Source organism: Azotobacter chroococcum (assembly GCF_002220155.1).
Classification (GTDB): Bacteria; Pseudomonadota; Gammaproteobacteria; order Pseudomonadales; family Pseudomonadaceae; genus Azotobacter; species Azotobacter chroococcum.
Window position 1 is genome coordinate 1986722 of sequence record NZ_CP011835.1, and the last position, 54849, is coordinate 2041570.

General features: G+C 67.2%; 58 protein-coding genes and 1 tRNA gene (2 of these 59 only partly in view). 40 read left to right on the forward strand and 19 right to left on the reverse strand.

All coding sequences use genetic code 11. From position 1 onward, the window contains the following. From ACG10_RS09200 to ACG10_RS09230, 7 genes are all read left to right on the forward strand, one after another. A protein-coding gene (locus tag ACG10_RS09200; RefSeq protein ID WP_089167979.1) for an MFS transporter crosses the window boundary here: on the forward strand, window positions 1-309 show its 3' portion. It extends 843 nt beyond the left edge of the window; only the last 309 of its 1152 coding nucleotides appear in the window; its start codon lies off the left edge, out of view; the stop codon is at window positions 307-309. After that, window positions 306-926: a methylthioribulose 1-phosphate dehydratase gene (locus ACG10_RS09205; protein WP_089167980.1), complete on the forward strand. Its 621-nt coding sequence runs from the start codon at window positions 306-308 to the stop codon at window positions 924-926. Before ACG10_RS09200 ends, ACG10_RS09205 begins: the two co-directional genes overlap by 4 nt. A gap of 58 nt (window positions 927-984) precedes the next feature. Then, the gene (locus ACG10_RS09210; RefSeq protein ID WP_039804421.1) at window positions 985-1530 is read left to right on the forward strand and encodes a 1,2-dihydroxy-3-keto-5-methylthiopentene dioxygenase; all 546 of its coding nucleotides are present in this window, start codon (window positions 985-987) and stop codon (window positions 1528-1530) included. 1 nt (window position 1531) lies between these two features. After that, window positions 1532-2215, forward strand: a complete 684-nt coding sequence (gene mtnC, locus ACG10_RS09215; RefSeq protein ID WP_089167981.1) for an acireductone synthase — start codon at window positions 1532-1534, stop codon at window positions 2213-2215. A gap of 70 nt (window positions 2216-2285) precedes the next feature. Further along, window positions 2286-2486: a PLD nuclease N-terminal domain-containing protein gene (locus tag ACG10_RS09220; protein ID WP_039804417.1), complete on the forward strand. Its 201-nt coding sequence runs from the start codon at window positions 2286-2288 to the stop codon at window positions 2484-2486. 163 nt (window positions 2487-2649) lie between these two features. Next, on the forward strand, window positions 2650-3510 hold the full coding sequence (gene speE / locus ACG10_RS09225) for a polyamine aminopropyltransferase (protein ID WP_089167982.1): 861 nt from the start codon (window positions 2650-2652) through the stop codon (window positions 3508-3510). Window positions 3511-3668: 158 nt separating this feature from the next. Continuing rightward, on the forward strand, window positions 3669-4013 hold the full coding sequence (locus tag ACG10_RS09230; protein WP_039804413.1) for a ribonuclease E inhibitor RraB: 345 nt from the start codon (window positions 3669-3671) through the stop codon (window positions 4011-4013). A 72-nt stretch (window positions 4014-4085) separates the two neighbouring features. Here the strand turns inward: ACG10_RS09230 and ACG10_RS09235 are convergent, their stop codons facing one another. From ACG10_RS09235 to ACG10_RS09245, 3 genes are all read right to left on the reverse strand, one after another. Then, entirely contained in the window at window positions 4086-4892 is an 807-nt protein-coding gene (locus ACG10_RS09235) for a c-type cytochrome (RefSeq protein ID WP_089167983.1), read from the reverse strand. A 290-nt stretch (window positions 4893-5182) separates the two neighbouring features. Further along, a complete protein-coding gene (zapE, locus tag ACG10_RS09240) occupies window positions 5183-6319 on the reverse strand; it encodes a cell division protein ZapE (RefSeq protein WP_089167984.1) in 1137 nt (378 codons plus the stop codon). Window positions 6320-6468: 149 nt separating this feature from the next. Next, the gene (locus tag ACG10_RS09245; protein WP_232487221.1) at window positions 6469-6879 is read right to left on the reverse strand and encodes a hypothetical protein; all 411 of its coding nucleotides are present in this window, start codon (window positions 6877-6879) and stop codon (window positions 6469-6471) included. Between the two features lie 369 nt (window positions 6880-7248). On the opposite strand from ACG10_RS09245, the gene ACG10_RS09250 reads away from it, so the two are divergent. The 3 genes from ACG10_RS09250 to ACG10_RS09260 all read left to right on the forward strand — a co-directional run bounded on the left by ACG10_RS09250 (window position 7249) and on the right by ACG10_RS09260 (window position 9096). Then, a complete protein-coding gene (locus ACG10_RS09250; RefSeq protein ID WP_039804407.1) occupies window positions 7249-8136 on the forward strand; it encodes an AEC family transporter in 888 nt (295 codons plus the stop codon). Window positions 8137-8693: 557 nt separating this feature from the next. Then, entirely contained in the window at window positions 8694-8915 is a 222-nt protein-coding gene (locus ACG10_RS09255; RefSeq protein WP_089167985.1) for a hypothetical protein, read from the forward strand. Between the two features lie 91 nt (window positions 8916-9006). Then, window positions 9007-9096 (forward strand) — tRNA-Ser (locus ACG10_RS09260). Between the two features lie 153 nt (window positions 9097-9249). On the opposite strand, the gene ACG10_RS09265 is transcribed toward ACG10_RS09260, so the two are convergent. From ACG10_RS09265 to flgA, 3 genes are all read right to left on the reverse strand, one after another. Beyond that, window positions 9250-9699, reverse strand: a complete 450-nt coding sequence (locus ACG10_RS09265; protein ID WP_089167986.1) for a flagella synthesis protein FlgN — start codon at window positions 9697-9699, stop codon at window positions 9250-9252. 24 nt (window positions 9700-9723) lie between these two features. Beyond that, complete coding sequence (flgM, locus tag ACG10_RS09270; protein ID WP_089167987.1) at window positions 9724-10008, reverse strand: flagellar biosynthesis anti-sigma factor FlgM; 285 nt, start codon at window positions 10006-10008, stop codon at window positions 9724-9726. A gap of 99 nt (window positions 10009-10107) precedes the next feature. Beyond that, entirely contained in the window at window positions 10108-10812 is a 705-nt protein-coding gene (flgA, locus tag ACG10_RS09275) for a flagellar basal body P-ring formation chaperone FlgA (RefSeq protein WP_089167988.1), read from the reverse strand. Window positions 10813-10973: 161 nt separating this feature from the next. On the opposite strand from flgA, the gene flgB reads away from it, so the two are divergent. The 11 genes from flgB to flgL all read left to right on the forward strand — a co-directional run bounded on the left by flgB (window position 10974) and on the right by flgL (window position 21100). Further along, window positions 10974-11384, forward strand: coding sequence for a flagellar basal body rod protein FlgB (gene flgB / locus ACG10_RS09280; RefSeq protein WP_089169836.1), 411 nt, complete (start codon window positions 10974-10976; stop codon window positions 11382-11384). A 17-nt stretch (window positions 11385-11401) separates the two neighbouring features. Then, window positions 11402-11809 carry a flagellar basal body rod protein FlgC gene (gene flgC, locus ACG10_RS09285; RefSeq protein ID WP_089167989.1) on the forward strand — a complete coding sequence of 136 codons (408 nt, stop codon included), beginning with the start codon at window positions 11402-11404 and terminating at the stop codon, window positions 11807-11809. An 8-nt stretch (window positions 11810-11817) separates the two neighbouring features. Then, window positions 11818-12486 carry a flagellar hook assembly protein FlgD gene (gene flgD, locus ACG10_RS09290; protein WP_089167990.1) on the forward strand — a complete coding sequence of 223 codons (669 nt, stop codon included), beginning with the start codon at window positions 11818-11820 and terminating at the stop codon, window positions 12484-12486. Between the two features lie 72 nt (window positions 12487-12558). Continuing rightward, window positions 12559-13707 (forward strand): flagellar hook protein FlgE, encoded by a 1149-nt coding sequence (gene flgE / locus ACG10_RS09295; protein ID WP_089167991.1) that lies wholly within the window; start codon window positions 12559-12561, stop codon window positions 13705-13707. Window positions 13708-13720: 13 nt separating this feature from the next. Next, window positions 13721-14476, forward strand: a complete 756-nt coding sequence (locus tag ACG10_RS09300) for a flagellar basal body rod protein FlgF (RefSeq protein WP_089167992.1) — start codon at window positions 13721-13723, stop codon at window positions 14474-14476. A 45-nt stretch (window positions 14477-14521) separates the two neighbouring features. After that, entirely contained in the window at window positions 14522-15304 is a 783-nt protein-coding gene (gene flgG / locus ACG10_RS09305; RefSeq protein ID WP_089167993.1) for a flagellar basal-body rod protein FlgG, read from the forward strand. Between the two features lie 22 nt (window positions 15305-15326). Next, window positions 15327-16007, forward strand: coding sequence for a flagellar basal body L-ring protein FlgH (locus tag ACG10_RS09310; RefSeq protein ID WP_232487222.1), 681 nt, complete (start codon window positions 15327-15329; stop codon window positions 16005-16007). 11 nt (window positions 16008-16018) lie between these two features. After that, a complete protein-coding gene (locus ACG10_RS09315) occupies window positions 16019-17173 on the forward strand; it encodes a flagellar basal body P-ring protein FlgI (protein ID WP_408608438.1) in 1155 nt (384 codons plus the stop codon). Next, window positions 17173-18150, forward strand: a complete 978-nt coding sequence (gene flgJ, locus ACG10_RS09320) for a flagellar assembly peptidoglycan hydrolase FlgJ (RefSeq protein WP_089167996.1) — start codon at window positions 17173-17175, stop codon at window positions 18148-18150. Before ACG10_RS09315 ends, flgJ begins: the two co-directional genes overlap by 1 nt. A gap of 105 nt (window positions 18151-18255) precedes the next feature. Then, window positions 18256-19875, forward strand: coding sequence for a flagellar hook-associated protein FlgK (flgK, locus tag ACG10_RS09325; RefSeq protein WP_089167997.1), 1620 nt, complete (start codon window positions 18256-18258; stop codon window positions 19873-19875). Between the two features lie 19 nt (window positions 19876-19894). Then, window positions 19895-21100, forward strand: a complete 1206-nt coding sequence (gene flgL, locus ACG10_RS09330; protein WP_089167998.1) for a flagellar hook-associated protein FlgL — start codon at window positions 19895-19897, stop codon at window positions 21098-21100. 39 nt (window positions 21101-21139) lie between these two features. Here flgL and fliR read toward each other — a convergent pair whose 3' ends face one another. The 13 genes from fliR to fliF form a co-directional block, all read right to left on the reverse strand. Continuing rightward, window positions 21140-21934 carry a flagellar biosynthetic protein FliR gene (gene fliR, locus ACG10_RS09335; RefSeq protein ID WP_089167999.1) on the reverse strand — a complete coding sequence of 265 codons (795 nt, stop codon included), beginning with the start codon at window positions 21932-21934 and terminating at the stop codon, window positions 21140-21142. 2 nt (window positions 21935-21936) lie between these two features. After that, entirely contained in the window at window positions 21937-22188 is a 252-nt protein-coding gene (gene fliQ, locus ACG10_RS09340) for a flagellar biosynthesis protein FliQ (RefSeq protein ID WP_456297923.1), read from the reverse strand. A gap of 35 nt (window positions 22189-22223) precedes the next feature. Then, window positions 22224-22991 carry a flagellar type III secretion system pore protein FliP gene (fliP, locus tag ACG10_RS09345; RefSeq protein WP_089168001.1) on the reverse strand — a complete coding sequence of 256 codons (768 nt, stop codon included), beginning with the start codon at window positions 22989-22991 and terminating at the stop codon, window positions 22224-22226. Further along, window positions 22988-23416, reverse strand: a complete 429-nt coding sequence (gene fliO, locus ACG10_RS09350; protein ID WP_089168002.1) for a flagellar biosynthetic protein FliO — start codon at window positions 23414-23416, stop codon at window positions 22988-22990. The genes fliP and fliO overlap by 4 nt, the downstream gene beginning before the upstream one ends. Next, a complete protein-coding gene (fliN, locus tag ACG10_RS09355) occupies window positions 23413-23880 on the reverse strand; it encodes a flagellar motor switch protein FliN (RefSeq protein WP_089168003.1) in 468 nt (155 codons plus the stop codon). The genes fliO and fliN overlap by 4 nt, the downstream gene beginning before the upstream one ends. After that, entirely contained in the window at window positions 23873-24925 is a 1053-nt protein-coding gene (gene fliM / locus ACG10_RS09360; RefSeq protein WP_089168004.1) for a flagellar motor switch protein FliM, read from the reverse strand. The genes fliN and fliM overlap by 8 nt, the downstream gene beginning before the upstream one ends. 6 nt (window positions 24926-24931) lie before the next feature. Beyond that, a complete protein-coding gene (gene fliL / locus ACG10_RS09365) occupies window positions 24932-25414 on the reverse strand; it encodes a flagellar basal body-associated protein FliL (protein ID WP_089168005.1) in 483 nt (160 codons plus the stop codon). A 165-nt stretch (window positions 25415-25579) separates the two neighbouring features. After that, a complete protein-coding gene (locus ACG10_RS09370; RefSeq protein WP_089168006.1) occupies window positions 25580-26959 on the reverse strand; it encodes a flagellar hook-length control protein FliK in 1380 nt (459 codons plus the stop codon). 9 nt (window positions 26960-26968) lie between these two features. Next, window positions 26969-27439, reverse strand: a complete 471-nt coding sequence (gene fliJ / locus ACG10_RS09375; RefSeq protein WP_089168007.1) for a flagellar export protein FliJ — start codon at window positions 27437-27439, stop codon at window positions 26969-26971. Between the two features lie 29 nt (window positions 27440-27468). Next, entirely contained in the window at window positions 27469-28848 is a 1380-nt protein-coding gene (gene fliI, locus ACG10_RS09380; RefSeq protein WP_089168008.1) for a flagellar protein export ATPase FliI, read from the reverse strand. Next, window positions 28845-29582 (reverse strand): flagellar assembly protein FliH, encoded by a 738-nt coding sequence (fliH, locus tag ACG10_RS09385; protein WP_089168009.1) that lies wholly within the window; start codon window positions 29580-29582, stop codon window positions 28845-28847. The genes fliI and fliH overlap by 4 nt, the downstream gene beginning before the upstream one ends. After that, a complete protein-coding gene (gene fliG, locus ACG10_RS09390) occupies window positions 29575-30570 on the reverse strand; it encodes a flagellar motor switch protein FliG (protein WP_089168010.1) in 996 nt (331 codons plus the stop codon). The genes fliH and fliG overlap by 8 nt, the downstream gene beginning before the upstream one ends. Beyond that, window positions 30563-32284, reverse strand: coding sequence for a flagellar basal-body MS-ring/collar protein FliF (gene fliF / locus ACG10_RS09395; RefSeq protein WP_089168011.1), 1722 nt, complete (start codon window positions 32282-32284; stop codon window positions 30563-30565). Before fliF ends, fliG begins: the two co-directional genes overlap by 8 nt. Before the next feature lie 266 nt (window positions 32285-32550). Between fliF and fliE the strand changes: the two genes are divergently transcribed. The 19 genes from fliE to ACG10_RS09495 form a co-directional block, all read left to right on the forward strand. Continuing rightward, window positions 32551-32877 carry a flagellar hook-basal body complex protein FliE gene (gene fliE, locus ACG10_RS09400; protein ID WP_089168012.1) on the forward strand — a complete coding sequence of 109 codons (327 nt, stop codon included), beginning with the start codon at window positions 32551-32553 and terminating at the stop codon, window positions 32875-32877. Between the two features lie 125 nt (window positions 32878-33002). Then, window positions 33003-34394: a flagellar filament capping protein FliD gene (gene fliD, locus ACG10_RS09405; RefSeq protein WP_089168013.1), complete on the forward strand. Its 1392-nt coding sequence runs from the start codon at window positions 33003-33005 to the stop codon at window positions 34392-34394. Between the two features lie 78 nt (window positions 34395-34472). Beyond that, window positions 34473-34814 (forward strand): flagellar export chaperone FliS, encoded by a 342-nt coding sequence (fliS, locus tag ACG10_RS09410; RefSeq protein WP_232487223.1) that lies wholly within the window; start codon window positions 34473-34475, stop codon window positions 34812-34814. Window positions 34815-34816: 2 nt separating this feature from the next. Further along, a complete protein-coding gene (gene fliT, locus ACG10_RS09415; protein ID WP_089168015.1) occupies window positions 34817-35200 on the forward strand; it encodes a flagellar protein FliT in 384 nt (127 codons plus the stop codon). Window positions 35201-36371: 1171 nt separating this feature from the next. Then, window positions 36372-36581 (forward strand): EscU/YscU/HrcU family type III secretion system export apparatus switch protein, encoded by a 210-nt coding sequence (locus tag ACG10_RS09425; RefSeq protein WP_232487224.1) that lies wholly within the window; start codon window positions 36372-36374, stop codon window positions 36579-36581. Between the two features lie 230 nt (window positions 36582-36811). Further along, window positions 36812-37147, forward strand: coding sequence for a flagellar transcriptional regulator FlhD (gene flhD, locus ACG10_RS09430; RefSeq protein WP_089168017.1), 336 nt, complete (start codon window positions 36812-36814; stop codon window positions 37145-37147). Continuing rightward, window positions 37144-37725 carry a flagellar transcriptional regulator FlhC gene (flhC, locus tag ACG10_RS09435; RefSeq protein WP_089168018.1) on the forward strand — a complete coding sequence of 194 codons (582 nt, stop codon included), beginning with the start codon at window positions 37144-37146 and terminating at the stop codon, window positions 37723-37725. Before flhD ends, flhC begins: the two co-directional genes overlap by 4 nt. A 143-nt stretch (window positions 37726-37868) precedes the next feature. Continuing rightward, window positions 37869-38744 (forward strand): flagellar motor stator protein MotA, encoded by an 876-nt coding sequence (gene motA, locus ACG10_RS09440; RefSeq protein WP_089168019.1) that lies wholly within the window; start codon window positions 37869-37871, stop codon window positions 38742-38744. Continuing rightward, window positions 38741-39670, forward strand: coding sequence for a flagellar motor protein MotB (gene motB / locus ACG10_RS09445; RefSeq protein WP_089168020.1), 930 nt, complete (start codon window positions 38741-38743; stop codon window positions 39668-39670). Before motA ends, motB begins: the two co-directional genes overlap by 4 nt. Before the next feature lie 290 nt (window positions 39671-39960). Beyond that, window positions 39961-42066, forward strand: a complete 2106-nt coding sequence (cheA, locus tag ACG10_RS09450; RefSeq protein ID WP_089168021.1) for a chemotaxis protein CheA — start codon at window positions 39961-39963, stop codon at window positions 42064-42066. Continuing rightward, window positions 42063-42563, forward strand: a complete 501-nt coding sequence (locus tag ACG10_RS09455; protein ID WP_089168022.1) for a chemotaxis protein CheW — start codon at window positions 42063-42065, stop codon at window positions 42561-42563. Before cheA ends, ACG10_RS09455 begins: the two co-directional genes overlap by 4 nt. 168 nt (window positions 42564-42731) lie before the next feature. Continuing rightward, window positions 42732-44369 carry a methyl-accepting chemotaxis protein gene (locus ACG10_RS09460; RefSeq protein ID WP_089168023.1) on the forward strand — a complete coding sequence of 546 codons (1638 nt, stop codon included), beginning with the start codon at window positions 42732-42734 and terminating at the stop codon, window positions 44367-44369. A 56-nt stretch (window positions 44370-44425) separates the two neighbouring features. Further along, the gene (locus tag ACG10_RS09465) at window positions 44426-46216 is read left to right on the forward strand and encodes a methyl-accepting chemotaxis protein (RefSeq protein WP_269768818.1); all 1791 of its coding nucleotides are present in this window, start codon (window positions 44426-44428) and stop codon (window positions 46214-46216) included. Between the two features lie 62 nt (window positions 46217-46278). Next, window positions 46279-47988, forward strand: a complete 1710-nt coding sequence (locus tag ACG10_RS09470; protein ID WP_089168024.1) for a methyl-accepting chemotaxis protein — start codon at window positions 46279-46281, stop codon at window positions 47986-47988. 20 nt (window positions 47989-48008) lie between these two features. Continuing rightward, entirely contained in the window at window positions 48009-48857 is an 849-nt protein-coding gene (locus ACG10_RS09475) for a CheR family methyltransferase (RefSeq protein WP_089168025.1), read from the forward strand. A gap of 103 nt (window positions 48858-48960) precedes the next feature. Continuing rightward, window positions 48961-50022 carry a protein-glutamate methylesterase/protein-glutamine glutaminase gene (locus ACG10_RS09480; protein ID WP_089168026.1) on the forward strand — a complete coding sequence of 354 codons (1062 nt, stop codon included), beginning with the start codon at window positions 48961-48963 and terminating at the stop codon, window positions 50020-50022. Between the two features lie 37 nt (window positions 50023-50059). Beyond that, the gene (locus ACG10_RS09485; protein ID WP_089168027.1) at window positions 50060-51757 is read left to right on the forward strand and encodes a methyl-accepting chemotaxis protein; all 1698 of its coding nucleotides are present in this window, start codon (window positions 50060-50062) and stop codon (window positions 51755-51757) included. Between the two features lie 188 nt (window positions 51758-51945). Beyond that, the gene (locus tag ACG10_RS09490) at window positions 51946-53673 is read left to right on the forward strand and encodes a methyl-accepting chemotaxis protein (protein ID WP_089168028.1); all 1728 of its coding nucleotides are present in this window, start codon (window positions 51946-51948) and stop codon (window positions 53671-53673) included. Between the two features lie 233 nt (window positions 53674-53906). Continuing rightward, window positions 53907-54849 carry the 5' portion of a methyl-accepting chemotaxis protein gene (locus tag ACG10_RS09495; protein WP_089168029.1) on the forward strand. It continues 785 nt past the right edge of the window, so the window shows 943 of its 1728 coding nt (coding positions 1-943); it begins with the start codon at window positions 53907-53909; the stop codon falls past the right edge of the window.

Here is a 54849-nt window from a genome sequence, read left to right on the forward strand (position 1 = left end):
CTGCTGCTGGGCAATCTGGCCGAGCATCTGCTCGTTCTGCTGCTCGCCCAGCTGATGCATGCGGCGACCTTCGGCTGTTTCCATGCCTCGGCCATCCACTTCGTGCAGCGCAGTTTCGGCGCCCGCCAGCAGGGACAGGGCCAGGCCCTGTATGCGACCCTGTCCGGGGTCGGCGGCGCCCTCGGAGCGCTGTATTCCGGCTACAGCTGGACGAGCCTCGGTCCGGCCTTGACCTTCGCCTTGGCCAGCCTGGCGGCGCTGGCCGCCGCCATCATCGTCGCCACCCGTTTGAGAGAGGAGAGGCCATGAGCCTGACCCGCGCACAACTTGCCCAGCAGATCATCGAGGCCGGGCGCTTCCTGTACGGTCGCGGCTGGTCGCCGGCGACCAGCAGCAACTATTCGGCGCGGCTGTCGCCCGGCGAGGCGCTGCTCACCGTTTCCGGCAAGCACAAGGGCCAGCTCGGCGAGGACGACGTGCTGGTCACCGACATGGCCGGCAACAGCCTGGAGCCGGGCAAGAAGCCCTCGGCCGAGACCCTGCTGCACACCCAGCTGTACACTTGGAAGGCAGAGATCGGCGCGGTGCTGCACACCCATTCGGTGAACGCCACCGTGCTCTCCCGGCTGACCCTGAGCGACTCCCTGGTGTTCGCCGACTATGAGTTGCAGAAAGCCTTCGCCGGCATCACCACCCACGAGTGCCAGGTCTGCGTGCCGGTCTTCGACAATGATCAGGACATCGCCCGCTTGGCCCGCCAAGTGCAGCCCTGGCTGGACGAGCATCCCGACTGCGTCGGCTACCTGATCCGCGGCCACGGCCTCTACACCTGGGGGGCCAGCATGAGCGATGCCCTGCGCCAGGTGGAGGCCTTCGAGTTCCTCTTCGACTGCGAACTGCAAATGCGTGCCCTGCAGCGCGTCTGAGCCGACTGGCCAGCGCCGCGTCTGCCCGGCCGGCCCCACGAACAAGGAGATCTGCCCCATGAGTTCCCTGAGCGTCTACCGTGACGACCATCCCGCCCAGCCCTACAAGATCCTCAATCATGGCGAGGACATCACCGCCACCCTGGCCAAGGTCGGCGTGCGTTTCGAGCGCTGGCAGGCCGAGGCGCCGATCGCTCCCGGCGCCAGCCAGGAGGAGGTGCTCGCCGCCTACCGCACGCAGATCGAGCGGCTGAAGGCCGAGGGCGGCTACGTCGCCGTCGACGTGGTCAGCCTGACCGACCGGCACCCAGAGAAGGATCAACTGCGCGCCAAGTTCCTCGACGAGCACATCCACGGCGAAGACGAGGTGCGCTTCTTCGTCGCCGGGCGCGGGCTGTTCTCGCTGCATGTCGGCGACGAGGTGTACGCCATGCTCTGCGAGCGCAACGACCTGATTTCGGTGCCGGCCGGCACCCGTCACTGGTTCGACATGGGCGAGCATCCGCACTTCGTCTGCATCCGTCTGTTCAACAACCCGGAAGGCTGGGTTGCCCAGTTCACCGGCGACCCCATCGCCCACCGTTTTCCCGAGCTGGAAGACTGACATGCCGATCCGAGCCATCCTCACCGACATCGAAGGCACCACCAGTGCGGTCAGCTTCGTCTTCGACGTGCTGTTCCCCTATGCCCGGGAGCACCTGCCGGCGTTCGTCCGCGCGCATGCCGGCGAGGCGGAGGTCGCCGCCCAACTCGAGGCCGTGCGTGCCGAGAGCGGCGAGACGGACGCTGATGTCGAGCGGGTCATCGAGATCCTCCTCGGCTGGATCGCCGAGGATCGCAAGGCCACGCCGCTCAAGGCGCTGCAGGGCATGGTCTGGGAGCAGGGCTATCGCGCCGGCCAGCTCAAGGGGCATGTCTATCCTGATGCCGTGGCCGCGCTGCGTCGCTGGAAGAGCGGGGGATACGACCTCTACGTGTACTCCTCCGGCTCGATCCAGGCGCAGCGTCTGATCTTCGGCTGCTCGGAGGCCGGCGACCTGTCGCCGCTGTTCTCCGGCTACTTCGACACCACCAGCGGGCCCAAGCGCGAGGCGGCGTCCTATGCGCGCATCGCCGAGGCCATCGGCCGCCCGGCGGGGGAGATCCTGTTTCTCTCCGACGTGGTGCAGGAGCTCGACGCCGCCCGTGCGGCCGGTATGTGCACCTGCGGCCTGGCGCGCGAGGGTGGCGAACTGGCCGGGCACCCGGCCGTGGTCAGCTTTGCGGCGATCGAGCCGACGGCTTTTTGAAACGGCGCTGAACCATCGCCAAGCCGCGCCATCCTAACTAGGTAACTGATCCTGGAAAGGAGTGCATCCGATGGATGTCCTTCGCGGCCTTTTGAGTCTGATTATCCTGGCGCTGGATATCTGGGCCATCGTCCACGTCGTGCGCAGCCGGACTGACACGACCAAGAAAGTGCTCTGGGTGCTGCTGATTGCCGTTCTGCCGGTCCTCGGCCTGATCATCTGGGTCTTTATGGGGCCGCGCAGCGCCAACTCCAGTGCAGGGTTGCGCTGAGGCAGCGGCAGGCTGCTGGTGCTTCCGCCCGAAGACCGCTCTCTGGCGCGGCAAGGTTCCAACTGTCATCCCGGCCAACGTAGAATGCGCCCCTTTGCGCAGACCCGGCCCGCAGAGCCGGGGGCCAGCGTTCCAGTCAGCCAGCTTCAGGGGAAGCCGAGCCATGAGCGACTATCAGGAAACTCTCTACGACGGATACGGTCAGCGTTTTCGCATGGACAAGCTGCTCCATGAGGTACGCACCGAACATCAGCACCTGGTGATCTTCGAGAATGCCCGCATGGGCCGGGTGATGGCCCTGGATGGGGTGATCCAGACCACCGAGGCCGATGAGTTCATCTACCACGAGATGCTCACCCATGTGCCGATCCTCGCCCACGGCGCGGCGCGGCGCGTGCTGATCGTCGGCGGCGGCGACGGCGGCATACTGCGCGAGGTGTGTCGGTACCGGAGTGTCGAGCACATCACCATGGTAGAGATCGATGCCACCGTGGTGGACATGTGCAGGGAATTCCTGCCCAACCACTCCAGGGGCGCCTTCGAGGATCCGCGCCTGAACCTGGTGATCGACGACGGCATGCGCTTCGTCGCCACCACCGAGGACAAGTTCGACGTCATCATTTCCGACTCCACCGATCCCATCGGTCCGGGCGAGGTGCTGTTCTCCGAGAACTTCTACCAGGCCTGCCGGCGCTGCCTGAACGACGGCGGCATCCTGGTCACCCAGAACGGCACGCCCTTCATGCAGCTGGGTGAAGTGCAGACCACCGCGCAGCGGATGAACGGCCTGTTCGCCGACTGGCATTTCTACCAGGCCGCGGTGCCGACCTACATCGGCGGCGCCATGACCTTCGCCTGGGGTGCCTGCGACGCCGCCTCGCGCCGGGTGCAGCTGGACATCCTGCGCCAGCGCTTCGCCGGCAGCGGCATCGTGACCCGCTACTACAACCCGGAAATCCACCAGGGCGCCTTCGCCCTGCCGCAGTACGTGCTGCAGGCTGTCGGCAAACCCGGCAACTGCTGAGGCCGCCTCCTGTCGAATCGCCCGACGGATCTGCCGATCCGCTAGGCCGCCAGCCGGGGATGGGGCTATCCTACGGAGGCGGCGGCGGATTTCAGCTGTCGCGTTTTTCCGAAACAGCTGCATATCAACCGATTCATCATTGAGAGGGGGTCGTTTTCATGAGCAACAACACCTTCCCGGATGATGTCAGCGGCGTCGTGTTGCGCCGCATGAAGGAGGGCGGATTCGACTTTGCCCGCGTCCACCCCATCGAGTTCTACGCCATCTTCCCCGACGAGGAGCGGGCCCGCATGGCGGCCAGAAATTTTCGCGGCGAATCCCTGAGGACGGAGGTGTCTGCCCGTGATGACGGTGCCTGGCACCTGCAGGTGAGCAAGGTGATGTATGCCACCTACTCCGGCATCGACAACTTCGAGCATGACCTCGAGTCCGTGGTGCTGCCTCTGGGTGGCGTGCTCGATGGCTGGGGGGTTACCCAGGAAGCCGCCTATTCCGGTCTTTAGGTCCTTCGCGCCGGCCAATCCCTGGCCGGCGTTCCACCCCCGCCCGACTTTCCCCGATCTCGCTCCGCCCGTTCATCGGGAGCCGGCCTTGCGCCCGGCCATGTGGCGCAGGTAGGCCAGCAGGCGATCCAGTTCATCCTCGGCGAGAACCTCCGCGGAAAAGCCCGGCATGCGTCCCTGCGACCACTGGCGCAAGCCCTGCGGGTCGCGGATGTAGCGGCGCAGGAAGGCCTCGTGAAAGTACTCGGTGGGGTTGTACGGCAGGTTCAGGTCAGGCCAGAACCGGGCATCGCCCTGGCCGTTCAGTCGGTGGCAGGCCAGGCAGTGCTTCTGGAACAGCACGAGGCCGGCCTGGATGGAGGCATCGGCGTCGGCGGCCGGCAGCAGCGCCGGGAAGCGCTCGGCGAGCGGGGCGAGCAGGCGAATCCGGGCGATCTGGAAGGGCCACTGCTCGGGGCCTATGTCGCCCGCCTGGGGATCGCTCCAGACCAGATAGAAGGGGCCGGCACTGGCCTTGTGTTCGCCCAGCTCCGGCCAGGGGGCGGCAGGGTCCTCGATGGCCAGCCAGGCACGGGCGCCATCCTCACGCAGCAGGGGAGCGGCCGGCAGTTCGGCGGCGAAGCCGTCCAGCGCCAAGGCCTGCAGGTGATCGCCGGGGCGTACGCCCTCGAGGAGTACGGCCAGCGGCAGTGCACGATAATGCATCTCCCGCCGGTAGGTCGGGTCGGCGGGAATCGACAGGCTGCGTGTCTGCGGATGGGCAAGCAGCTCGGCGCTGGACCAGCGGCGCGAACCTCCGGGCAGCTCGAGGATCAGCTCGGCGGCGGCCAGCGGCAGGCTGGCGATCAGCAGGAAGGCGAGGATGGCGAGATGGCGCATGGGGGCATCCTTGAAGTAGCAGTCGTCTCTGGCAGACAAGGGGCTGTATGCTCGATTTTCATGAGCGGCAATCGGAGCCGCCAGCAGACTGGAGGCAGTGCCGCCGCCGAAAGGCGGCCGTGTTCGAACGGCCCGATCTGCTCCTGCCAAGGCTGGAGGGCTCTATCGAACAGGCGGTGGTTGGACAGCTGAGCCGACCGGAAGCGCCCGTGCATTTGGCTCGACTATGCCGTGATTCATGGTCTGCCGGTAGCGGTGTGCCCTGTTCGCAGGGCGGAGGAGGGGGCGAGCTAGGCGCTGCCGAAGCGCTGCAGCTGCATCTCCTGCAGGCGGCTCAGGGTGCGGCGGAACGGGAAGGACAGGTAGCCCTCGGTGTAGAGCGCTTCCAGGGCCACCTCGGCCTCCAGATAGAGCGGTACCCGGCGATCGTAGCATTCGTCCACCAGGGCGATGAAGCGCCGCACGCCATCGTCGTGGGCGGACAGTGCAGGCAGCTGGCGGTCGCCGGCCACCACCCGCTCGACGCCATCCTCGGTACCGCGGGCGATGCGGGCCTCGCGCTGGCGGCCGCTCAGGTTGGGTACCTGGCTCAGCAGGATGGCCGGGAAGCGGTCGCACAGGGCAATGAAGTCGAAGGCGGAGAAGGGCTGCTCGCAGAGCTCGGCATAGGTGCACCAGAGCGCCGCCGCGCCGTGGCGCACCACGGACAGGCGGCGGTGCTCCAGCTGGACGGAAGTGCTGGTCGTCGGCATGCCCCGGGTCAGTTGCGCAAAGACCTCGCCCAGAGCGCTCGCCTGGCCTGGATTGGCAACCCAGTAGCGTTGCTGGCGCGTGCCGCAATGCAGACGGTGATCCTGACCACCATCCACCGGGGCGACCTGCATGTGCCGCTCGATGGCGGCGATGGCCGCCAGGAAGCGCTGGCGATTGAAGCCGTCGGCATACAGCTGCGATGGCGGCTGGTTGGAGGTGGCGACCACCACCACGCCCTGCTCGAACACCGCCTGCAGCAGCGGACCCAGCAGCATGGCATCGCCGATGTCGCTGACGAACAGCTCGTCGAAACACAGCACCCGCAGTTCCTTGGCCAACTCGCCGGCCAGCAGGCGCAGAGGGTCGGCCGAGCCGGTCAGCTGGAACAGCCTGCGGTGCACCCAGCGCATGAAGTGGTGGAAATGCTGGCGCCGGGCGGGCACGCGCAGGCTGCGATGGAAGCTGTCCATCAGCCAGGTCTTGCCGCGCCCGACCGGTCCCCAGAGGTAGACGCCGGCCACCGGCAGGTGGCGACCTGTCTGGTGCAGGGCCTGGTGACAATCCTCCAGCAGCAGGGCCGCCTGCTGCTGAGCCTCGTCAGGCTGAAAGCCATCGCGCTCGACGGCCTGACGGTAGGCAGTGAGGGGGGACGGAGCGGGGGGCTGGGTATCGATGGCAGGGACTCCAGCGGATCAAGGCGTAGCGAAAACCAGTGCGCTGGCTTGGTCTTCGGCAAGTAAACAGAGGGCTCGGAGGCATCCTTGCTCGAGTGGGGCGTTCCTGCCGGTGGCCCAACGAAGATCTACAGATTGCCGGGCGGGCCTTATGCTGCCACTGGGTCCATGGCGAGGGGCCGGCCGGCGCGTTCGAGGAAGTCGAGGGAGGCCCGCTTGGCCTTCTCCACCGCCTGGCGGTGCCGCTCCCCGGCATTCAGGCTCTGCCGCAAGGTGCGGCTGAACTCGGACTGCAGGTCGGCCAGCAGCCGGCGCTGTTCGCCGGTCAGGATGGCGGGCCGGCCGCTGGCAAAGCCCATCACCGAATCGATCGCCCTGGCGACATCGAGATGAAAGCTCCGCTCCGGGGCTCCGCAGATGCAGCTTTCGGCGCGCTGGGCAAGCAGCCCTACCTTCTCGCGAAGTTCCCGGTACAGCGGAATGTATTGCAGATCGGCGACGGCGGTACGCTCCATCGCGCCCCGCTTGTTCAGCAGTTCTGCCGCAAGATACGAGTCCATGCGGGACTCCTCTCTGGCCGAAACAACTCCCCAATCGTTCATGCTGCAGCCTCCTCTTCAAGGGCTGGCCGCCTGCCGGGCCGGGTCCTGAACCGGCGGGCGGGGTTCGCCCGGATCGCTGATGCTCCGGCGGATCGGCGCCGGAGCCGCTCTTCTCGAACCTTCGCTGGACTGCTGCGGCCGTTCGCCGCAGCGCCCATGGCCAATGGATAACCGATTGTTAGGGAGATAATCAACTGTCACATTGCAGATAGCCACCCGCTAAAGGTTGTAGAGCCGCTCGTTTGCAGGGCGGCTGGCCGGGTTGGTCAAAGTCCTGGCGGAGCGGCTAGGATGTGCGCCTCCCCTCGATCTGTAAGGAAAAGGCCCATGCTGGCTGAGTTGTTCGCCGTGATGGCGCCCATTTTCATCGTGGCCGGAGTCGGTTATGGCTGGGTGCGCTTCGGCCATGTCTATCCCACCGACTTCGTCACCCGGCTGATCCTCAACATCGGCACGCCTTGCCTGGTGCTGTCCACCTTGAGCAATTCGGAGATCGATCCGCAGGCCTTCGGCCAGATGGCTGCCGCCTGCGTGGCGGTGACCTTCTGCATGGGGCTGGTCGGCCTGCTGCTCAGCCGGCTGCTGCACTATGACTGGAAGGTGCTGGTGCCCGCCTACCTGTTCCCCAACTCGGGCAACATGGGATTGCCGATCAGCCTCTATGCCTTCGGCGAGGAGGGGCTGGCGCTGGCGGTGGCTTTTTTCCTGGTGCTTTCGGTGGGGCACTTCACCCTGGGCATGGTGCTTTCCGGTGCCGAGCAGTCCTTCAGGAAACTGTTGGTCAACCCGATCATCATCAGTCTCGGATTGGCTCTGCCGATCCTGCTGCTGGACCTCGAGCTGCCGCGCTGGCTGGACAATACCGTGGGACTGCTCGGCGGCATGACCATTCCGCTGATGCTGGTCACCCTCGGCGTGTCACTGGCGAGCATCCGTACCCCCCTGCTTGGCCAGGGCATGCTGCTCGGTGCGCTTCGGCTGCTCTGCGGGGCCGGCGTGGCCTGGGGTGTCGGCCTGATGCTGGGGTTGTCGCCCTTGGCTCAGGGGGTGCTGGTCATGCAGTCGGCCATGCCGGTGGCGGTATTCAACTACCTGTTCGCCGTGCGTGCCGGGCGCTCTCCGGAAAAAGTGGCGAGCCTGGTGCTGTGCTCGACCTTTCTGGCGTTCGGTTTCCTTCCGCTGCTGCTGGCATGGTGGCTGTCGGTCGTGCATTGACGTCCATGGGGCTGGCGCAACGACGTCGACCTTCTATCCCATCAGATGCTCCAGGTTGGGCAGGATCAGGAGCACCATGATGGCGAAAACGATGAGGCCGAATTGCCTGATTTTCTGAGGATGTTTGAACATGCTCTGCCTTTCTTATTGTTGATATGACATGAGGGGTCATTTTTACAAGGCATGTCTTGCGCCATGAGCCGCCCACGCGCTTCGGGGGGAACCGACTCACAGGAGAACTTTAAGGGATTCCCTCCGGGGACTTAGAAAATTTTTCGTGCGCTTTTCTTTTTTTATATCATTTGGCTGTAGTGGCCGGACCTCTACGCGACTGCACCCGTTGTATCGGAACATTTTCCGGGAATTCCCGGTCATTGCCGTCTGTCCGAATACCTGTGAAGTGGGCGGGACCGGAGAGGGCAAGGTGATTCATTGCCCAAAATAATTCGCTCCCAGCCCATGAATGTGCGGTGCATTGAGTTTTTGGCAGAAGCGATTGGCTGTGCTGTCGCCCGCGCAGTACGGTGAAGCATTCTTGGGAGAAAGGAGGCATGCCGATGACTCGGCGCAAACTTTCCAGTGCGTCTACCGGGGCCGGCTTGGCCGGGCTGGCGCTTGTGGCCTTGATAGGCTTGGCGCTGGCCCCGCTGAGCCATCATCCTTGGGGCGTGGTGCAGTTGTTCTTCAGCAGCCTCTTCGTTTCCCTGGCCCTGGCCTGGCCCGTGATGGCGCCATTTCGTCACGGCGGACGCGGATTGCGGATAGGCCTGTCTGGCTAAACGCATGAATTTTTTGAAAAAAGCTTTGCTTTCTGGTCGTCGTTCGGATAAATTGCGCGCCGTCGACGGGCAAGAAGGTCCGTAGATATCCGGTGGGGTGTCCGAGCGGTTGAAGGAGCACGCCTGGAAAGTGTGTATACGGGAAACCGTATCGTGGGTTCGAATCCCACCTCCACCGCCATATTGAACGAAAAAGCCCCGAGAATTCGGGGCTTTTTCGTTTCCCGTCTGAAAATTCCAGTCTGTTCGCGAGAGTCGTTCTCCTGTCCTCTCGCTCCGTTCGTTCTGTCGTGGTGTGCTGCCCGTGGGGCCGCGAGCCAGCCTGGCCTGTCTTTCAGGTGGACAGGCCGGAGAGGCTGCCGCTGCGTCGGGAGCGTCCATCCGGGCCGTAAAGGGAGTGTCCGGCCGCTTCGTGGAGAAAGTTCAGGATGCGCTGGTTGTGTCCCAGGCGGGTGCGAATGGCATCGCCGTTGAGGCGGTTCTGCAGTTGGGCATGGCTGGCCAGTTCGAGCAACCGTTGCCAGGCGGGAAGGCAGCCGGCATCCCTGGCGGCCTGCTCGGCTCCGCGACGCCCGGCTCCGTAGCCAAGCTTGATCTGGGCGTTGCTGCGCTGGCTTTCCAGATGTTCGAGTTCGCCAAGCAGCGCCTGCTTGGCGGCGGCCAGATCGCTCAGGTGCTGGCCGTCGACATTTGCTTCGGTCAGCGCTCGCCGTTCCTCCTCGATCAGCTCGACGAAGCGCTGCAGGGTTTGTTGCTGGGTGGCGAGATGCTTGCTCAGGCTCATGGAAATCCTTCCGTCCGAAAAGGCTCAGACTCCGTCGTCGAGCAGTTCGCGGACGCTTTCGAGCAGTCCTTCGGCGATGCGTTCGGGGCGAATCTGCAGGCGGCCTTCGCCGATCGCCTGGCGAATTTCCATGACGCGAGCCATGTCGATGTCCTGGCTGGCATCCGTCTCCGCGGACTGGCCGAGATGGGCGATGGCGGCGGGCGATTCCGTTTGCGGCGGGGCTTCGCCGCGTCGGACGCGGAGGCCGGCTTCTCTGTTGTCGGTCGGTCGTGCGGCGCCTGGCGGAGTGGAGTTGTCGATTTTCACGGTGGATTTCTCTCGCGGTGTTCCCAAGGCAAAGTATCGGCCCTGGGCCGGCAAACTTGAACAGTCGACGCGCCAAAATGCGAAGGCCGCAAGCGAGGCTCAGTGGCCGGCCTGCAGCCGATTGCGGCCGATGACCCTGCCGCGCAGTATTTCCCCTTCTTCGGTGCGCACCCGCACCAGGGCGTCCAGGCTGCCGCTGTCGAGTGCAGTGGCTTTGCGGCTGACGATGAAGCCGGGTCCCCGGGCCTCGAGGACAACCTGGGCGTTGCGCTCGATCAGCCCGGGAGCGCGCAGGGCGCTGTGCTGGAAGGTGCTGCCCTCGGCGATGGCTCGAACGGCCTGCATGCCGAGGATCTCGTCAGTGGAAATGGCTGCGTTGCGCGGCAGGCGCTCCAGTTGGCCCTGGCGCACCGCAAGCATGCCGGGCTCGATGATTTCGCCGGGCTCGATGGTGCGCCGGGCAACCGCATATTCCCCCCGGATGCCGACGGAGGCCTGCAGATAGCGGGCTGGCTGGCTGTTTCCGGCGCAGTGGATGCCTATTGCGACTCGTCCCGGCAGGCGCTGGTTGGGTTGCGGCAGAAACGGCTGCGGGTCGTCGCAGTCCGGAAGGCTGGCGGCCGGGCGCTCCAGCTCGATTCGCAGTTCCTGTCGCTCGCTGATCGGCAGGCGCTGCATGATCAGTTCCCTGATTCTGGTTTCCAGCGGGTCCGGTGCGGCCTCGGCTGGCTGGCCTGCCTGCCAGGCCAGCAGGCATGGCAGAACTCCCTTCAGAAGGAGGCGGAGCAGAGGGAGGCTCGACATGCGGTCGTTCCGTCGGCGGTGAGGCGGAAATTCTAGGAAGAATGCCGCCAGGACAAGGGCGGAATTGGTTGATAAATGCGGGCCTGTTTCTGCCTTTGCCCTGGAGGGCGTGCCGCTATTCTGCCATCAACCAAATGATCCCGATGGAGGGAATCGCGGGCATGCTCGACAAACTCGATGCCTCGCTGCGCTTTCAGCAGGAAGCCCTGAATCTGCGCACCCAGCGTCAACAGGTGTTGGCCGCCAACATCGCCAACGCCGATACGCCGGAGTTCCGGGCAAGGGACTTCGACTTTTCCCGCGAGCTGGCCAGGGCCGTCGAGGGCGGGAGGGGTACTTCCTCCATGCGCCTGGCGACCACCTCGACGCGCCATTTGCAGGGCGCATCGACGGCGCTCGCCGTGCGCGAGCTGCTCTACCGGGTTCCGGACCAGCCCAGCCTGGACGGCAATACCGTGGACATGGACCGCGAGCGGGCCCAGTTCGTCGACAACACGGTGCGTTACCAGGCCAGTCTGACCTTTTTGAACAGTCGCCTTCAGGGGCTCAAGACTGCCATGCAGTCGGAGTGAGCGGGGAGTAGGACAGCATGTCGATGTTCAGCATCTTCGATATCGCCGGCTCGGCGCTGACCGCGCAGTCGCAGCGGATGAACGTGACCGCCAGCAACCTGGCCAACGTGGACAGCGTGGGGGGCGAGGACGGCCAGGCCTATCGCGCCAGGCAGGTGGTCTTCGAAACCCGGGTCCGGGGGCGTTCGGATATCGGCGGCGTGCGTGTGACCCAAGTCGTGGAGGATCCTTCGCCGTTGCGGCGGGAGTATCGCCCCGAACACCCGCTGGCTGATGGAGAGGGTTACGTGAGCCTGCCGAACGTCGAGCCGGTGCACGAAATGGTCAACATGATCGCCGCTTCGCGTTCCTATCAGGCCAGCGTCGAGGTGATGAACACCAGCAAGCAGCTGCTGCTGAAAACCCTGACGCTTGGCGAGGGCTGAATTCTTCCATGAGCACCATCGACACTTCGGTCGTCAACGCCCTCAACGGCAATGTCGGCACGACGCAGAGCAAGAACACCGCCGAAGAGCTGCGGGAAAACTTCATGACCCTGCTGGTGACGCAATTGCAGAACCAGGACCCGCTCAAGCCCATGGAGAACGCCGAGCTGACCTCGCAGCTGGCGCAGATCAACACCCTGAACGGCATCGAGGAACTGAACACGACGCTGGAAAGCATCACCGGGCAGATCGACGAGAGCCAGGCCCTGCAGGCCGCTGCACTGGTCGGGCATGGCGTGCTGGTGCCGGGCAACCAGGTGCTGGTCGGCAACCAGGTGGCGACGGCGTTCGGCATCGAGCTGGAGCAGCCGGCCGATCAGGTCAGTGTGACCATCACCAACAGCAGTGGCCAGGTGGTGCGCCAGTTCGATCTGGGCGGACTGGATGCCGGCGTGCAGTCCTTCGCCTGGGACGCCACGCTGGACGACGGCAGCGCGGCCCCGGACGGCTCCTACACAGTGAGCATCGAGGCCAGCGCCGATGGCAAGGCCCTCTCGCCCACTACCCTGAACTACGCCGAAGTCTCGGGTGTCACCCGCAGCAGCGAGGGGCTGCGGCTGGACCTGGGCGCAGTGCAGGGAAGCGTCGCGCTCGCCGATATCCGCCAGATTCTCTAAAAGCATTTTTCGCCGATCCAGGACACCCGCTCTGCCGGGTAGCCGGCCGTCACAACCTTCACGGAGCAGAACATGGGTTTTTCGCAGGCACTGAGTGGTCTCAACGCCGCCTCCACCAACCTCAACGTAGTGAGCAACAACATCGCCAACTCGCAGACCGTTGGCTTCAAGAGTTCCACCACCCAGTTCGCCGACGTCTATGCCGGCGCCAAGGTCGGTCTGGGAACCCGGGTCTCTGATGTCGTGCAGAACTTCAACTCCGGCAACCTGGAAACCACCGACCGCGGTCTCGACCTGGCCATCAGCGGTTCGGGATTCTTTCGTCTGGAGCAGGGCGGCCAGGTGGTCTACTCGCGCAACGGCCAACTGACCCTGACCTCCGACGGCTATCTGGAGAATGCCCAGGGCGCGCGTCTGATGGGCGCCGACGGCGTCATCCAGATCCCCTCCGATGGCTTGCAGGCCAGCCCCACGGACGAGGTCGCGGCGACCCTGAACCTGGATGCCGGCGCCGAGGCGGTGACGGCGACCTTCGATGCGACCGACCCGGCCACCTATTCCTATGCCAACACCGCCACGGTCTACGACTCGCTGGGCAATGCCCATGAGTTGTCCCTGTACTTCACCAAGACCGGCACCAATACCTGGGAAGTGCATGCCGCCCTTGACGGAGATGTATCGGCAGACTCGCAGAGCGTCAGTTTCACTTCCAGCGGCGTGCTCGATGCCTATGCGCCAGGCAATTTCGGCTTCACCCTGACCAACGGCGCCGCCGACATCGGCTTCGAGCTGGATCTGGCCGGCACCACCCAGTTCGGCAACGACTTCGAGGTGTCCAGCCTGACCCAGAACGGCTATACCGCCGGCAGTCTGGTGGGCTTCACCGTGGACGAGAACGGCAACATCGTCGGCAACTATTCGAACGAGCAGACCCAGGTTCTCGGCCAGATCCAGCTGGCCAGCTTCCGCAACCCGGAGGGCCTGCAACCGGTGGGCGACAACGTCTGGATCGAGACGGCGGCCTCCGGGCAGGCCCTGGTGGGAGTGGCCGGCGCCGGTCAGCTCGGGACGCTCGAAAGCGGCGTGGTGGAAACCTCCAACGTCGACCTGACCAAGGAGCTGGTCAACCTGATCATCGCCCAGCGCAACTTCCAGGCCAACGCCCAGTCGGTCAAGACGCAGAGCGACGTGCTCGAGCAGGCGGTCAACCTCGGCCGCTGACGGAGCCTGATCCATGGATCGCATGCTATTCACCGCCATGAGCGGCGCCAAGCAGAGCCTCGACCAGCAGGCGGTGGTCACGCACAACCTGGCCAACGCGGTGACGCCGGGCTTTCGCGCCCAGCTCATGGAGCTGCAGGCCGTGACGGTCGACGGCGAGGGGCTGCCGACCCGCACCTCGGTGCGGATCGCCACTTCCGGCGCCGACTTCACCCAGGGACCGGTCACCCGCACCGGCCGCGGCCTGGATGTGGCGCTCGACGGCGATGCCTGGCTGGCGGTGCAGGCTTCCGACGGCAACGAAGCCTATACCCGGCGTGGCGATATCCAGATCGACGGCAACGGCATGATGACGGTGGCCGGCCATCCGGTGATCGGCGACGGCGGCCCCCTGATGGTGCCGCTGGGCAGCGAGGTGACGATCGGCGCCGACGGCACCGTCAGCGTGGTGGAGGAGGGGCAGGATCCCGACACCAGCGCCGCCGTGGGCCGTCTGAAGCTGGTGTCGGCCGGCGATGCCGGGCTCGAGCGCGGCGAGGACGGCCTGTTCCGGGCGCCGCCGGACGGCACCGGTGTCTCCCAGCCAGTGGCGGCCGACGATGCCGCGCGGCTGGTCAGCGGAGCCCTGGAGGGCAGCAACGTCAGCGCCACCGAAGCCATGGTGGCGATGATCGACAACGCGCGGCGCTACGAGATGCAGATGAAGGCCATCGACAGCGCTGACGACAACGCCCAGCGCGCCAATGCCCTGCTGTCCCTGCAGGGCTGACAGGCACGGCCGTTGCGACGGCCGTGAACGGAGGAAGATTCACCGATGATCAGATCGTTGTGGACGGCCAAGACCGGCCTCGAGTCCCAGCAGGTGCAGATGGACGTGATCGCCAACAACCTGGCGAACGTCGCGACCAACGGCTTCAAGCGCACGCGGGCGGTATTCGAGGACCTGCTGTACCAGAACCTGCGCCAGCCGGGCGCCGACAACACCACCCAGACCAAGCTGCCGTCCGGCCTGCAGATCGGCACCGGCGTGCGCCCGGTCGCCACCGAGCGCCTGCACAGCCAGGGCAACCTGCAGGGGACCGAGAACTCCAACGACCTAGCGATCAACGGCAAGGGCTTCTTCCAGGTCGAGATGCCCGACGGCACCACCGCCTACACCCGCGACGGCAGCTTTCAGCTCGACGAGAACGGCCAGATGGTCACCTCCAGCGGCTACCTGCTGATGGGCGGCGTCACCATTCCCGAGAACGCCCTGTCGGTGACCGTCAGCCAGGACGGCATCGTCTCGGTGACCCAGCCGGGCAACGCCCAGCCCAACCAGGTCGGCCAGCTCAACCTGGCGCTGTTCATCAATCCGGCCGGCCTGCAGAGCATCGGCGAGAACCTCTATCTGGAAACGGCCAGCTCGGGCGCGCCCAACGAGAACATCCCGGGCAGCAACGGCGCCGGCCGCCTCTACCAGGGCTACGTGGAAACCTCCAACGTCAACGTCGTGGAGGAGATGGTCAGCATGATCCAGACCCAGCGCGCCTACGAGATCAACAGCAAGGCCGTGGAAACCTCGGACGAGATGCTCGCGCGTCTGACCCAGCTGTAAGCGCATGGCGAGGAATAATCGAGTGCCGAGCTCCTGGGGATTCCGCCTGCGTCACGGGCTGCTGCTGGCCGTACTGCTGTCCGCGGCGGGCTGCGCGCAGCTGCCGCGGACCTCGGTGGTCAGGGACGAGCCGCTGGAGGTGCCGCAGGTGGCGCCCCGGCAGGCCAACGGCTCCATCTTCCAGGGCGGGCAGATCTACCAGCCGTTGTTCGAGGACCGCCGGCCGCGGATGATCGGCGACATCCTGACCATCGTGCTCAACGAACAGGTCAGCGCCAGCAAGAACTCGGCCTCCAACGCCAGCCGCTCCGCGGACATGGCGGTGGGCTTCTCGACGACCTCGGACAAGCCGGAGAAGGTGGGCGAGTTCGGCGCCGACGCCACGGGCGATAACGACTTCTCCGGCAGCGGCGGATCGCGGGCCAACAACTCCTTCACCGGCACCATCACCGTGACGGTGCAGCAGGTGATGCCCAACGGCAACCTGCGCGTGGTCGGCGAAAAGCAGATCGCCATCAACCAGGGGACCGAGTACATCCGCTTCTCCGGTCTGGTCAACCCGCGCACCATCAGCGTGCAGAACACGGTGTCCTCGACCCTGGTGTCCATGGCCCGCATCGAGTACGTCGGCGACGGCTACATCAACGAGGCCCAGCACATGGGCTGGCTGCAGCGCTTCTTCCTCAACGTGTCCCCCTTCTGATGCCTCCTGCCATGGCCGATTCCGTTTCCCGAACCCGACCCGCGTCCTTCGCCCCGGCGGCATGCCGGGCGCTGCGCCTGTTGCTCTGTCTCGCCGGCCTGCTGCTTCCGGCCGTGGCGCCGGCCGAGCAGGTGCGCGACATCGCCGACTTCGCCGGGGTGCGCAACAACGTGCTGGTCGGCTACGGCCTGGTGGTCGGCCTGGACGGCACCGGCGACCAGACCACCCAAACGCCCTTCACCGAACAGGGGCTGACCAACATGCTGTCGCAGCTCGGCATCACCGTGCCGGCCGGCAGCAACATGCAGATGCGCAACGTCGCGGCGGTGATGGTGACCGCCAACCTGCCGCCGTTCGCCCGTCCCGGGCAGCAGGTCGACGTCGTCGTGTCCTCCATCGGCAACGCCCGCAGCTTGCGCGGCGGCACCCTGCTGATGACGCCGCTCAAGGGCATGGACGGCGAAACCTACGGCCTGGCCCAGGGCAACCTGCTGGTGGGCGGGGTCGGCGCCCAGGCCAACGGCAGCAGCGTGCAGATCAACCAGCAGGCCGGAGGGCGGATCGCCCGCGGCGCGCTGGTGGAGCGCGAGGTGCCGCTCGAGCTCGGCGGGCCGAGGGGCGAGCTCGATCTCTATCTGCGCAATCCCGATTTCGCCACCGCCCGGCGGCTGGTGCTCGCCATCAACAACGAGTTCGGCCGTACCGTGGCCGCCGCCCAGGATGGCGGCCTGATCCGTCTGCAGGGCCCCTCGTCGCCGAACGAGCGGGTCAACTTCATGGCGCGGGTGGAGGGCGTCCAGGTCACGCCGATGTCGGAGCGGCCCAAGGTGATCGTCAACTCGCGCACCGGCGCCGTGGTCCTCAACGGTGCGGTCAAGCTGCACCGGGCCGCGGTGGCGCACGGCAATCTGTCGATCGTCATCGACACCGACAACCGGGTGTCCCAGCCGGAGCCCTTCAGCGAGGGGAGGACAGTGGTGGCGCCGAACAGCGATATCTCCATCGAGCAGCAGGGTGGCGCCCTGCACCTGGTCGAGGGCAGCGCCGATCTGATGGACGTGGTCAAGGCGCTCAACGCCCTGGGCGCCACGCCCCAGGACCTGATGTCGATCCTCGAGGCGCTGAAGGCCGCCGGCTCCCTGCGCGCCGAGCTGGAGATCATCTGATGGCCGCGGCTCCGCTCGGCGAGCGTTTCGCCCTCGACCTGCAGGGGCTGCAGCGTCTCAAGCACACGGCCCGCGAGGATGCGCCGGCCGCGCTGCGCGAGGCGAGCAAGCAGTTCGAGGCGCTGTTCCTGCAGGCGATGCTGAAAAGCATGCGCGAGGCCAGCCCGAAGTCGGGCCTGTTCGACAGCTCGCAGACGCGCCTGTACACCGAGCTGCTCGACCAGCAGTGGGCGCAGCATCTGGCCGGACAGGGCCTGGGGCTGGCCGAGCAGCTGGCCGGCCAGCTGCGCGGCGCCGCCCCGGCAACGGACCCTGCGCAAAGCGCCGGGGAGGAGAATCTGCTGGCCGGGATTCCGCGCGCCACGCCACGGCCCCTGTACGGCAGCGTGGCGCTTCCGTCCGCTGCGCCGGGCGCAGCCGAACGGACGACGGAGGCGCCGGCCTCGCTGGGCAGCGTGGTGGAGCGCCCGGCCCATGTCACGGACTTCCTCGACCGCCTGCAGGCGCCGGCACGCCGGGCCAGCCGCGCCAGTGGCGTACCTGCCGAACTGATCCTCGCCCAGGCGGCCCTGGAAACCGGCTGGGGGCGGCGGCAGATCGCCACGGCCGGTGGCGGCGACAGCCACAACCTGTTCGGCATCAAGGCCGGCAGCCAGTGGCGCGGGGCGACGGCCGACGTGCTGACCACCGAATACGTCGACGGCCAGGCGCAGAGGCGGGTGGAGCGCTTCCGCGCCTATCCGTCACTGGAGGCCGGCCTGGCCGACTACGCCCGGCTGATCGGCGGCAATCCGCGCTATGCCGGCGTGGTCGCCGCGCCGGACGCCGCCCAGGCCGCACGGGCGCTGCAGCAGGCCGGCTATGCCACCGACCCGGCCTATGCCGACAAGCTGATCGCGGTGATGGCCAGCCTCGGCCCGCTCGGCCAGACGCAGGCAGTCGCCCGTCTGGATGCGGCGGTGGACACGCGGGAATGAGCGCGGTTGGCTCCGGGAGCCGCCCGTGCATGGGCGGATACAACCGCCTCAAGTCTTGGCCGGCGCTGCCGATAACCTGAGGCAAGCTGCGAAAGGGAAGGTTTGATGAGTATTTTCTCCATTGGCGTCAGCGGTCTGAATGCCGCCCAGGTGGCCTTGAGCACCACCTCCAACAACATCACCAACGTCTACACGGACGGCTACAACCGCCAGACCACCCTGCTCGGCGAGAGTGGCGTGGGCAACGGCGTGCAGGTCGAAGGCGTGCAGCGCCAGTTCAACCAGTTCGTTGCCACCCAGCTCAACCAGGCCACCAGCAACTCCAGCGCGCTGGACACCTACGAAACCCAGATCGCCCAGATCGACAACCTGCTGGCGGACAGCGAAGCGGGGCTGGCTCCTCTGCTGCAGAGCTTCTTTTCCTCCCTGCAGGATCTCGCCTCGGCGCCTTCCGACCCGGCCGCCCGCCAGGGGCTGATCGGCACCGCCGATACCCTGAGCGCGCAGTTCCGTGCCTTCGACGGCTACCTCGAAGACATGCAGCAGGGCGTCAACGGGCAGATCGGGGACGTGGTCTTCCAGATCAACAACACCGCCGAGCAGATCGCCATGCTCAACCGCGAGATCAGCCTGGCCAAGGCCAAGACCGGCGAGGCGCCCAACAGCCTGCTGGACCAGCGCGACCAGCTGGTGGCCGAGCTGAGCACGATGGTCGACGTGGAGCTGACCATCCAGGACGGCGGCACCTACAACATCAGCATCGGCAACGGCCAGTCCCTGGTTTCCGGCACCCGGAGCTTCGCCCTCGAGGCCGTGGCATCTTCCGCCGATCCGTCGCGGACCGTGGTCGGCTATCGCGACGGCGCCGGCAACCTGCGCGAGTTCAGCGAGTCCACCTTCACCGGCGGCGAACTGGGCGGCCTGATGACCTTCCGCAGCGAAACCCTGGACAAGACCCAGAACCAGCTCGGCCAGCTCGCCGTGTCCCTGGCGCAGGGCTTCAACGCCCAGCACGCCGAGGGCGTCGATCTCAATGGCGATGCCGGCCAGGACTTCTTCTCGATCGGCGCGCCGACCGTCTACAGCAACGCCAACAACGACAGCGCCGCCTACCTGGAGGCGAGCTTCTCCGACGACCTGAGCGGGCTGACCGCCAGCGACTACGACGTGAAGTTCTCGGCGACCGACGGCTACAGCGTGACCCGCCGCGACACCGGCGAAACCACTACCTTCGCGGCCGACGCCACGACCCTCGAGTTCGGCGGCATGCTCGTGACGGTCAACGGCACCCCGGCCGACGGCGACCGCTTCCTCGTCCAGCCGACCCGCCACGCCGCCGGCCAGCTGGAGAACCTGATCCAGGACACCGCGCTGATCGCCGCCGGCCAGGCCGAGGGCGGCACCGGCAGCGGCGACAACCGCAACGCCCTGGCGCTGCAGGCCCTGCAGGACGAGGCGCTGGTCGGCGGCGTGGCCAGCCTGAGCCAGGCCTATGCCTCGATGGTCGGCGATGTCGGCAACCGTACCAACGTCGTCCAGGTCAACCGCCAGGCCCAGGCCGGCCTGACCCAGCAGCTGCGCGCGCTGCAGCTGTCGGAGTCCGGCGTCAACCTGGACGAGGAGGCGGCCAACCTGATCCGCTTCCAGCAGTACTACCAGGCCAGCGCCAAGGTCATCGAGGTCGGCGCGACCGTGCTCGACACCCTGCTCGGCCTCGACGCCTGATCCCGGAGGACAAGCAAGCATGCGCATCAGCACCGTCACCATGTTCGAGCAGGGCCTGAGCTCGCTGGTCCGCCAGCAGGGCGAGTACCTCAAGGTCGGCCAGCAGATCGCCAGCGGCAAGCGGGTGGTCAATCCTTCCGACGATCCCCAGGCCGCCTCGCAGGCGGTCGGCGTCGCCCAGTCGGCGGCGGTCAACCAGCAGTATGCGGATGCGCGGATCAGCACCCGCAATGCCCTCTCTCAGGAGGAGAGCGTGCTGGACAGCGTCGCCGACGCCATCGCCAGCGCCAAGACCCTGCTGGTCCAGGCCGGCAACGGCACGCTCAGCGACGCCGACCGTTCCTCCCTGGCCAGCGAGCTCAACGGCATCTACGAGGCCCTGCTCGGCCAGGCCAATGCCACCGACGGCAACGGGCGCTACCTGTTCGGCGGCTACCAGGACAAGAGCCCGCCGTTCGTCAAGGATGCGCTCACCGGCGCCGTCAGCTATCAGGGCGACGCGGGCGTGGTGGCCCAGCAGGTGGACGCCTCGCGGCAGATGTCGAGCAGCGACAACGGCAGGCAGATCTTCCAGTCCGTGCATGGTTCCGCGAGCTATCTGGCCCAGGCCGGTGCCGCCAATTCGGGCAGCGTCACCTTCACCGGACCCAGCGTGACGGACAGCGGCGATGCCGGCTTCGGCACGAGCTTCACGCTGGTCTTCACGGTCGCGGCCGACGGTACGACCACCTACAGCACCGACGGCGGTACGACCCAAGTTCCCTACGCGTCGGGGCAGAGCATCGCCGTCAACGGTCTGTCCCTGACCCTGGAGGGCACTCCGGCCGACGGCGACTCCATCGCCGTGAGTACCGCCGACGAGGCCGATCCCGACCTGTTCCGCACCCTCAGGAACATGCTCGATGCGCTGGACACGCCGGTGCAGAACGACGCCGACCGGGCCCGTCTGCAGAACACCCTGTCCACCTCCAGCCGCGAGCTGGACAACGCGCTGGACAATGTGCTGACCACCCGCGCCTCGGTGGGTGCCCGCCTCAACGAGCTGGACGTGCTCGACACGGTGGGTGGCAACCGCGCGCTGAACTACGAGCAGACCCTTTCCGATCTGGTCGACCTCGACTACAACGCGGCGATCTCCGAATACAGCCTGCGCCAGGTCGGGCTGCAGGCGGCGCAGAAGGCCTTCGTCGACATCCACCAGCTGTCGCTGTTCAAGCTGCTCTGACGCGGCGGCGCGGGAAGCGGGGCGCCTTCGCGCCGCGCTTCAGCCTGCCGGCAGCGCCAGACCGGCGATCAGGTGCGCCAGGAATTCCAGGCCGCTGCGGAACAGCCCGCCGAGAAAGCCCCCCAGATCGCCCATCAGCACGGTCAGCAGCGCCAGGCCGACGCTCAGCGACAGCGGAAAGCCCACCGAGAACACCGTCAGCTGCGGCGCCGAGCGATTGAGGATGCCCATCGCCAGGTTGATGATCAGCAGCGCGGCCACCAGCGGCATGGCCAGCAGCAGGCCCGAGGCGAAGACCGTGCTGCCGTAGCGGGCGAGCATCTCCCAGGCCGACGGATCGAGGCGCAGCAGGCCGACCGGCAGGCTGGCGAAGGTGCCGGCGAGCAGTTCGAGTTCCAGCAGGTGGCCGTCGAAGGCCAGGAACATCAGCAGCGCGATCATGTACAGCAGGCGCGAGAGGACCATGCTGTTGGTGCCGGTGTCCGGCGAGAAGAAGGTGGCGAAGCCCAGGCCCATCTGCAGGCCGATGATGTCGCCGGCCGTCTGCGTCGCGGCGAGGGTGACGCGCATGACCATGCCGATGGCCAGGCCGATCAGCATCTGTTCGACCATGATGCCGAGGCCTGGCCAGGAGAACGGCGGTACCGCCGGCAGCGGCGGCAGGTTCGGGCCCAGCAGCACGCTCAACAGGACCGCCAGGGCGATCTTCACGCGCGCGGGGACGCTGGTGTGGCCGAGCAGCGGGGCGGCCAGCAGGAAGGCGCCGATCCGGCAGAACGGCCAGAAGAAGCTGACCAGCCACAGCTGCAGTTGCGCGTAGTCGACCTCGACCACGGTCAGCCGAGCATGCCGGGAAGGTTGGTGAACAGTTCCCGGGTGAAGTCGACGATCAGCTGGATCATCAGCGGGCCGGCCAGCACCAGCACGGCGAACACCGCGAGGATCTTCGGAATGAACGACAGGGTCATCTCGTTGATCTGGGTGGCCGCCTGGAACAGGCTGACCAGCAGGCCGACCAGCAGTGCGGTGAGCAGCAGCGGTGCGGCGAGGAACAGGGTGACACGCATGCCCTGGAGGGCCAGGTCCATGACCATTTCCGGCGTCATCGCGGATTACCTCTCGGTTACAGGTAGAAGCTCTGCGCCAGCGAGCCGACCAGCAGCTGCCAGCCGTCGACCAGCACGAAGAGCATCAGCTTGAAGGGCAGGGAAATGGTCGCCGGCGGGACCATCATCATGCCCAGCGCCATCAGCACGCTGGCCACCACCAGGTCGATGATCAGGAAGGGGATGAAGATGGTGAAGCCGATCTGGAAGGCGGTCTTCAGTTCGCTGGTGACGAAGGCCGGCATCAGCACGCGCAGCGGCACCTGCTCGGGACCCTCCAGCTCGCCGAGCCTGGCCAGGCGGGCGAACAGCGCCAGGTCGCCGTCGCGGGTCTGCGCCAGCATGAACTCGCGGAATGGCTGGCTGCCGCTCTCGAGAAACTGGTCGAAGTCGATCTCGTCGCGGGAGAAGGGCACCCAGGCGCTCTGGTAGGTGCGGTCGAACACCGGCGCCATGACGAAGAAGGTGAGGAACAGCGCCAGGCCGAGCAGGACCTGGTTGGGCGGCGCGGCCGGGGTGCCGATGGCGGTGCGCAGCAGGCCGAGGACGATGATGATCCGGGTGAAGCCGGTCATCATCAGCAGCAGGGCCGGCAGGAAGGCCATCGAGCTGAGCAGCAGCAGGGTCTGCAGGCTCAGCGACCACTGCTGGCCGCCGCCGGCCAGCGGCTGGCTGGTGAGGGCGGGCAGGGCGGCTTCGACAGTGGCCGGCAGACAGAGTGCGAGGCACAGGCCGAAGGCGCCGGCGGCCGAGCGCAGGCCGCGGCGCAGGACGGTCGGATTCATGGTCGCTCCGGATTCCCGGTCTTGTGGCCGGGCAGCTGCTGCTTGAGTTGGCCGGACAGGGCGCCGGCGAAGCGTTCGGCAAAGCCGCCGGCCGGCCGGGCGTCGCCTGCTTCGGCCGGCGGCGCCGGCAGTTCGTGGAGCTTGCTGATCTGCTGGCCGGTCACGCCGAGCACCAGCCAGGTGCCCTGCACCTCGACGATCACCACGCGCTCGCGGGGGCCGAGCAGGCTGCTGCCGATTACCCGCAGGTGCTGGCCGGGCCACTGGCGGCCAGAGCCGAGGCGGCGCAGCAGCCAGCTGCAGAGGACGATCAGGCCGATCACCAGGGCCAGGGCCAGGGCGGTCTTGCCTAGGGCGGCGAGGCCCAGCAGGCTGTCGGCGCCGGCGTTCTCCAGGCCGGCGGCGGTCGTCGCGACGGCACTCATCGGTTGAGCTTCTGCACCCGTTCGGAGGGCGTGATGATTTCGGTGATGCGGATGCCGTACTTGTCGTCGACCACCACCACCTCGCCCTGGGCGATCAGGTAGCCGTTGATGAGGATGTCCATCGGCTCGCCGGCCAGGCCCTCCAGCTCGACCACCGAGCCCTGGGCCAGCTCCAGCAGCTGCTTGATGGTGATCCGCGTGCGGCCGAGCTCGACGCTGAGCTTGACCGGAATGTCCATGATCATGTCCAGGTCGCGCATGCCCTCCGCCGCGGCGCTCTTGCCGAGCGGCTTGAACACGCTCTTGCCGACGTTCTGCACGGCCGGTGCCGGGACCGTGGCAGCCTGTTCGGCGAAGGCGGCCGCCCAGGGATCGTCCTCGACCGGCGCGACGGCCTGTTCGGCCATGGCGCTGGCCCAGTCGTCCTCCAGGGTGTTCAGGTCGGTTTTGTTCGAATCAGTCATTGTGGAGTTCCTTGGCGGCGGGCAGGCTGCCCTTGACGAACCGGTCGGTCGTCGCGCCGGAGTTGGCGGATGAGTGGTCGATCAGTTCCCTTACCTGCAGGGCGCGCTGGCCGTTCTGGCTGCCGTACTCGCAGCGCATCACCGGCACGCCGTCGACCCGGGCGACGACCGTCTCCGGCAGCTCGATGGGCAGCACGTCGCCGACCTTGAGCGCCATGACCTGGCCGATGCACAGGTCGATGCCGGCGAAATCGGCGATCAGCTCGATCTGCGACTGTTTGATCTCGCTGGCCATGCGCTGGCCCCAGTGACGCTCCTCTTCCGGATGGCTGTCGTTGAGGGGGCCGTTGAGCAGGCTGCGCAGCGGCTCGATCATCAGGTAGGGCATGACGATGTTGAAGTCGCTGGCCAGGTTGCCCACTTCCAGATGGAAGGTACTGTTGATGACGATCTCGTTGGGCGAGCTGGTGATGTTGGCGAACTTGGCCTGCATCTCCGAGCGCAGGTAGTCGATCTCCAGCGGATACACCGACTTCCAGGCGCTCTGGTAGGCCTCCAGGGCAAGTCCCAGCAGGCGGCGGATGATGCGCTGCTCGGTGTGGGTGAACTCGCGCCCCTCGGACTTGGTGAGGAAGCGGCCGTCGCCGCCGAACAGGTTGTCCACCACCATGAACACCAGGTTCGGCGGAAAGACCACCAGGGCCGTGCCGCGCAGCGGCTTCATGGCCAGCAGGTTGATGTTGGTCGGCACCGGCACGTTGCGCGCGAAGTCGCTGTAGCTCTGATAGCGCACGCTGTCGACGGTGATGTCGGCGCTGCGGCGGATCAGGTTGAACAGGCTCATGCGGAAATAGCGGGCGAAGCGCTCGTTGATGATGTCCAGCGCGTGCAGGCGCTCGCGGATCACCCGGTGCTGGGTGGCCGGATTGTAGGGGCGGATGCGCTGCTTGTCGGCGGGTTCGCTGGGCGAGGTGTCCTCCTCGCCGCTGACCCCCTTGAGCAGCGCATCGATCTCTTCCTGCGAGAGCAGATCGTCTTGGGCCATGGGCGGCTACTGCACGATGAAGTCGGTGTAGAGGACGTCGGTCACCCGCAGGGTCGGCTGCGGCGTGGCCATCGGCTGCTGGAGCATTTCGAGGATCTTCGCCGAGAGCTGGTCCTTGCCGCCGGGGGTCATCAGCTCGGCGGCGGTCTGCGCGGCGAACAGCTTGAGCAGGCGGCTGCGCAGCTGCGGCATGTACTGCTTGAGGAATTCCTCGCTGGCCTTGTCCGTCACCTGCAGGGACAGGCCGACGTAGAGCAGGCGCTCCTCGCGCTGCTCGCCGCGCAGGTTGACGGTGAAGGGCGCGACCGGCACGAAGATCGGCGCCGTCACGGGCTCGGCGGCGGCCTCGGTGCTGGCGGCGCCATGCGCCCCCTTGTCCATGAGGAAATACACGCCCGCGGCGCTGCCGCCGGCGGCGACCAGCACCAGAAGGATCACCAGCAGCCAGCCGGTCTTGCCGTTGCCGCGTGCGGGAGGGGTTTTGCTCATTGCGTGTGCCCTTGGGGGAGGTCAACTCATTCGAGGGGAAAAAGTATGCCGACAGGCGCACAGCCCCGATGGGGCAATAAGACCCTGCTATCACGCGTATCTTGTTGTTTTGCCGAGGAGCGGTGCCGGTCGGCGGCTACGGCGTGGAGCGGCCGGCCGCGCTGCTCAGGCATACAGGTCGACTCCGTCGAGGCGCAGCCGAGCCGGTGCGACGGCTTCGGCCCGTCCGGGCGCGGACTCCTCGCCGGCGCCGCCCGCCAATGCCCGGTTGCGCTCCGGCGTTCCCGGGCGTTCGTCCCGGGGCTGCTGCTGGCGCTCGCCCACCGAGGTTTCGCCGAGGGCGATGCCCTGTTCGGCAAGGGCCTCGCGCAGCTGCGGGATGGCCTGCTCGACCGCCGCGCGGACCTGCGGGTGGGCGGAGAGGAACTGCGCCTGGGCACCCGACTCGCCCAGCTTGAGGCTGATCGACAGGGGGCCGAGCTCGGCCGGATGCAGATGCAGTTCGATCTCCTGCTCGCCGCGTTGCTGCAGGCCGAGCAGGTGCTGGCCGAGGCCGCGCTGCCAGTCGGGGCTGGCCAGCGGTGCCGTCAGGCTGGCGCTGGCAGGGTTGCCCGCCGTCGCCGGGCCGCTGGCAGACGGGCTGCTGCCGGCGAGCGGGTAGGCGGTGCCGCTGCCGGAGGTGCTTTCCAGGCCGGGCGGGAGGCTTTCGCCCGCCCGGGCGTTTTCGGCGAGCGATGCTGCATGGCTCGTCCGGGCGCCTTCCGTGAGCGGTTCCACACGGCTTGCTTGGACGCCTTCCATGAGCGCTTCCGGGCGGCTCGCTTGGGCGCCATCCGGGATGGCTTCCGTATGGACCGCCCGGGCGCCTTCTGCGAGTGCAGGTGCTTGGCCTGCCTGGCCGCTGCCGGCGAGTCCCGCCTGTCCGGCAGCGACTGGCGGAGTGGGCGGCGCCGGCCGGCTTTGCTCGACGCTGGCGGAAGTCGTCTGGAGTAAGGGCTGCGTGGCATTTGCCGGTCTGGGCGTGGCTGCCGTGACGGCCGAGAAGCTCGCGACGGCCGGCAGCGGGGAGGGGGCTGCCTGTGCCGGCAGGCTCGCCAGGGCTGCTTCGGCAGGGCCGGAGAAGGGCAGTTGCCCGGCGCTCTCGATCGCCTGCAGGCGCGCGCGGATGCGCTGCAGCTCGTCGGGGATGCCGGTTTCCGGAAGCTCGGCGGCGGCGCCGGCTGCCGGCGCTGCCGGCTGGGGCGGGGCCTGCAGGAGCATGGCCGCCAGATCGGCTGGCGCCTGCTCCGGGCGTTCGTCCGCAGACGACGCGGCGTCTTTCCGGGTGGCCGTCCCGCTCGCCGGAGGCGTCACGGACAGGCCCGGCAGGCCGGGCGTGACGGGCGCCTGTGCGGCAACGGCCGCGTCGGCCGTCTGGCGGCTGGCCGCCTGCTCGAGGCTGCGGGCGAAGCCGCCGCCGGTGCTGGCGGCTGCAGGCGAGGGGCCTGGCGCCGCGGGTGCTGCAGCGCCGGACAGGGGGCTGGCCGGCAGGGCGATGATATCCATGGGAGTCTCCTACAGGCTGCCATCGGTCGGGAGGCTGGAAGTGTCGCGGCGCAGGCGCAGCTGGGCGCTGATTTCGTCGCTGCGGCGCTGTTCCGCGCGGCTCTCGCGCAGTTGGCCGAACAGGGCCCGACGTTCGACCAGGGTGTCGTAGGAGTTCAGCTTGCGGCGCTGCTCCTGCCAGTGCCGCTGGCTGTGGTCGACCTGTCGGCGCTGCGCCTCGAGGGTCTGCACGGCGCGCTGGATGGCGCTGTCCAGGGAGGCCAGGAAGGCCCGGTAGTTGTGCAGGCTGGCCGGCGCGATGCCCTCCTGCATGGCCTGCTGCAGACGCTGGCGGTACTCCTGGCGATAGTGTTCGAGGGTATTCATCTGCGTCTGCGCCTGCTGCTGGGTGCGGCGCTGGTCGGCCAGGGTGCGGCCGGCGGTCTCCAGGGCTTCCCGGGTCAGGTCGATGAGAGTGTCAAGCGCGCTGGTCGTGGACATGCCGGGTTACCTGCCTTGCTCGCATGGCGTCATGGGTTGGGAATCAATGTGGTGAGCGTCTTCAGGGTTTCCTCGACGCCGGATCGCTCGTCGATGCGCTGCTGGAGGAAGCGCTCGAGCTGCGGGTAGAGGTTCACCGCGCGGTCCAGTTGCGGGTCGTGCCCCGGCGCATAGGCGCCGACGCTGATCAGGTCGCGGTTGCGCTGGTATCTGGAGAGCAACTGCTTGAAGTGCTGGGCCTTGCGTTGCTGCGCGGGATCGACGATGGCGGTCATCGCCCGGCTGATCGAGGCCTCGATGTCGATGGCCGGGTAATGGCCGCTTTCCGCCAGAGTCCGGGACAGCACGATGTGGCCGTCGAGGATCGCCCGCGCCGAGTCGGCGATCGGGTCCTGCTGGTCGTCGCCCTCGCTGAGCACGGTATAGAAGGCGGTGATCGAGCCGCCGCCGCGTGGTCCGTTGCCGGTACGCTCGACCAGCCTGGGCAGTTTGGCGAACACCGACGGCGGATAGCCCTTGGTGGCCGGCGGCTCGCCGATGGCCAGGGCGATCTCGCGCTGGGCCATGGCGTAGCGGGTCAGCGAGTCCATGATCAGCAGCACGTCGCGGCCGGCGTCGCGAAAATCCTCGGCCAGCCGGGTGGCATAGGCGGCGCCCTGCAGGCGCTGCAGCGGCGAGGTGTCGGCCGGAGCGGCGACCACCACCGAGCGGCGCAGGCCTTCCGCGCCGAGGATGTTGTCGATGAAGTCCTGCACCTCGCGGCCGCGCTCGCCGATCAGCCCGACCACGATGACGTCGGCGCGGGTGTAGCGCGCCATCATGCCGAGCAGCACCGACTTGCCGACCCCGGAGCCGGCGAACAGGCCCATGCGCTGGCCGCGGCCGACGCTGAGCAGGCCGTTGATGGCGCGAATGCCGACATCGATCTGGCGGTCGATGGGGGCCCGGTGCAGCGGGTTCAGCGGCGGGGTGTGCAGGCTGGCGTGGCGCACGTCGTCCAGCGGGCCCTGGCCGTCGAGCGGCTGGCCGCTGCTGTCGACGACGCGTCCGAGCAGATGCTCGCCGAGCGGGAAGCGCCGCGCGCTGAGCGCATCGCCGCCTTCGCCGAGGGGGAACACCCGGGCGCCCGGCTGCAGGCCGGCGATCTCCTCCAGCGGCATGAGAAACAGGCGCTCGCCGGCGAAACCGACTACTTCGGCCTCGGCCAGCCGCGCGGCGCCGCCGGGCTGGGCGGCCAGCTCGATGCGGCACACCCCGCCGAGGGGGATGCCCAGGCCGACGGCTTCCAGGACCATGCCGGTGGCCCGCACGATGCGCCCGCTGCGCCGGTACGGCGGCAGTTCGCCGATGCGCCGGCACAGGCCGTCGAGGGCCTGCGACCAGCGCTGCTGGTGGGGGTTGGCGGTCACGTCGCGGGGGCCTCGTCGACCGGCAGTGCGGCGGGGCGCTTGCGCACCTGGCGGGCGATCGCCGCCCAGCGGCTCTCCCAGCTGGCGTCCAGATCGCCACCCTGGCTGGTCACCCGACAGCCGCCGCGGGTGATCAGGGCATCCGGCTGGAGCTGCCAGCCGGCTGCGTGCAGTTCGGCGCCGAGCTGCTCGCGGACCAGCGACAGGTCGGCCGGATGTAGCCACAGGCGCGGCTTGCCGCTGAGTTGCGGTTCGCTGTGCAGCAGCTCGCGGACGATCGGCAGGATGTGCTCCGGGTCGATCTTCAAGGCCTCGCCGGCCAGCTGGCGGGCGCCGGCCAGGGCCAGTTCGACCAGTTGCTCGGCGATCTGTCCGTCGAGCTGGGCGAGCGCCTGCTCGAAGGTCTGCGCCAGGGTGCGCAGCGGCTCCACGGCTTCGCGGATCTTCTCCTGAAGGATCTGCTCGCCGGCCTGGCGGCCTTCCTCCAGGCCCTGCGCATGGCCGTCCGCCCTGCCGGCGGCGAGACCTTCCGCGTAGCCCTGGCGACGGGCCTCCTCGCGGGCCTGCTCGCGCAGTGCCTTGAGTTCGGCGTCGCGCTTGAAGGCCTGCTGGCGCTGGGCCTCGCGGCGCAGGCTGTCGGGGTCGGGGCGGGCGTCCCGCGGGCGCCCCAGCTCGTCCATCTGCCAGGGGCGCCAGTGCGCGCCGTCGCGCGACCAGGGCGGCTGGTCAGACATAGGCGTCGTCTCCGCCGCCGATCACGATCTCGCCGCTGTCGGCCAGGCGGCGGACGATCTGCAGGATGGTCTTCTGCTCGGCCTCGACCTGGGAGATGCGGATCGGCCCGCGCGCTTCCATGTCCTCGCGCAGCAGCTGGGCGGCGCGGCTCGACATGTTCGCCAGGAACTTGTCGACCAGCGCCGGCGGGGCGCCCTTGAGGGCGACGACCAGGGAGTTGTTCTCCACCTGGTTGAGGATCAGCTGGATGCTGCGGTCGTCCAGCTCCAGCAGGTTCTCGAAGAGGAACATCTCGTCGAGGATCTTCTGCGCCAGGTCCTCGCTGTGGGCGCGCACGGTCTGGATGGCGACTTCCTCGAGGGTCGAGTTCATCAGGTTGAGGATTTCCGCCGCGGTCCTCACGCCGCCCATCTTGCTGCGCTTGAGGTTCTGGCCGTCGAGCATGCCGCCGAGCACCTCGGTCAGCTCGTGCAGGGCGATCGGCTGCACGCCGCTGAAGGTGGCGATGCGCAGGATGATGTCGTTGCGCAGGCGCTCGTCGAACAGCTCCAGCACGTCGGCGGCCTGGTGGCGATCCAGGTGGACCAGGATGGTGGCGATGATCTGCGGATGCTCGTCGCGGATCATCTCGGCGACCGTCGAGGCCTCCATCAGGTTCAGCTTGTCGATGCCGGTGCCGGTGTCGCTGGTCTCGAGGATGTCGTCGATCAGGCTAGCCGCCCGTTCGCTGCCGAGCGCCTTGGTCAGCACGGCGCGGATGTGCTCGCTGGACTGGATGTTGATGGCGGCGTACTGCTCGGTCTCGTCCATGAAGTCTTCGAGCACCTGGCGCATTTCCTCGTGGGAAACCTGGCTCAGGCGGGCCATTTCCGTGCCGACCGCCTGCACGTCCTGATTGGACAGGAACTTGAAGACCTCGGCCGCGCTGTCCTCGTCGAGGGACAGCAGGAGAATCGCGCTGCGCCGCGCACCACTCATCTCAGTCATTTTTCTTCATCCAGCCGCGAATGATCATGGCTACCAGGCGGGGGTCTTCCTGGGCCATTTCGCGCAGGTTCTGCAGGTTGTGTTCGTAGACCGGCGACTTGCGCCGCGGGTCGCGCTTCTGGTGCTCCTCGGCGGCGAGGGCCGGCACCCTGGAGGTTTCGAGGGCGACTTCGGCAGCCTCGATGGCCTCGGCCCGGGCCGCGCTTTCCACGGCCAGCCTTTCCCTGTGGCGGCGCTTCAGCGGACGCAGCACCATCAGCCAGAGCAGCAGGGCGATGAAGAGCACCAGCAGGTAGCGGGACAGGCTGGCCGCCAGGTTGTGGAACTCCGGTGTCTTCCACCACTCCTGCTGCTCGACGACCTCGATGTCCGCGAAGGGGCTGTTCATGATTTCCAGCTGGTCGCCACGCCCTTCCGTGAAGCCCATGGCCTGGCGGACCAGGCGGTCGATCCGGGCCAGTTCCTCCTGGCTCAGCGGCTCGCGGGCACGAGCGCCATCCTTGACCAGGTCGCGGTAGTTGACCACCACGGCGGCGGACAGGCGCTGCACGCTGCCGCGCCGGTGCTGTACATGCTCGACGCTGCGGTCGATCTCGTAGTTGATCGTGTTGTCGCGGCTCAGCGCTGTGGTGGGCGCCTTTTCCGCGGCAGCCGCCGTCTTGCCGTCTTCGCCGGCGGAGGCGGCATCGCCGGTCTTTGCCGTCTCGCCCGCGGCAGGCGCCGGCGGCGCATTCGGCGGACTGTTGGTCAGCGCGCCGGGTACGCCGCGGGCCGGCTCGTTGCCGCCGGACAGGTTCTCGGAAAGCTGCTGGCTGCGTACCGCCGCTTCGCCGGGCTGCTGGTTGGGGGCGTAGCGCTCGGCGGTCTGTTCGCGAGTGGAGAAATCGATCTGCGCGACGACTTGGGCGCGGACGTTCTGCGCGCCGAGGAGCGGGGCGAGGATGTTCTCGATGCGCCGCTGGTAGGAGCGCTCCACCTCGTCGATGTAGTTCAGCTGGCTGCCGTCGAGATCGCGGGCGCCGCCCGGCTGGGAGAGCAGGCGGCCGCTCTGGTCGACCACGGTCACCGCGTCGACGGCCAGGCCCGGCACGCTGGAGGACACCAGGTGGGCGATGGCGCTGACCTGGCGCTCGCCCAGTTCGCGGCCCGGCTGCAGGTTGAGCACCACCGAGGCGCGGGCCGGCTCGCGCTCGCGGACGAACACCGACTGCTTGGCCATGGCCAGGTGCACGCGGGCCTTCGATACCGGGCCGAGCGATTCGATGGAGCGTGCCAGCTCGCCTTCCAGGCCGCGCTGGAAGTTGATCTGTTCGGCGAACTGGCTGACCCCGAAGGCCTGCTTGTCGAGCAGCTCGAAGCCGACGTTGCCGCCCTGCGGCAGACCCTGCTCGGCCAGTTGCAGGCGCAGGGTGTGCAATTGTTCGACCGGCACCAGCAGGGCCTGGCCGCCCTCGCTCAGGCGATAGGGTATGGCGCGCTTTTCCAGCTCGCCGATGATCCGCCCGCCGTCGGCCTCGTCGAGGTTGGCGAACAACACCCGATACTCGGGCTCGCGGGCCCAGAGCAGCAGGGCGACGATCACCGCCAGCACCGCCGCGCCGGCCAGCAGCAGCGGCAGCAGCGGCTGGCTGCGCATCGGTGCGAGCAGGCGGCTGGCAAGGGGCGGGGCCGGGCTGGCGAGCGCGCTGCCTTGCCCCAGGGCCGCGTTACTCACGAGTGTCTCCGGCAGAGGGCTGGGGCGATAGGGCAGGCATGGAAAATCCGGTTCTGGAGATGGGTTGCACGCATCCCGGCCATCGGTCGCGCAAGCACGGGCCAGGAAAGCGGGGCGATTCTGGACGAGCGTCATTATCCGGGGAGCGCTGGTGCGTAAAGGTTCAAAAAGCCGGTGCTTTTAGGGTCAATTGGCCGCTTCCCCGGCGGGGTGGGGTTGTTAGGCTTGCAACTACTTTTCCGCTGTCCATCGTCCAGGCCCCATCCATGAGTTCGCCCGTCATCCAGTCCGCCCTGCAGCAGATGCAGACTCTCGCCACCCAGGCTGCCGGCGCTCACGCTCCCGGTCAGCAGTTGGCCGGGGTCGTGTCGGGAAGCTTTGCCGGCGAACTCCAGGCGGCGATCCATCGGGTCAACCAGTTGCAGCAGACCGCCAGCGCCAGGTCCGATGCCTTCCAGGCCGGCGAGCCGGGCGTGGCCCTGAACGACGTGATGGTGGATATGCAGAAGGCCAGCGTGGCCTTCCAGATGGGCGTGCAGGTACGCAACCGGCTGGTCAGCGCCTACAAGGACGTGATGAACATGCAAGTCTGAGGACGTTCGGCGGATGGTCGCTAAAGTCTGTCGTGGCGGGGTCGATATCCTGAAACGACAAACGAAATCGGCTATCGCGCCGCCGTCCGCGCCGCGGGCCGCTGCGCCGCTTCACAAGGACTGACATGGCTACTATCTCGTCACTGGGCGTCGGCTCGGGTCTCGACCTCACCGGTCTTCTGGATCAGCTCGAATCCGCCGAGCGCCTGAAGCTCGCCCCCATCACCAGCCAGCAGAGCGTCATCGAGAGCAGGATTTCCGCCTTCGGCCGCCTGCAGGGCTACCTGACCAGCCTGCAGGGCACGGTCGAGAAGCTCGCCACGGCCTCCACCTATCAGGGCCAGACCAGCCGCATCAGCGGCAGCGGCGTGGGTGTGGCGGTGACCGCCAGCGCGGTGCCGGGCAGCTACCAGGTGCAGGCGACCCAGCTCGCTCAGGCGCACAGCCTGGCCAGCGCCGGGGTGGCCGACAAGACGGCGGCCCTGGGCACCGGCACCCTGACCATCCAGAGCGGCGACGAGACCCTGACCATCGAGGTTTCTGCCGGCGGCAACTCCCTGGAAGGCATCCGCGACGCGATCAACGCCGAGAAGGGTGGGGTCACCGCGTCGATCGTCAACGACGGCAGCGGCACGCCCTGGCGCCTGGCGCTGAGCAGCAAGGCGACCGGCACCGAGGCGGCCATGACGGTGAGCTTCGACGACGGGGGGAGCGGCGGCGGTCAGTTGAACGCGTTGCTCAATCCCTACGATGCCGCTACCAATTCGAACGGCTACAAGGAAACCGCGGCGGCCAAGGATGCCCAGCTGACCGTCAACGGCCTGGCCATCACCAGCCAGAGCAATACGATCGAAGGCGCCCTGCAGGGGGTGACCCTGACCGTCTCCGCCACCGGCGATGCGCAGACCCTGACCGTCGAGCGCGACAGCGCATCGATCAAGTCGGCGATCACCAGCTTCGTCACGGCCTTCAACGCCCTGGACAGCACCACCGACAGCCTCACCTCCTACGATGCCGACAGCGGCACGGCCGGCACCCTGCTCGGCGACTCGACGCTGCGCGGCGTGCAGAGCCGGCTGCGCCAGACGATTACCGGCGGCCTCGACGAGGGGGCCTATCGCTACCTGTCGGACCTGGGGATCTCGCTGCAGCTCGACGGCACCCTGAAGGTCGACGACGGCAAGCTGAGCGAGGCGCTCGAGGGCGATCTTGCGGATGTCCAGGCGCTGTTCGTCGGCACCACCGACAAGCCGGGGCTGGCTGCCACGCTGAGCGATTCGCTGGACGACATCCTCGATGAGGATGGGGCGATCAGCACGGCCATCGAGGGGCTCGAGTCGCGCAGCGAGGCGCTGGACGAGCGTTATTCGCGCATGGAAAGCAGCATCGCCGTGACCATCGAGCGTTACCGCGTGCAGTTCTCGACGCTCGATTCGCTGATCGCCCAGATGAACTCGACCAGTACCTATCTGACCCAGCAGTTCGATGCCTTGAGCGCGATGCTGGGCGACTCGTAAGCGAAACAAGGGGGATTTGACGTGACTGTCATGCGCGGCGCTGGCGCCTATGCCAGGGTGGGGGTTGAGAGCGGGGTCATGTCGGCCTCTCCCCACCAGTTGATCGTGATGCTGTTCGATGGGGCTCAGGCGGCGATCCGGACGGCCCGGCTGCACATGCAGGCAGGCAACGTCGCCGAGAAGGGCAAGGCCATTTCCAAGGCGATCGATATCGTCAACATGGGGCTGCTGGCCGCTCTGGACCACGAACGCGGCGGGGAACTGGCCGGGCGGCTGGAGCAGCTCTACGACTATGTGTCCCGGCTGCTGCTGCGGGCCAACCTGCACAACGACGAGCACAGCCTGGACGAGGCTGCTGCCCTGCTGGAGCAGATCGGCTCGGCCTGGCGACAGATCGTTCCCCAGTCAGGGGGAGATTGAACATGGACGGGGGGCAGCAACTCATCGCGTCCTACGAGCTGCTTCTGCAGCAGTCGAAAAGCATGCTGGAACTGGCTCGCCGTGGCGACTGGGTGGCCCTGCTGCAGGAGAAGTCCTGCGGATTGATCGATGCCGAAAGGCTGCGGCAGCTGGAGGCCCGGGCCTCTCTCGGGCAGCAGGAGCAACTGCGCAAGGTCGAGTTGCTGGAGCAGATCCTGGCGCTGGATGCGGAGATTCGTACGCATCTGCTGGCGCGGCGCGATGAACTCGGCCGGCTGATCGTGAATTCGAGCCGCCAGCGCGAGCTGAACCGCACCTATCGTCCCGTCGTGGGCGCGGCGCTGGTGTACCAGGCGGCCGACCGCTTCGACAAAGGCTTGCCGTGAGCGGGATCACTCCGCTGCTCGACAGCCTGTTGCATCAGGTGTTGGGCAAGCGGGTCGATCTGCCGTCGGCCAGGCAGGGCGATCGGCCGGTGGAGCCGATCGTCCCGGGCGGGGCGGCGCGTGCGCTGCACGGCGATTCCCGTCCGGATGCGCGCGGCCCGCAGCTTCTGTCGCCGCTGCTGCAGGCCGCGCCGCGTGGCGATGGGGAGGCCTCCCGTCCTGCGTCTCCGGGGGAGTCGGCGGGCCCGGCCTCCGCCTCGACCCGGCTCAGTCCGGCGGCGCGCACCATTGCCGAGGTGCTCGTCGGGCATCCGGGGCGTCCTTCGGCGATAACGCCTGCCGCGCCGCTGCTGTCCTCCGTCGGCACGCCGCCTGTTGCCAGCCTGCTCGCCGGCCTGCTTGGGCAGAGCATCGGCGAAAGCGGGCTCTTCTACGAGGCGCATCTGGCCCGCTGGTATCGCGGCGAGCTGCCGCTGCAGGCGCTGGCTCGCGAGCCGCAGATGGGCGGCTGGCTGCCTCCGGCCGGGGAAGCGGCATCCTCGCCGCGTGCCGGGAGCGCGTCCCCCGTCGCGCCGATGCCCGTTCTGGCGGAAGTCGTGGAGGGCGAGTCGACGCCGGTCGAGTCCTCCATCCGTGCCGAGCAGGCTCCGCAGGGCGGTACGGCGCTTTCCCGGGAGCAGTTGCAGGGGCTCGTCCGCCATCAGTTGGAACTGCTGGTCAATCCGGTTCTGCGCTGGGAGGGCGAAGCCTGGCCGGGCTTGTTCATGTCCCTGCTCGTGCAGGCGCCGGAGGCGGAGCGGGAGGGCTCGGCCCGGCCGGGTGGGGGCGGGGAGGAGTCCGTGCAGGAGGAGGCGCAGTGGTGTCTGCGCCTGGATCTGGAGTTGCCCGTGCATGGCGCGCTGCGCGTGGAGGCCTGGCTGGGTGCGCGATCCCTGTCGCTGAGCATGACCACCGCTTCGCCGGCGCTGCTCGAGTATTTTTCGCGTACCCAAGGGCTCCTGCGGGAGCGTATCGGGCAGTGCTGTCCGGGGGGCTGGCCTTGCGTTGCCTTGATGCACGGCAGGTCGCGGAGCCTTCCGGTGAGTGAGGATCAAGGCGGCCGGGACGCCTTGGGGGGCGCCGCCAGGCGCTTGCGCTGGCCTATGGCGAGGGGGATGGCGCGCCGCGGGTGGTGGCCAAGGGGTATGGGCTGCTGGCCGAGCGCATCGTTGCCGAGGCGCAGCGTCAGGGCGTTCCCGTGCATGCCGCGCCGGAGCTGGTCGGCCTGCTCATGCAGGTGGAGCTGGATGCGCAGATTCCGCCGCAGCTCTATCAGGTCGTGGCCGAGCTGCTGGTCTGGGCCTACGGCCTCGAGGCGGATCGCGGCGGGCCTGCCGAGTGAGGGGGCGGGGATGCCCGCTCCACATATGCGACTTTCGTGCAGGTTGGTAGAGTCGATACATCGTATGAATGCTAAAGTTCAAAAAATGACGTTCCGTTCGTCGGTTTTTTTGACGCCGTTCACACTTGCTTCGCCAAGCATTTCTAGGTCGGTGATTTTTTCGGGAATCTTGATGGGGCGGGCGTTCCAGGTGCGGGAGTGCGCATCGTTTAGGAGTTTCAAGGGTGTCAATGGTTGCCGATAGCCTCATCGACGAGATTCAGGATTTGAATCTTTCCTATCTGCTGCTGGTGCAGCGGCTGTTACGCAAGGATCGCGCTACTGCCATTTTTCGTCTGAAGCTGAGCGACGAGATGGCCAACTTGCTGGCAGGGTTATCGGGCAAGCAGCTGATGCAGCTGGCACGTACCAATCAGCTGATCTGTCGGCCGGGCTTCGAGGATGCCGGGCAGTTGACCAGGGTCCTGAACAATTCCCGCGAGCCAGGGCTGGCACGGCTTCATGCGTCCCTGCTCATGGTTTCCGCCGATCAGTCGGCGGGACGGGCAGGGAATGCCGAACGATGACGGAAAAAAGTCTGGTCAATGAAATGCTCCAGGTGCAGCTGGCCATCGAGCTGATCGAGCTGGGGGCCCGCCTGCAGGTGCTGGAAACCGAAACCGATCTCAGCCGGGGGCGGCTGATCCGCCTGTACAAGGAGTTGCGGGGCGTGTCGCCGCCGAAGGGCATGCTGCCCTTTTCCACCGACTGGTTCATCACCTGGCTGCCGAACATTCATTCCTCCCTGTTCTACGGGATCTATCGCCAGCTGTTGGACAATTGCGGCTGCGAGCGGATGGAGGCATTCGTCAAGGCGTTTCGTCTCTATCTCGAGCAGGTCCGGCTGGACGAGACCGAGTTCGTGCTCGGCCTGACCCGGGCCTGGACGCTGGTGCGCTTCTTCGAGAGCGACATGCTGGAGATGATCCAGTGCACCTGCTGCGGCGGCTCGTTCGTGGCGCATGCCCATGCGCCGGCCAGGGATTTCGTCTGCGGCATCTGCCAGCCGCCCTCGCGTGCCGGCAAGACGCGCAAGCGCCGCGAAAGCGAGTTGCAGATGGCCGCCGGCGAGCCGGTATTGCCGGAGCTCTGCGCCAAGAGCTGAGTTAGTCCGGCCTTCTTTCAAACCTGGCGGGTTCTGCCAGCCCCCTTTCCTCCAGGGGGCGGCAAAGTTTTCCGAAAGGCTCTCAAGCATCGCACCGCCGTGCCGATATTCCCGATATCGCTGCTCTCTGGAAGGACGCGCCTGTGCTGATCGCTCTAGGACTCATCGTTGTCATGCTCTCGGTATTCGGCGGCTATGCGCTGTCCGGTGGCAGCCTGGGGCCGCTGTTCCAGCCCTTCGAGCTGCTCATCATCGGCGGGGCTGGTCTGGGGGCCTTCATCGCCGCCAACAACGGCAAGACCATCAAGGCCACGCTGGGAAGCTTTTCGCGTCTCAAGCGTGCCAGCGGCTACGACAAGGCGCTCTACATGGAACTGATGGCATTGCTGTTCAACCTGCTGAGCAAGACCCGGCGCGAGGGCATGATGGCCATCGAGAAGGACATCGACAGCCCGGGCGACAGCGCGCTGTTCGCTCCCTATCCCAAGGTCGTGCAGGATCCGATGATCATCGGTTTTCTCACCGACTACCTGCGGCTGATGGTCAGTGGCAACACCTCGCCCCATGAAATCGATGAATTGATGGTCCACGAAATCGAGGAGTTCGAGCACGAGGCGCATCTGCCGGTCGATGCCATGAACAAGGTCAGCGATGCGCTGCCGGCCTTCGGTATCGTGGCTGCCGTCATGGGGGTGGTCAAGGCGCTGAGCATGGCGGATGCCGGTCCGGACGAGATGGGGCAGATGATCGCCCATGCGCTGGTGGGCACCTTCCTGGGCATCCTGATGGCATACGGGATGGTCGCCCCGCTGGCCAGCCGCGTCGATCGCCAGGTGGGCGAGGCGGTGAAGATGCTGCAGTGCATGCGCGTCACCCTGCTCGCCAGCCTCAACGGCTATGCCCCGCAGCTGGCCGTGGAGTTCGGTCGCAAGGCCCTGCATAGCGCCGAGCGCCCCTCGGCCGCCGAGCTTGAGGCGCATGTGCGCAACAGCAAGAACTCCGGAGCCGACGCTGCATGAATGACCGCCCCGTCATCATCATCCGGCGCAAGAAGAAGGCCGCCCATGGTCATCATGGCGGTGCCTGGAAGATCGCCTTTGCCGATTTCATGACGGCGCTGATGGCCCTGTTTCTGGTGCTCTGGACGCTCGCCAACGCCGGTCAGGCCCAGAAGGCCGCGGTCGCCGAATATTTCCGTACCCCGCTCGTGGTGGCGCTGATGGGCGGCGATCGCGAGGGCGCCAGCAAGAACGTCATCCCCGGCGGCGGCCCCGATCCGGACTTCGCCGAAGGCGAGCGCTTTCGCATCGACCCGCAACTGGAGTCGCGACGGATCGACCAGCAGGAGCGCGCACGCCTGCAGCAGCTGGAAAGGCGCATCAAGTCGGCATTGACGGTCGACCCGATCCTCAAGGAGCTCAAGGAGCAGATCCTGATCGACCTCACTCCCGAAGGGCTGCGCATCCAGCTCGTGGATACCGAGCAGCGGCCCATGTTCGAGATCGGCAGTGCCCGGGTCGCCCCCTACATGAGCATCCTGTTGCGCACCCTCGCGCCGATGCTCAACGAGCTGCCCAACCGCATCCAGATCACCGGGCATACCGACAGCCGCCCCTATGCCGGCGGCGAGGCGGGATACAGCAACTGGGAGCTGTCCGCCGAGCGCGCCAACGCGTCCCGGCGCGAGCTGGTCAACGGCGGACTGGCTTCCGAAAAACTGCTGCGCGCCTCGGGGATGTCCGACCGCATTCCTTTCCAGGGGGCCGGACCGAACGATGCCGCCAACCGGCGCATCGCCGTGATCGTCCTCGACAGCCGCATCGCCGATGCGATTCTCGACCAGCGGGAGTACGGCCCTCTGCCGCCGCCCGCAACCGAAAAGCCCGCCGATGTCGCGGCGCCGGATGCCGTCCGGCGCTCCGACGGACGAGAGGCACGGCCCTAGGGTCTGTTGACGTTTTGGCGTAGGCCGCGACGGCGGCCCGTCTGGCGCAGAACAAGGAACGAGGAGAGAAGTTTGGTCATTCCAAATGAACGACGAGAGACGCCGTGCTGCGCCAGACGGGCCCCGTCCCTGCGGGTTGCGCGGCAAATGCCGCCATGCGGCGTTGCGGGGCTTGGCAAGGGAGTGACCATTGCCGGCGCCCCGCGCCTTGCCTGGCGGCATTTGCCGCGGCAACGCGGCTCACGCCAAAACGTCAACAGACCCTAATCAACCACTGCCAGGGTGCTTGCATGGATATCACCGATTTCTACGACACCTTCTTCGAGGAGGCCGCAGAACTGCTGGAAGATATGGAACGTCATCTGCTCGAGCTGGACATCGAGTCCCCCGATCCCGAGCAGCTCAACGCCATCTTCCGCGCCGCCCACTCCATCAAGGGCGGCGCCGGCACCTTCGGCTTCGACGTCCTGCAACGGACCACCCACATCTTCGAGAACATCCTCGACCACCTGCGCCGCGGCGAGCTGAGGCTGCGTCGCGATATCGTCGACACCTTCCTGGAAACCAAGGACATGCTGCAAGACCAGCTAGCCGCCTACCGCAACGGCAGCGAACCTGACCCCGAGGCATTCGCGCGTATCTGTCAAACCCTGCAGCAGATGGCCCTGGAGGAGCTCGGCAAACAGGGGCCGGAGGTGGCCGCACCGATGCCGGCTCCGACGCCGGTCGCCGAGCCGGTGCCGGCACCCGAGCCGGAAGCGGTCGGGGCGCCGGCAGGCGAAGAGGGGACGGAACGCCTGCGTGTGGTTCTGCTCGGCGTCGCCGAGAAGGACCGCGAACTGTTGATCGGGGAACTCGGGCATTTCGGCAGCATTCTCGGCCAGAGCGGCGATGTCCAGCGCTACGAGGTGGAGCTGGCGACCGGCGAGAGCGCCGACGATATCGAGGCCGTGCTCTGCTTCGTGGTCGAGCCCGAGCAGTTGGAGATCCAGGTGCTCGCCGCCGCCCGGGACGAGGCTCCGCAGCTCGAGCCCGAGACGCCTGCCGCAGAGAAGGCGGCCCCGGCCGCAGCGCTCGCGGCTCCGCCTGTTCCTTCGCCGGCCCCGGCCCCTGCTGCCGCGGCCCCGCAGCCCGGCCCGACGGCCTCCGGCAAACCGCCGGCCAATGGCAATGGCGAATCCACCACCCTGCGCGTGCCGGTGACCAAGGTCGACCAGATCATCAACCTGGTCGGCGAGCTGGTGATCACCCAGTCGATGCTCGACCAGATGCTCGGCCGGCTGGACGGCGCCACGCACAGCGAGCTGGTCAACGGCATCGCCCTCCTGCAGCGCAATGCCCGCGACCTGCAGGAAGCGGTGATGTCCATCCGCATGGTGCCGATGGATTTCGTGTTCAGCCGTTTCCCGCGCCAGGTGCACGACCTGGCGGCCAAGCTGGGCAAGGAGGTCGAGCTGGTCACCGTGGGCAAGTCCACCGAGCTGGACAAGAGCCTGGTGGAGCGCATCGTCGATCCGCTGAACCACCTGGTGCGCAACAGCCTCGACCACGGCATCGAGTCGCCCGAAGTGCGCGAGGCCGCGGGCAAGCCGCGCACCGGGCGGCTGACCCTGTCGGCGCAGCATCAGGGCGGCAACATCCTGATCGACGTCATCGACGACGGCGCCGGGCTCAACCGCGACAGGCTGCTGGCCAAGGCGCGCAGCAACGGCCTGGCGGTTTCCGACAGCATGAGCGACGACGAGGTCTGGCAGCTGATCTTCGCTCCCGGCTTCTCCACCGCCGAGGTGGTCAGCGACGTTTCCGGGCGCGGTGTCGGCATGGATGTGGTCAAGCGCAACATCCAGTCGCTCGGCGGGCAGGTGCAGATCCTCTCGCGCCAAGGCCAGGGCACCACCACGCGCATCGTGCTGCCGCTGACCCTGGCGATCCTCGACGGCATGTCGATCCGTGCCGGCGAGGAGATCTTCATCCTGCCGCTGAACGCCGTGATCGAGTCGCTGCAGCCGCGCAGCGAGGACATCTATGCGATGGCCGGCACCGACCAGCTGCTCAAGGTGCGCGACGAGTACCTGCCGCTGCTGCCGCTGCACCAGGTCTTCGGCATCCCCGGCGCGCGCACCCGGCCGAGCGAATGCATCGCCGTGATCGTCCAGGGCGAGGGCACCCGCTGCGCCCTGCTGGTGGACGAACTGGTCGGCCAGCAGCAGGTGGTGGTGAAGAACCTGGAAACCAACTACCGCAAGGTGCCGGGCGTCTCCGCCGCGACCATCCTCGGCGATGGCAGCGTGTCGCTGATTCTCGACATCGCCGATTTGCAACGCCTCAACCGCAGACAGAGCGCCGCCCGTCAGGAACGTGCGGCCGCCATCGAACAGGAGCTGATGCTGTCATGACTTCCCTCAAGCACGCCGATCTGGCGGCGGCCATCGCCGACACCCATACCCGCGAATTTCTGGTCTTCTCGCTGGGCAGCGAGGAATACGCCATCGATATCCTCAAGGCCCAGGAAATCCGCAGCTACGAGAACGTCACGCGGATCGCCAACACCCCGGACTTCATCAAGGGGGTGACCAACCTGCGCGGGGTGATCGTGCCCATCGTCGATCTGCGCATCAAGTTCCACCTCGAGCGCGTCGAGTACGGCGGGCAGACGGTGGTCATCGTGGTCAACGTCGAAGGGCGCGTCGTCGGCGTGGTGGTCGACGGGGTCTCGGACGTGATCAGCCTGCCGCCCGAGCAGATCAAGCCGGCGCCCGAGTTCAGCCTGTCGCTGTCCTCCGATTATCTCTGCGGGCTGGCGAGCATCGGCGAGCGCATGCTGGTGCTGGTTGACATCGACAAGCTGCTGACCAGCGAGGAAATGGCCCTGGTGGAGAAGACCGTGGCCTGACGTGCGGCCTCCCCAGGTTCGCAGCGCCGCCCGCGCGGCTCGATGCCGGGCTCATCTCAAGTCCGGCTGCCGCTTGCCGATAGAGTGGAAAAGGCCCCCCTGGCGGTGGGGCCGGCGGCAGCATCTCGGAACTCGATAATCATAAGAAAACAGCACAAGGAGAGATGAATGGGCAATCCGACGACGAGTCAGAAGCTCTGGGGCACCCTGGCCGCGGCCTGGCTGGCGATGCTGGCACTGATGATCCTGGCGGTCTGGATCATGCGCGGCATGATGTTCGACGAGCGCAGCGCCAAGGTCGAGAGCCAGGTCGAGATCGCGCTTTCGGTGCTGGGGGATGTCGCTGCGCAGGTCGAGCGCGGCGCCATGAGCCGCGAGGAGGGCCAGGCCCGTGCGGCCGGGCTGGTCAAGAGCATGCGCTATGACGATGGGCGCGGATATTTCTTCGTGTTCGATGCCGACAGCCGCAACATCACCCATCCGACCCTCGAGGCGGGCACCTCGCTGGCGGAGTTCAAGGATGCCGATGGGCGCAACCTGTTCGTCGAGTTCGCCGGGGCGGCAGACCGGGGGCAGGGCCATGCGTTCTTCGACTACCAATGGCGTCACGGCGGTACCGGCGAGCTGGAGAGCAAGCGCTCGCTGATCCGTAGCTTCGAGCCCTGGGGCTGGTACGTGGGAAGCGGTATCTACATCGCCGACATCAACCAGATGTTCATCCAGCGCCTGACCCAGTCGGTGTTCGGCCTGTTGCTCGCCGGCGCTGCGGTCTCGCTGCTGATGGGCTGGGTCATCCGCGATCTGATGCGCAGTCTCGGCGGCGATCCGCGCTATGCCGTCCAGGTCGTGAGCCATATCGCCGACGGCGATCTCAGCCGGATGCCGGTACTGCGCGCAGGCGACAGTGACAGCGTGCTGGCCAGCATGAACCGCATGCGCGAGGCGCTCGCCAGGATCGTCGGCGACATCGGCGACAGCGCCCGCCAGATCGAGGCCGAGGCCGAGGCGATCGGTGCCGGCAATGCCGAGCTGGCTGCGCGTACCGAGCAGCAGGCGGCGGCCCTGGCCGAAACGGCCTCGACCATGGAGCAACTGACCGCCACCGTTCGCCAGAACGCCGAGCACGCCGGCCGGGCCAGCAGTCTGGCGGGGAGCTGCGCGGAGAGCGCGCACAAGGGCGGTGTGGCCATGGACTCGGTGGTGGAGATCATGGCGGCCATCCAGGTCAGTGCCAACCGCATGTCCGGAATCGTCGACACCATCGACTCGATCGCCTTCCAGACCAACATTCTGGCGCTGAACGCTTCGGTGGAGGCGGCGCGTGCCGGCGAGCAGGGCCGCGGCTTCGCGGTGGTGGCCGGCGAGGTGCGCAACCTGGCGGGCCGCTCGGCGGAGGCGGCCCGCGAGATCAAGGGGCTGATCGACGGGGCCGGCACTCAGGTACAGGCAGGCAACCGGCAAGTGCGCCAGACCGGCGAACTCATCCGCAACATGGTCACCGACATCACCCAGCTCGACACGCTGATCGGCGAGATTTCCTCGGCCTCCGCCGAGCAGAGCAACGGTATCGAGCAGGTCAATCTGGCCGTGGCGCAGATGGACCAGATGACCCAGCGCAATGCCGGCATGGTCCAGGACAGTGCCCAGGCCGCACAGCGGCTGACCCGCCAGAGCGTCCAGCTCAACCGGCACGTGGTGCGCTTCGTCCTCGACGGCCGGCAGGCCGATGTCCGCGGCAAGGCGCAGGCCGGCGACAGGCGCCATCGCCACGATGAGGTGACGCAGGCCGAACAGGCCTGGGGCTGAGCAGAGATCGTCGGGATCAAACACTTGCAGCGGGCAGACCGCGAAGGAAGAACGAGTTGAAACTACTGGACAACATGACGGTACGCCTCAGCTGGATGCTGGTTCTGACGTTTTTCAGCGTGGTGGTGGCGGGCCTGGGCGCGCTGGGTCTCTACGCGGTCAGTCATGCCGAACACAATCAGCGCCAACTGGTCGAGTTCAACCGTCAGCAGCAGGAGGATCTCCGGCAGATCGTCGCCTTGCAGGGCATCGCTCTCCGCCTGCAGGAACTGCTCCAGCGGCTGGGCGACGAGCAGAGCCGGCTGGGCCAGGCCGTGCAGCGCGAGCAGGCGAGCGCCGCTGTGCAGCCCGGCAATGACGCGGCCATGGCGACGCCGACCTATCAGGTGGACAAGGCCGCTCTGGAAGAAGGGCTGAACGGCCTGCAGGCCGAGCTGGAGCGTTTCGTCGCCCTGCCGCAGGTCGCCGGGCATGCCGGGCAGGCGCAGGCGCTGCGCAAGCGCTTCGCCAGTCTGCTTGACAACGGTCTGCGCCCGCAGGTGCAGGAGCTGGTCAAGCGCAATCCGGCGGTTGCGGCCCATCACGGCAACGCCGTCAGGATGGACAGCATGCCTTTCCTGCATGATCTGGAGAGGCTGGGGCAGGCGCTGGCCAGCGACCGGCCCATCCCGCAGAGCGAGTTCGTCTGGGTCGAGACGGCAATCGAATGGACTATCTACGCGGCCCTGCTGGTCTCCGCGCTGACCGTCGCCGTCGTGCTCTGGGGCGTCACCGCCAACGTGCTCCGCCCGCTGCAACGGGTGGTGGAGCACTGCGAGCAGATCGCCTCCGGCGACCTGGCCGGCCGCATCGAAGTGCACAGCACCAACGAGATCGGCAAGCTGTTCGCGGCCCTGGCCAATATCCAGGGGCGTCTGGCGCAGACCGTCGGTACCGTGCGCCAGAGCAGCCGCCTGATCCATGAAGGCGCCCAGGCGATCGCCGAAGGCAGCCGCAGCCTTTCGACCCGCACGGTGCAGCAGTCCGCCTCGCTGGAAGACACCGCCTCGAGCATGGAGCAACTGACCTCCACGGTCAGCCAGAACGCCGACAACGCCCAGCAGGCCAACGCCCTGGCCGATAGTGCCGCCCTGGTGGCCAAGCGCGGCGGTGCCCTGGTCGCCGAGGTGGTCAGCACCATGGGCGGGATCAGCGACAGCTCGCACAAGGTGGCGGAGATCATCAGGCTGATCGACTCGATCGCCTTCCAGACCAACATCCTGGCGCTGAACGCCTCGGTGGAGGCGGCGCGTGCCGGCGAGCAGGGCCGTGGCTTCGCGGTGGTGGCCGGCGAGGTGCGCAACCTGGCCAGCCGCAGCGCACAGGCCTCGAAGGAAATTCGCGACCTGATCACCGCCTCGGTCGATCAGGTCGATGCTGGCAGCAAGCTGGTCGCCCAGGCCGGCAGCGCCATGCAGGAGATCGTCGAGTCGGTGCAGAAGGTCGCCGACATCATGGACGAGATTTCGGCCGCGTCCCGCGAGCAGAGCAATGGCATCGCCCTGGTCGACAAGGCGGTGCTGGAGATGGATGCCGTGACCCAGCAGAACGCCAATCTGGTACAGGAGACCAACCAGGCGGCGGACGAACTGGTCGGCGAGGCCCGTCGCCTGCGCGAGGCAGTGGACGGATTTCTCATCGACACGGCCTACGAGACGGACCTTTCCCCAGCCCGGGAATTCGATGCCTCCTGGGCGCAACGCCAATACGAGAATGCCGCGCGTGAATTGACGCAGCGGGAGCTGCCGGTCGCCTTGCGGCACGGCCGGACCTCTTCGGAGGCCGGCGATGATTGGCAGACGTTCTGAACGCAACCCATGAGTGGGCGGCAACGGACCGTCCACCACTTCGTGATACGAAGGAACATTCCATGCGCAACAATCGGCCCGTTACCCAGCGCGAATACGAACTGCAGGAGGACGACTTCCTGATTTCGCGGACGGACCTCGAGGGGCGGATCACCTATGCCAATCCCGCGTTCATCAAGGTCAGCGGGTTCACCTATGAGGAGCTGATGGGGGCTCCGCACAATCTCGTCCGGCATCCGGACATGCCACCCGTGGCCTTCGCCAACCTGTGGGAAACCGTCCGCAAGGGCATGGGCTGGAACGGCATCGTCAAGAATCGCCGCAAGAACGGCGACCATTACTGGGTGCGCGCCAATGCCACGCCCTATTACGAGGGCGAGCAGCTGGTCGGCTATACCTCGGTGCGCACCCGGGCTTCGCGCAAGGAAATCGAAGCCGCCGAGCGGGCCTACCGGAGCATCCGCGAAGGACGCGGCAAGCATCTCGGGCTGATACGCGGGACCGTGGTGCGGCGTGGCTGGCGTGGTTTTTTCGAGCGCCTGCAGCTGGGCTCCCTGTCCATGCAGCTGGAGCTGATCGTCTCGACCGGCGGGATGCTGCTGCTGGCCAGCGGCATGCTCGGCTATTTCGGCCTGCAGAGCGGGGACAAGGAACTGGCGGAGCTGCTGCTGCAGATCCAGCTGGGGCTGGTCGCCCTGGGGATGATCTGGCTGATCGTGCTGGCGCGCTCGACCGTCCGTACCCTGGACCGCCCGCTGCAGGCCTCCATCGCCTTCATCGCCCAGCTGGCCGCCGGCAATCTCATGGTGCGCATGCCCGACTACGGCAATGGCGAAATGGGCCAGATGACGCGGATGCTGGAAACCATGCGCAAGAGTCTGGTGAGCATCTCGGCGGATGTGAACGGCAGCATCGACACCTTCACCAGTTCCGCCCAGACGATCGCTAGGGACAACCTGGAGCTGCATGCCCGCACCGAACAGCAGGCGGCCTCCCTGCAGCAGACCGCCGCCGGCATGGAGCAGCTCACCGCTACCGTGGAGCAGAATTCCGCCAGCGCCCGCCAGGCCAGCCAGCTCGCCCAGGAGGCCACGGGGGCCGTGCGCGAGAGCGGCCAGGTGATGGGGCAGATGGTGAATACCATGGGAACGATCACCACGACCTCGCAGAAGATGACCGAAATCATCAACGTGATCGACTCGATCGCCTTCCAGACCAACATCCTCGCGCTGAACGCCTCGGTGGAGGCGGCGCGGGCCGGCGAGCAGGGCCGCGGCTTCGCGGTGGTGGCCGGCGAGGTACGCAACCTCGCCAGCCGCTCGGCGGCGGCCGCCAGGGAAATCCGCAGCCTGATCGACAATTCGTCGCGACAGATCACCGAGGGCGAGCATCTGGTGCGGCATGCCGAGCAGGCCATCGAGGGTGTGGTGGCTGCGGTCGCCCGGGTCAACGACATCATGGAGGAGATCGCCTCCGCCTCCGCCGAGCAGAACAGCGGCATCGGCCAGGCCAGCCAGGCTGTCGCGCAGATGGACGAAGTGACCCAGCACAACGTTCGCCTGGTGGAGTCGGTGGCGCAGCAGGCCGCCTACCTGGAACTCCAGGCGACCGAGGTGCAGCGTGCGATTTCCGTGTTCCGGGTAGCCGGGAGCGATCCGCTTTCCAGTGGCGGAGTGTTTCCCCAGCGGCCGTCGGCAGGCGGCGGGCATGACGGCGCAGAGCATCGGGGCGCGCGATGGGATGCCAGGAACCGGGAGCGGGAAAGATCTTGAGCCTTCCACAAAACCCCGACTTGCTCTCCCTGGGCGATCCGCTGGGGCGCGATCTGCTGCTGACCGATGCCGATTTCGAGCGCATCTGCCAGTTGATCTATCAGCGTGCCGGCATCGTGCTGGCCGCCAACAAGCGCGAGATGGTCTACGGCCGCCTGGCCAAGCGCCTGCGGCTGCATGGCATCAGTCACTTCTCGGAGTATCTGGAGCGCCTGGCCCGGCAGCCTGCGGCACGGGAGTGGGAAGCCTTCACCAATGCGCTGACCACCAACCTGACGGCCTTCTTCCGCGAGCCGCACCATTTCCCGCTGCTCGCCGAGCATGTGGCCGGCCGCCGCGAGCCGGTGCGCATCTGGTGCGCCGCGGCTTCCACCGGCGAGGAGCCGTATTCGATCGCCATGACCCTGATCGAGGCGCTCGGGCCGCAGCAGGCCAGCCAGGCGCGGATCGTCGCCAGTGACATCGACAGCGACGCGCTGGCCAAGGCGCGGACCGGGGTGTATCCGCTCAAGCAGGTCCTCGAGCTCGACGAGCAGCGCGTCAAGCGCTTCTTCCTCAAGGGCAGCGGCGGGCGGGAGGGGCTGGCCCGGGTGCGCCCGGAACTGATGAACATGGTCGACTTCCGGCAGGTCAACCTGCACGCGCCGCGCTGGGACCTGAACGGTCCGTTCGATGCGATCTTCTGCCGGAACATCATGATCTACTTCGACAAGCCAAGTCAGACGCGCATCCTCAAGCGCTTCGTTTCCTACCTCAAGGACGATGGCCTGCTGTTCACCGGCCATTCGGAAAACTTCACCTACCTCTGCGACGACTTCAAGCTGCGCGGGCACACCGTCTACACCCTCGCGCACAAGCCTAAAGTTTGACGCCAATCAACCGATATACCGAAAACATGCAGGCCGAACGGCCGGCCCAGTCCGTTGCCGGGCTGGCCGGCGACGGGCTGGGCCTTTGAAAAGGAGATCCGTCATGGGCAGTCCCAAGATCCGCATATTGTGCGTCGACGATTCGGCGCTGATACGCGACCTCTTGAGCGAAATCATCAATTCGCAACCGGACATGGAAGTGGTGGCCGTCGCCGCCGACCCCCTGGTCGCCCGCGACCTGATCAAGCTGCACACCCCCGATGTACTGACCCTCGACGTCGAGATGCCGCGCATGGACGGTCTCGATTTTCTCGAGAGGCTGATGCGTCTGCGGCCCATGCCGGTGCTGATGGTGTCGTCCCTGACCCAGGCCGGTTCGGAAGTCACCCTGCGCGCCCTGGAGCTGGGCGCCCTGGACTTCATCGCCAAGCCGCAGATGGGCATCCGCCACGGCATGCTCGACTACAGCGAGCTGATCGCCGAGAAGATCCGCGCCGCCGCCCGCTCGCGCCCGCGCCAGGCCCCCTCGACCGGCGCTCCACGGCCGAAGGCGCTGCAGGCGCCGCTCATCTCCAGCGAGAAGCTGGTAATCATCGGCGCCTCCACCGGCGGCACCGAAGCGATCCGCGCCGTGCTCGAGCCGCTGCCGGCCAACAGTCCGGCCATCCTCATCGCCCAGCACATGCCGGGCGGCTTCACCCGCTCCTTCGCCGAGCGTCTGGACCGCCTGTGCAACATCGCCGTCAAGGAGGCCGAGGACGGCGAGCGCATTCTGCCCGGGCACGCCTACATCGCGCCGGGAACCGCCCATCTCAAGCTGGCGCGCAGCGGCGCCAACTACGTCGCGCGGCTGGACGACGGTCCGCCGGTCAACCGCCATCGTCCCTCGGTCGACGTGCTGTTCCGCTCCGCAGCGGAGAACGCCGGCCGCAACGCCATCGGCGTGCTGCTCACCGGGATGGGCAAGGATGGCGCGCGCGGACTCCTGGAGATGCGCCAGGCCGGCGCCTTCACCTTCGCCCAGGACGAGGCTAGTTGCGTCGTGTTCGGCATGCCGCGGGAGGGCATCGCCCTCGGCGGGGCATGCGACGTGGTAGCGCTCGAGCACATGGCCGAGCGGATTCTCAAGCAGGTGGCTGCCTCCGGACGGGCGCAGCGGGTCTGACCTTCAGGTTGTTCCGGTAGTTTTCGAGGAGAATTGCATGCTGGGTTTCTTGCGCAGTCTGAGCATCCGGACGATCGTCAGCACCACGCTGGCCTGTTTCGCCCTCCTGATCGGCAGCGTCGCCGCCCTGGGCTACCTCAGCACCGAGAGGGCCAGTCAGGCCTTCGAGGAGCGGGCCCTGACCGCCACGCGCTTCAATCTGGTGCTCCAGAGCGATCTGTTCCGGCTGAAGTCCTTCACGCGCCTGGTGATGGGCGGCAAGCTCGCCGCCGGTACGCAAATCGACGATTCGGTCCGCGAGCAGTACCGGGCGGCGACCCAGAAATGGATCGATGGGGGGCGCAAGACGCTGGCGGACCTCGAGGCCATGCCGCCGTTCGCCGAAGCGAAGGGACGCGAACTGTTCGGACTGGCGATTGCGAGCCTCAACGAGTCCCTGGCGGGCAGCGAGCAGTTGCTGCAGGCCTGGAGCGCGGCGGATGGCGCGACCTTCGACCGGCTCGAAAGAGACATGACGGACCGGCTGGCGCCGAAGACCTTCAAGGCCGTGGCGGATATCACGGCCTATCTTGCCGCCGAGGACGACCGGCAACAGACCAAGCATCACGATGACATCGTGACCTCCGCCGTCCTCGGTGGGCTCGCACTGACTGTCGCCCTGCTGCTGATGCTGGCCCTGCGGGCGCTGCTGCTGGGCTTCGTGGTCAGGCCGGTGAGCGAGGCGGCGGAACATGTGCAGCGCCTGGCGCGGGCGGACCTCTCGCAGCCGATCCCGGTGACCTCGGGCAACGAGATCGGCCAGCTGCTGGGCGCGCTGCGCGAGATGCAGGAGAGCCTGGTGCGGATCGTCGGCAGCGTGCGCGCCGGCAGCGGCTCGATCCTGGTCGGCGCGCAGCAGATCGCCGGCGGCAACGCCGACCTGTCCTCACGCACCGAGCAGCAGGCCGCCTCGCTGGAGGAAACCGCGGCGAGCATGGAGGAGCTGACCGCGACGGTGAAGCAGAATGCCGACAACGCCCGCCAGGCCAGCGCGCTGGCCAACGACGCATCGGGCACTGCCGGGCAGGGCCGCGAGGTGGTTGGCCGGGTGGTGGAGACGATGCGCGAGATCAGCGACAGCTCGCAGCAGATCGCGCAGATCGTCGGGGTGATCGACTCGATCGCCTTCCAGACCAACATCCTCGCTCTGAACGCCTCGGTGGAGGCGGCGCGTGCCGGCGAGCAGGGCCGCGGCTTCGCGGTGGTGGCCGGCGAGGTGCGCAACCTGGCGGGGCGCTCGGCGGAGGCGGCGCGGGAGATCAAGGCGCTGATCGAGGCCTCGACCAAGCGGGTCGGCGACGGCTCGCAACTGGTGGAGCAGGCGGGCAAGACCATGGAGGAAGTGGTCAGGTCGGTGCACCGGGTGACCGACATCATCGACGAGATCTCGGCGGCCTCGCACGAGCAGAGCGAGGGCATCGGCCAGGTGAACACGGCGATCGCGCAGATGGACGAGGTGACGCAGCAGAACGCGGCGCTGGTGCAGGAGGCGTCGGCGGCGTCGGCCTCGCTGGCCGAGCAGGCGCGGCATCTGGAGGAGGCGGTGGCGGTGTTCCGGCTGAGTGCGGAGCAGCAGCGCTCCTCGAAGGAGGAGGCGCGCGTCGCGCGGCCGCTGGCGAAGCCGAAGGCAGTGCCGGAGAGGGCGCCTGGCAAGCCGGCCATGGCCACCGCCGAGGAGCAGTGGGCAGAGTTTTGACTTGGGGCGCTCGGCGATGAGCAAGGCAGAGCAGATTCTGCCGAGGGGCGTCGTCGAGTGCATGTCGGGAACTGGCATTCCAAATGAACGACGAGCGACGCCGTGCTGCGCCAAACGGGCCCCGTCCCTTCGGGTTGCGCGGCAACGCGGCTCACGCCAAATCGTCAACAGGCCCTATGGGAGGAAGTATGCGGAATTTTTTGCAGAGCCTGAGTATCAAGGCGATTGTCACCATAACCCTGATTCTCTTCGCACTCCTGCTGGGTATCGTTGCCGTGCTGGGTTACGCCAGCAGCGAGATGTCGAACGGGGCGATCACCGATCGGACCCGGACCGCCACCCGGATCGAGTTGCTGTCCCAGACAGACAGGCTGCGCCTGAGAACCTCTCTGTTGCTCAGGGGCTATGCCACCGCCGATAACGGGGAGTCTGGGGTGCATTCGGACAAGCCAAAGCAACAGGCAGCCGTCCAGGACATGTTCAAGGCGACCTACAAGAGTCTGGCGGACTTCCGGGCTATGCCGCCCGTCTCCACTGAAGAAGGACGCCGGCTAATGGAGGTGGCGGTGACTGCCTTCGTCGAGACGTTGGAGGCGCTCGACAGGCAGTATCAGGCCTGGGTCAAGGAAGACTTCGAGGCGTATTACAAAGCGGAGGAAGTGCTGAGAGTCAAGCATGGCCCGCAGATCTTCAAGGCCATAGAAGAGGCTTCCGCCCACCTCAAGCTCCGTGGCGATCAGCAGCTGGCCGACTATCACTCCAGCCTCAAGGGGTTCGCCATCATCGGCGGGATCTCCATGATCGTCGCCCTGTTCCTGATGCTGGCCCTGCGGGCGCTGCTGATGGGCTTCGTGGTCCGCCCGGTGGGCGAGGCGGTGGGATACGTGCAGCGCCTGGCGCGGGCGGACCTGTCGCAGCCGATCCCGGTGACCTCGGGCAACGAGATCGGCCAGCTGCTGGGCGCGCTGCGCGAGATGCAGGAGAGCCTGGTGCGGATCGTCGGCAGCGTGCGCGCCGGCAGCGGCTCGATCCTGGTCGGCGCGCAGCAGATCGCCGGCGGCAACGCCGACCTGTCCTCACGCACCGAGCAGCAGGCCGCCTCGCTGGAGGAAACCGCGGCGAGCATGGAGGAGCTGACCGCGACGGTGAAGCAGAATGCCGACAACGCCCGCCAGGCCAGCGCGCTGGCCAACGACGCATCGGGCACTGCCGGGCAGGGCCGCGAGGTGGTTGGCCGGGTGGTGGAGACGATGCGCGAGATCAGCGACAGCTCGCAGCAGATCGCGCAGATCGTCGGGGTGATCGATTCGATCGCCTTCCAGACCAACATCCTGGCGCTGAACGCCTCGGTGGAGGCGGCGCGTGCCGGCGAGCAGGGCCGCGGCTTCGCGGTGGTGGCCGGCGAGGTGCGCAACCTGGCGGGGCGCTCGGCGGAGGCGGCGCGGGAGATCAAGGCGCTGATCGAGGCCTCGACCAAGCGGGTCGGCGACGGCTCGCAACTGGTCGAGCAGGCGGGCAGGACCATGGAGGGGGTGGTGAAGGCGGTGCAGCGGGTGACCGACATCATCGACGAGATCTCGGCGGCCTCGCACGAGCAGAGCGAGGGCATCGGCCAGGTGAACACGGCGATCGCGCAGATGGACGAGGTGACGCAGCAGAACGCGGCGCTGGTGCAGGAGGCGTCGGCGGCGTCGGCCTCGCTGGCCGAGCAGGCGCGGCATCTGGAGGGGACGGTGGCGGTGTTCCGGCTGAGTGCGGAGCAGCAGCGTGCGCAGCCGCAGGAGGGCCGCGGGGAACGGCGCGCCGCTCCGCAGCCGGCGCAGGCCCGCAGGGCGGAGAAGCACCCGCTTTCGCCGGCGAAGGAGCGCGCCAGGCCAGCCGCGACCGTCGCCGAGGAGCAATGGGAAGAATTCTGATCGAGGCGTCCGGCAGAGCGGGCGTGAATGAATCGTGCCGGGGCACAGGTTCCGGTCATGGCTCTAGCAGGCTGGTGCGCACGGGCGCCAGCCGGGCAGCAGGAGATGCTCCTGATGCCAATGAGAGGTGTCGCTTGCAAGCGAAATTTTAAGTTTTAAGAAGGCAGTCGCCCCCGGGCGGGCGTAGCTGCCCAGATTTCAAGGCTGTACCGGCAGCCGATGAGGAGATGTTGATGGTGGGTTTCTTGCGTGGTTTGAGCATAAGGACGGTGGTCACCGCCACCCTTGGCTGTTTTGCGTTGCTGTTGGCCATAGTCGCCGGACTGGGTTACGGGGGGACCAGGCTGGGTGATCAGGCCCTCGAGGACCGCACCCGAACCGCGACCCGGATCGATCTGTTGCGTCAGGCCGACATGCTGCGCCTGAAGGCCTTCGCGCGTCTGGAGGCCTACGGCAAGATGAACCTGGTCGCCCAGGTCGCGCTTGCGGAGCGGCAGAAGCAGCAGGCCGAGCTTCACGAGCTGATCACCGAGGCCAGCAAGACCCTGGCGGACTTCCAGGCCATGCCGCCGTTCGCCAAGGAAGACGGGCGCAAGCTGCTCGAGAGGGCTGCCGTGAGCCTGGCCGAGTCGCTGGAGAGCCTCGATCAGCAACTGCAGGCCTGGGCGAAGCTCGATACCGCAGCCTACGACCAGCTCGAAAACGACATGATGTTCAAGAGCGGTCCGCAGATCGCCAAGGACATCGCGGACACCATGGTCTATCTCGAAGCCCATGGCGCGCACCAGCTGGCCGACTATCACTCCAGCCTGATGACCTTCGCCATCATCGGCGGCATCTCCCTGGCTGTCGCCCTGTTCCTGATGCTGGCCCTGCGGGCGATGCTGATGGGCTTCGTGGTCCGTCCGGTGACCGAGGCGGTGGGATACGTGCAGCGCCTGGCGCGGGCGGACCTGTCGCAGCCGATCCCGGTGACCTCGGGCAACGAGATCGGCCAGTTGCTGGGCGCGCTGCGCGAGATGCAGGAGAGCCTGGTGCGGATCGTCGGCAGCGTGCGCGCCGGCAGCGGCTCGATCCTGGTCGGCTCGCAGCAGATCGCCGGCGGCAACGCCGACCTGTCCTCGCGCACCGAGCAGCAGGCCGCCTCGCTGGAGGAAACCGCGGCGAGCATGGAGG

Excerpts from the sequence above, each read along its gene's own strand:
- ACG10_RS09205 (WP_089167980.1), top strand. The coding sequence starts at position 306 with ATGAGCCTGACCCGCGCACAACTTGCCCAGCAGATCATCGAGGCCGGG.
- ACG10_RS09210 (WP_039804421.1), top strand. The coding sequence starts at position 985 with ATGAGTTCCCTGAGCGTCTACCGTGACGACCATCCCGCCCAGCCCTAC.
- mtnC (WP_089167981.1), top strand. The coding sequence starts at position 1,532 with ATGCCGATCCGAGCCATCCTCACCGACATCGAAGGCACCACCAGTGCG.
- ACG10_RS09220 (WP_039804417.1), top strand. The coding sequence starts at position 2,286 with ATGGATGTCCTTCGCGGCCTTTTGAGTCTGATTATCCTGGCGCTGGAT.
- speE (WP_089167982.1), top strand. The coding sequence starts at position 2,650 with ATGAGCGACTATCAGGAAACTCTCTACGACGGATACGGTCAGCGTTTT.
- ACG10_RS09230 (WP_039804413.1), top strand. The coding sequence starts at position 3,669 with ATGAGCAACAACACCTTCCCGGATGATGTCAGCGGCGTCGTGTTGCGC.
- ACG10_RS09235 (WP_089167983.1), bottom strand. The coding sequence starts at position 4,892 with ATGCGCCATCTCGCCATCCTCGCCTTCCTGCTGATCGCCAGCCTGCCG.
- ACG10_RS09245 (WP_232487221.1), bottom strand. The coding sequence starts at position 6,879 with ATGGACTCGTATCTTGCGGCAGAACTGCTGAACAAGCGGGGCGCGATG.
- ACG10_RS09250 (WP_039804407.1), top strand. The coding sequence starts at position 7,249 with ATGCTGGCTGAGTTGTTCGCCGTGATGGCGCCCATTTTCATCGTGGCC.
- ACG10_RS09255 (WP_089167985.1), top strand. The coding sequence starts at position 8,694 with ATGACTCGGCGCAAACTTTCCAGTGCGTCTACCGGGGCCGGCTTGGCC.
- ACG10_RS09265 (WP_089167986.1), bottom strand. The coding sequence starts at position 9,699 with ATGAGCCTGAGCAAGCATCTCGCCACCCAGCAACAAACCCTGCAGCGC.
- flgA (WP_089167988.1), bottom strand. The coding sequence starts at position 10,812 with ATGTCGAGCCTCCCTCTGCTCCGCCTCCTTCTGAAGGGAGTTCTGCCA.
- flgB (WP_089169836.1), top strand. The coding sequence starts at position 10,974 with ATGCTCGACAAACTCGATGCCTCGCTGCGCTTTCAGCAGGAAGCCCTG.
- flgC (WP_089167989.1), top strand. The coding sequence starts at position 11,402 with ATGTCGATGTTCAGCATCTTCGATATCGCCGGCTCGGCGCTGACCGCG.
- flgD (WP_089167990.1), top strand. The coding sequence starts at position 11,818 with ATGAGCACCATCGACACTTCGGTCGTCAACGCCCTCAACGGCAATGTC.
- flgE (WP_089167991.1), top strand. The coding sequence starts at position 12,559 with ATGGGTTTTTCGCAGGCACTGAGTGGTCTCAACGCCGCCTCCACCAAC.
- ACG10_RS09300 (WP_089167992.1), top strand. The coding sequence starts at position 13,721 with ATGGATCGCATGCTATTCACCGCCATGAGCGGCGCCAAGCAGAGCCTC.
- flgG (WP_089167993.1), top strand. The coding sequence starts at position 14,522 with ATGATCAGATCGTTGTGGACGGCCAAGACCGGCCTCGAGTCCCAGCAG.
- ACG10_RS09315 (WP_408608438.1), top strand. The coding sequence starts at position 16,019 with ATGGCCGATTCCGTTTCCCGAACCCGACCCGCGTCCTTCGCCCCGGCG.
- flgJ (WP_089167996.1), top strand. The coding sequence starts at position 17,173 with ATGGCCGCGGCTCCGCTCGGCGAGCGTTTCGCCCTCGACCTGCAGGGG.
- flgK (WP_089167997.1), top strand. The coding sequence starts at position 18,256 with ATGAGTATTTTCTCCATTGGCGTCAGCGGTCTGAATGCCGCCCAGGTG.
- flgL (WP_089167998.1), top strand. The coding sequence starts at position 19,895 with ATGCGCATCAGCACCGTCACCATGTTCGAGCAGGGCCTGAGCTCGCTG.
- fliQ (WP_456297923.1), bottom strand. The coding sequence starts at position 22,188 with ATGGACCTGGCCCTCCAGGGCATGCGTGTCACCCTGTTCCTCGCCGCA.
- fliP (WP_089168001.1), bottom strand. The coding sequence starts at position 22,991 with ATGAATCCGACCGTCCTGCGCCGCGGCCTGCGCTCGGCCGCCGGCGCC.
- fliO (WP_089168002.1), bottom strand. The coding sequence starts at position 23,416 with ATGAGTGCCGTCGCGACGACCGCCGCCGGCCTGGAGAACGCCGGCGCC.
- fliN (WP_089168003.1), bottom strand. The coding sequence starts at position 23,880 with ATGACTGATTCGAACAAAACCGACCTGAACACCCTGGAGGACGACTGG.
- fliM (WP_089168004.1), bottom strand. The coding sequence starts at position 24,925 with ATGGCCCAAGACGATCTGCTCTCGCAGGAAGAGATCGATGCGCTGCTC.
- fliL (WP_089168005.1), bottom strand. The coding sequence starts at position 25,414 with ATGAGCAAAACCCCTCCCGCACGCGGCAACGGCAAGACCGGCTGGCTG.
- ACG10_RS09370 (WP_089168006.1), bottom strand. The coding sequence starts at position 26,959 with ATGGATATCATCGCCCTGCCGGCCAGCCCCCTGTCCGGCGCTGCAGCA.
- fliJ (WP_089168007.1), bottom strand. The coding sequence starts at position 27,439 with ATGTCCACGACCAGCGCGCTTGACACTCTCATCGACCTGACCCGGGAA.
- fliH (WP_089168009.1), bottom strand. The coding sequence starts at position 29,582 with ATGTCTGACCAGCCGCCCTGGTCGCGCGACGGCGCGCACTGGCGCCCC.
- fliG (WP_089168010.1), bottom strand. The coding sequence starts at position 30,570 with ATGACTGAGATGAGTGGTGCGCGGCGCAGCGCGATTCTCCTGCTGTCC.
- fliE (WP_089168012.1), top strand. The coding sequence starts at position 32,551 with ATGAGTTCGCCCGTCATCCAGTCCGCCCTGCAGCAGATGCAGACTCTC.
- fliD (WP_089168013.1), top strand. The coding sequence starts at position 33,003 with ATGGCTACTATCTCGTCACTGGGCGTCGGCTCGGGTCTCGACCTCACC.
- fliS (WP_232487223.1), top strand. The coding sequence starts at position 34,473 with ATGTCGGCCTCTCCCCACCAGTTGATCGTGATGCTGTTCGATGGGGCT.
- fliT (WP_089168015.1), top strand. The coding sequence starts at position 34,817 with ATGGACGGGGGGCAGCAACTCATCGCGTCCTACGAGCTGCTTCTGCAG.
- flhD (WP_089168017.1), top strand. The coding sequence starts at position 36,812 with ATGGTTGCCGATAGCCTCATCGACGAGATTCAGGATTTGAATCTTTCC.
- flhC (WP_089168018.1), top strand. The coding sequence starts at position 37,144 with ATGACGGAAAAAAGTCTGGTCAATGAAATGCTCCAGGTGCAGCTGGCC.
- motB (WP_089168020.1), top strand. The coding sequence starts at position 38,741 with ATGAATGACCGCCCCGTCATCATCATCCGGCGCAAGAAGAAGGCCGCC.
- cheA (WP_089168021.1), top strand. The coding sequence starts at position 39,961 with ATGGATATCACCGATTTCTACGACACCTTCTTCGAGGAGGCCGCAGAA.
- ACG10_RS09455 (WP_089168022.1), top strand. The coding sequence starts at position 42,063 with ATGACTTCCCTCAAGCACGCCGATCTGGCGGCGGCCATCGCCGACACC.
- ACG10_RS09460 (WP_089168023.1), top strand. The coding sequence starts at position 42,732 with ATGGGCAATCCGACGACGAGTCAGAAGCTCTGGGGCACCCTGGCCGCG.
- ACG10_RS09470 (WP_089168024.1), top strand. The coding sequence starts at position 46,279 with ATGCGCAACAATCGGCCCGTTACCCAGCGCGAATACGAACTGCAGGAG.
- ACG10_RS09480 (WP_089168026.1), top strand. The coding sequence starts at position 48,961 with ATGGGCAGTCCCAAGATCCGCATATTGTGCGTCGACGATTCGGCGCTG.
- ACG10_RS09485 (WP_089168027.1), top strand. The coding sequence starts at position 50,060 with ATGCTGGGTTTCTTGCGCAGTCTGAGCATCCGGACGATCGTCAGCACC.
- ACG10_RS09490 (WP_089168028.1), top strand. The coding sequence starts at position 51,946 with ATGCGGAATTTTTTGCAGAGCCTGAGTATCAAGGCGATTGTCACCATA.